Annotated in this window: 49 protein-coding genes (1 of these 49 only partly in view); 18 read left to right on the top strand and 31 right to left on the bottom strand. The window is 72.3% G+C overall.

What is annotated here, in order from left to right:
* Positions 1-923, bottom strand: partial view of a hypothetical protein gene (locus tag ACZ7P3_RS01165; protein WP_472078261.1) — the 5' portion only. The gene continues 646 nt to the left of window position 1, outside the view; only the first 923 of its 1,569 coding nucleotides appear in the window; it begins with the start codon at positions 921-923; its stop codon lies off the left edge, out of view.
* A 448-nt stretch (positions 924-1,371) separates the two neighbouring features.
* On the opposite strand from ACZ7P3_RS01165, the gene kdpB reads away from it, so the two are divergent.
* The 3 genes from kdpB to ACZ7P3_RS01180 all read left to right on the top strand — a co-directional run bounded on the left by kdpB (position 1,372) and on the right by ACZ7P3_RS01180 (position 4,840).
* Positions 1,372-3,525 carry a potassium-transporting ATPase subunit KdpB gene (gene kdpB, locus ACZ7P3_RS01170; protein WP_472078262.1) on the top strand — a complete coding sequence of 718 codons (2,154 nt, stop codon included), beginning with the start codon at positions 1,372-1,374 and terminating at the stop codon, positions 3,523-3,525.
* A gap of 351 nt (positions 3,526-3,876) precedes the next feature.
* Positions 3,877-4,731, top strand: a complete 855-nt coding sequence (locus ACZ7P3_RS01175; RefSeq protein WP_472078263.1) for an SDR family NAD(P)-dependent oxidoreductase — start codon at positions 3,877-3,879, stop codon at positions 4,729-4,731.
* Between the two features lie 31 nt (positions 4,732-4,762).
* Positions 4,763-4,840, top strand: coding sequence for a 50S ribosomal protein bL37 (locus tag ACZ7P3_RS01180; RefSeq protein ID WP_472078797.1), 78 nt, complete (start codon positions 4,763-4,765; stop codon positions 4,838-4,840).
* A gap of 59 nt (positions 4,841-4,899) precedes the next feature.
* Here the strand turns inward: ACZ7P3_RS01180 and ACZ7P3_RS01185 are convergent, their stop codons facing one another.
* Complete coding sequence (locus ACZ7P3_RS01185) at positions 4,900-6,717, bottom strand: APC family permease (protein ID WP_472078264.1); 1,818 nt, start codon at positions 6,715-6,717, stop codon at positions 4,900-4,902.
* Between the two features lie 372 nt (positions 6,718-7,089).
* On the opposite strand from ACZ7P3_RS01185, the gene ACZ7P3_RS01190 reads away from it, so the two are divergent.
* Both ACZ7P3_RS01190 and ACZ7P3_RS01195 read left to right on the top strand, forming a co-directional pair.
* Positions 7,090-7,962, top strand: coding sequence for an SCO2400 family protein (locus ACZ7P3_RS01190; protein WP_472078265.1), 873 nt, complete (start codon positions 7,090-7,092; stop codon positions 7,960-7,962).
* Positions 7,963-8,172: 210 nt separating this feature from the next.
* The gene (locus ACZ7P3_RS01195) at positions 8,173-8,691 is read left to right on the top strand and encodes a hypothetical protein (protein ID WP_472078266.1); all 519 of its coding nucleotides are present in this window, start codon (positions 8,173-8,175) and stop codon (positions 8,689-8,691) included.
* A gap of 126 nt (positions 8,692-8,817) precedes the next feature.
* On the opposite strand, the gene ACZ7P3_RS01200 is transcribed toward ACZ7P3_RS01195, so the two are convergent.
* Both ACZ7P3_RS01200 and ACZ7P3_RS01205 read right to left on the bottom strand, forming a co-directional pair.
* Positions 8,818-9,540, bottom strand: a complete 723-nt coding sequence (locus ACZ7P3_RS01200; RefSeq protein WP_472078268.1) for a TIGR03943 family putative permease subunit — start codon at positions 9,538-9,540, stop codon at positions 8,818-8,820.
* Positions 9,537-10,541: a permease gene (locus tag ACZ7P3_RS01205; protein ID WP_472078798.1), complete on the bottom strand. Its 1,005-nt coding sequence runs from the start codon at positions 10,539-10,541 to the stop codon at positions 9,537-9,539. The genes ACZ7P3_RS01200 and ACZ7P3_RS01205 overlap by 4 nt, the downstream gene beginning before the upstream one ends.
* Positions 10,542-10,847: 306 nt before the next feature.
* On the opposite strand from ACZ7P3_RS01205, the gene ACZ7P3_RS01210 reads away from it, so the two are divergent.
* A complete protein-coding gene (locus ACZ7P3_RS01210; RefSeq protein WP_472078269.1) occupies positions 10,848-12,710 on the top strand; it encodes an NAD-binding protein in 1,863 nt (620 codons plus the stop codon).
* A 446-nt stretch (positions 12,711-13,156) separates the two neighbouring features.
* Here ACZ7P3_RS01210 and ACZ7P3_RS01215 read toward each other — a convergent pair whose 3' ends face one another.
* Complete coding sequence (locus ACZ7P3_RS01215; protein ID WP_472078270.1) at positions 13,157-14,977, bottom strand: S9 family peptidase; 1,821 nt, start codon at positions 14,975-14,977, stop codon at positions 13,157-13,159.
* A 395-nt stretch (positions 14,978-15,372) separates the two neighbouring features.
* Here ACZ7P3_RS01215 and ACZ7P3_RS01220 point away from each other — a divergent pair, with 395 nt between their 5' ends.
* Positions 15,373-16,164 (top strand): SURF1 family protein, encoded by a 792-nt coding sequence (locus tag ACZ7P3_RS01220; RefSeq protein WP_472078271.1) that lies wholly within the window; start codon positions 15,373-15,375, stop codon positions 16,162-16,164.
* Between the two features lie 290 nt (positions 16,165-16,454).
* Here ACZ7P3_RS01220 and ACZ7P3_RS01225 read toward each other — a convergent pair whose 3' ends face one another.
* The 7 genes from ACZ7P3_RS01225 to ACZ7P3_RS01255 form a co-directional block, all read right to left on the bottom strand.
* Entirely contained in the window at positions 16,455-17,714 is a 1,260-nt protein-coding gene (locus ACZ7P3_RS01225) for a hypothetical protein (protein WP_472078272.1), read from the bottom strand.
* Entirely contained in the window at positions 17,711-18,403 is a 693-nt protein-coding gene (locus ACZ7P3_RS01230; protein ID WP_472078273.1) for a SigE family RNA polymerase sigma factor, read from the bottom strand. The genes ACZ7P3_RS01225 and ACZ7P3_RS01230 overlap by 4 nt, the downstream gene beginning before the upstream one ends.
* Before the next feature lie 322 nt (positions 18,404-18,725).
* Positions 18,726-19,805, bottom strand: coding sequence for an aspartate-semialdehyde dehydrogenase (locus ACZ7P3_RS01235; protein ID WP_472078274.1), 1,080 nt, complete (start codon positions 19,803-19,805; stop codon positions 18,726-18,728).
* Positions 19,805-21,076, bottom strand: coding sequence for an aspartate kinase (locus ACZ7P3_RS01240; protein ID WP_472078275.1), 1,272 nt, complete (start codon positions 21,074-21,076; stop codon positions 19,805-19,807). Before ACZ7P3_RS01240 ends, ACZ7P3_RS01235 begins: the two co-directional genes overlap by 1 nt.
* Positions 21,077-21,324: 248 nt before the next feature.
* Complete coding sequence (locus ACZ7P3_RS01245) at positions 21,325-21,984, bottom strand: DUF5063 domain-containing protein (protein WP_472078276.1); 660 nt, start codon at positions 21,982-21,984, stop codon at positions 21,325-21,327.
* Complete coding sequence (recR, locus tag ACZ7P3_RS01250; RefSeq protein WP_472078277.1) at positions 21,977-22,576, bottom strand: recombination mediator RecR; 600 nt, start codon at positions 22,574-22,576, stop codon at positions 21,977-21,979. The genes ACZ7P3_RS01245 and recR overlap by 8 nt, the downstream gene beginning before the upstream one ends.
* A 56-nt stretch (positions 22,577-22,632) precedes the next feature.
* Positions 22,633-22,977, bottom strand: coding sequence for a YbaB/EbfC family nucleoid-associated protein (locus tag ACZ7P3_RS01255; RefSeq protein ID WP_472078278.1), 345 nt, complete (start codon positions 22,975-22,977; stop codon positions 22,633-22,635).
* A gap of 289 nt (positions 22,978-23,266) precedes the next feature.
* On the opposite strand from ACZ7P3_RS01255, the gene ACZ7P3_RS01260 reads away from it, so the two are divergent.
* Entirely contained in the window at positions 23,267-24,016 is a 750-nt protein-coding gene (locus ACZ7P3_RS01260; RefSeq protein ID WP_472078279.1) for an SLATT domain-containing protein, read from the top strand.
* A gap of 72 nt (positions 24,017-24,088) precedes the next feature.
* Here the strand turns inward: ACZ7P3_RS01260 and ACZ7P3_RS01265 are convergent, their stop codons facing one another.
* Positions 24,089-25,618: a substrate-binding domain-containing protein gene (locus tag ACZ7P3_RS01265; protein WP_472078280.1), complete on the bottom strand. Its 1,530-nt coding sequence runs from the start codon at positions 25,616-25,618 to the stop codon at positions 24,089-24,091.
* Positions 25,619-25,751: 133 nt separating this feature from the next.
* Positions 25,752-28,157 (bottom strand): protein kinase domain-containing protein, encoded by a 2,406-nt coding sequence (locus ACZ7P3_RS01270; RefSeq protein ID WP_472078799.1) that lies wholly within the window; start codon positions 28,155-28,157, stop codon positions 25,752-25,754.
* A gap of 275 nt (positions 28,158-28,432) precedes the next feature.
* Between ACZ7P3_RS01270 and ACZ7P3_RS01275 the strand changes: the two genes are divergently transcribed.
* From ACZ7P3_RS01275 to ACZ7P3_RS01285, 3 genes are all read left to right on the top strand, one after another.
* A complete protein-coding gene (locus tag ACZ7P3_RS01275; RefSeq protein ID WP_472078281.1) occupies positions 28,433-29,788 on the top strand; it encodes an aminotransferase class III-fold pyridoxal phosphate-dependent enzyme in 1,356 nt (451 codons plus the stop codon).
* A 111-nt stretch (positions 29,789-29,899) separates the two neighbouring features.
* Positions 29,900-30,592, top strand: coding sequence for a GntR family transcriptional regulator (locus ACZ7P3_RS01280; protein ID WP_472078282.1), 693 nt, complete (start codon positions 29,900-29,902; stop codon positions 30,590-30,592).
* A gap of 158 nt (positions 30,593-30,750) precedes the next feature.
* Entirely contained in the window at positions 30,751-31,401 is a 651-nt protein-coding gene (locus tag ACZ7P3_RS01285; protein ID WP_472078283.1) for a hypothetical protein, read from the top strand.
* On the opposite strand, the gene ACZ7P3_RS01290 is transcribed toward ACZ7P3_RS01285, so the two are convergent.
* Positions 31,394-31,786 carry a hypothetical protein gene (locus ACZ7P3_RS01290; protein ID WP_472078284.1) on the bottom strand — a complete coding sequence of 131 codons (393 nt, stop codon included), beginning with the start codon at positions 31,784-31,786 and terminating at the stop codon, positions 31,394-31,396. The genes ACZ7P3_RS01285 and ACZ7P3_RS01290 overlap by 8 nt on opposite strands.
* 116 nt (positions 31,787-31,902) lie before the next feature.
* On the opposite strand from ACZ7P3_RS01290, the gene ACZ7P3_RS01295 reads away from it, so the two are divergent.
* Positions 31,903-32,751 (top strand): helix-turn-helix domain-containing protein, encoded by an 849-nt coding sequence (locus ACZ7P3_RS01295; RefSeq protein ID WP_472078285.1) that lies wholly within the window; start codon positions 31,903-31,905, stop codon positions 32,749-32,751.
* On the top strand, positions 32,748-32,987 hold the full coding sequence (locus ACZ7P3_RS01300) for a DUF397 domain-containing protein (protein ID WP_472078286.1): 240 nt from the start codon (positions 32,748-32,750) through the stop codon (positions 32,985-32,987). The genes ACZ7P3_RS01295 and ACZ7P3_RS01300 overlap by 4 nt, the downstream gene beginning before the upstream one ends.
* 183 nt (positions 32,988-33,170) lie before the next feature.
* Here ACZ7P3_RS01300 and ACZ7P3_RS01305 read toward each other — a convergent pair whose 3' ends face one another.
* The 3 genes from ACZ7P3_RS01305 to ACZ7P3_RS01315 all read right to left on the bottom strand — a co-directional run bounded on the left by ACZ7P3_RS01305 (position 33,171) and on the right by ACZ7P3_RS01315 (position 36,826).
* Positions 33,171-34,994: a bifunctional metallophosphatase/5'-nucleotidase gene (locus ACZ7P3_RS01305; RefSeq protein WP_472078287.1), complete on the bottom strand. Its 1,824-nt coding sequence runs from the start codon at positions 34,992-34,994 to the stop codon at positions 33,171-33,173.
* Positions 34,995-35,217: 223 nt separating this feature from the next.
* Positions 35,218-35,445 carry a hypothetical protein gene (locus ACZ7P3_RS01310; protein WP_472078288.1) on the bottom strand — a complete coding sequence of 76 codons (228 nt, stop codon included), beginning with the start codon at positions 35,443-35,445 and terminating at the stop codon, positions 35,218-35,220.
* A gap of 97 nt (positions 35,446-35,542) precedes the next feature.
* A complete protein-coding gene (locus ACZ7P3_RS01315; RefSeq protein ID WP_472078289.1) occupies positions 35,543-36,826 on the bottom strand; it encodes an adenylosuccinate synthase in 1,284 nt (427 codons plus the stop codon).
* A 197-nt stretch (positions 36,827-37,023) separates the two neighbouring features.
* On the opposite strand from ACZ7P3_RS01315, the gene ACZ7P3_RS01320 reads away from it, so the two are divergent.
* Together ACZ7P3_RS01320 and ACZ7P3_RS01325 are read left to right on the top strand one after the other, a co-directional pair.
* The gene (locus ACZ7P3_RS01320) at positions 37,024-37,869 is read left to right on the top strand and encodes a diacylglycerol kinase family protein (protein ID WP_472078290.1); all 846 of its coding nucleotides are present in this window, start codon (positions 37,024-37,026) and stop codon (positions 37,867-37,869) included.
* Between the two features lie 428 nt (positions 37,870-38,297).
* Entirely contained in the window at positions 38,298-39,809 is a 1,512-nt protein-coding gene (locus tag ACZ7P3_RS01325; protein ID WP_472078291.1) for an APC family permease, read from the top strand.
* A gap of 67 nt (positions 39,810-39,876) precedes the next feature.
* Here the strand turns inward: ACZ7P3_RS01325 and ACZ7P3_RS01330 are convergent, their stop codons facing one another.
* Positions 39,877-40,368, bottom strand: coding sequence for a GbsR/MarR family transcriptional regulator (locus ACZ7P3_RS01330; protein ID WP_472078292.1), 492 nt, complete (start codon positions 40,366-40,368; stop codon positions 39,877-39,879).
* 74 nt (positions 40,369-40,442) lie between these two features.
* On the opposite strand from ACZ7P3_RS01330, the gene ACZ7P3_RS01335 reads away from it, so the two are divergent.
* The 3 genes from ACZ7P3_RS01335 (at position 40,443) to ACZ7P3_RS01345 (ending at position 43,691) form a co-directional block, all read left to right on the top strand.
* The gene (locus ACZ7P3_RS01335) at positions 40,443-41,336 is read left to right on the top strand and encodes an ABC transporter ATP-binding protein (RefSeq protein WP_472078293.1); all 894 of its coding nucleotides are present in this window, start codon (positions 40,443-40,445) and stop codon (positions 41,334-41,336) included.
* Positions 41,333-42,964, top strand: coding sequence for an ABC transporter permease (locus ACZ7P3_RS01340; RefSeq protein WP_472078294.1), 1,632 nt, complete (start codon positions 41,333-41,335; stop codon positions 42,962-42,964). The genes ACZ7P3_RS01335 and ACZ7P3_RS01340 overlap by 4 nt, the downstream gene beginning before the upstream one ends.
* A gap of 160 nt (positions 42,965-43,124) precedes the next feature.
* Entirely contained in the window at positions 43,125-43,691 is a 567-nt protein-coding gene (locus ACZ7P3_RS01345; protein ID WP_472078295.1) for an RICIN domain-containing protein, read from the top strand.
* A 33-nt stretch (positions 43,692-43,724) separates the two neighbouring features.
* On the opposite strand, the gene ACZ7P3_RS01350 is transcribed toward ACZ7P3_RS01345, so the two are convergent.
* The 12 genes from ACZ7P3_RS01350 to ACZ7P3_RS01405 form a co-directional block, all read right to left on the bottom strand.
* Complete coding sequence (locus ACZ7P3_RS01350) at positions 43,725-44,945, bottom strand: cytochrome P450 (RefSeq protein ID WP_472078296.1); 1,221 nt, start codon at positions 44,943-44,945, stop codon at positions 43,725-43,727.
* 65 nt (positions 44,946-45,010) lie between these two features.
* Positions 45,011-45,472 carry a hypothetical protein gene (locus ACZ7P3_RS01355; protein WP_472078297.1) on the bottom strand — a complete coding sequence of 154 codons (462 nt, stop codon included), beginning with the start codon at positions 45,470-45,472 and terminating at the stop codon, positions 45,011-45,013.
* Positions 45,473-45,656: 184 nt separating this feature from the next.
* Positions 45,657-46,322, bottom strand: coding sequence for a response regulator (locus ACZ7P3_RS01360; RefSeq protein WP_472078298.1), 666 nt, complete (start codon positions 46,320-46,322; stop codon positions 45,657-45,659).
* Positions 46,319-47,674 carry a sensor histidine kinase gene (locus tag ACZ7P3_RS01365; protein ID WP_472078299.1) on the bottom strand — a complete coding sequence of 452 codons (1,356 nt, stop codon included), beginning with the start codon at positions 47,672-47,674 and terminating at the stop codon, positions 46,319-46,321. Before ACZ7P3_RS01365 ends, ACZ7P3_RS01360 begins: the two co-directional genes overlap by 4 nt.
* A 157-nt stretch (positions 47,675-47,831) precedes the next feature.
* Positions 47,832-48,512 carry a response regulator gene (locus ACZ7P3_RS01370; protein WP_472078300.1) on the bottom strand — a complete coding sequence of 227 codons (681 nt, stop codon included), beginning with the start codon at positions 48,510-48,512 and terminating at the stop codon, positions 47,832-47,834.
* On the bottom strand, positions 48,509-49,873 hold the full coding sequence (locus ACZ7P3_RS01375; protein WP_472078301.1) for a sensor histidine kinase: 1,365 nt from the start codon (positions 49,871-49,873) through the stop codon (positions 48,509-48,511). The genes ACZ7P3_RS01370 and ACZ7P3_RS01375 overlap by 4 nt, the downstream gene beginning before the upstream one ends.
* A 10-nt stretch (positions 49,874-49,883) precedes the next feature.
* On the bottom strand, positions 49,884-51,134 hold the full coding sequence (locus ACZ7P3_RS01380) for an acyltransferase family protein (RefSeq protein WP_472078302.1): 1,251 nt from the start codon (positions 51,132-51,134) through the stop codon (positions 49,884-49,886).
* Positions 51,127-52,131 carry an alpha/beta hydrolase gene (locus ACZ7P3_RS01385; RefSeq protein ID WP_472078303.1) on the bottom strand — a complete coding sequence of 335 codons (1,005 nt, stop codon included), beginning with the start codon at positions 52,129-52,131 and terminating at the stop codon, positions 51,127-51,129. The genes ACZ7P3_RS01380 and ACZ7P3_RS01385 overlap by 8 nt, the downstream gene beginning before the upstream one ends.
* 161 nt (positions 52,132-52,292) lie before the next feature.
* Positions 52,293-53,222, bottom strand: a complete 930-nt coding sequence (locus tag ACZ7P3_RS01390; protein WP_472078304.1) for an alpha/beta hydrolase — start codon at positions 53,220-53,222, stop codon at positions 52,293-52,295.
* A 333-nt stretch (positions 53,223-53,555) separates the two neighbouring features.
* Positions 53,556-54,767, bottom strand: a complete 1,212-nt coding sequence (kynU, locus tag ACZ7P3_RS01395; RefSeq protein WP_472078305.1) for a kynureninase — start codon at positions 54,765-54,767, stop codon at positions 53,556-53,558.
* Positions 54,760-55,608 (bottom strand): tryptophan 2,3-dioxygenase family protein, encoded by an 849-nt coding sequence (locus tag ACZ7P3_RS01400; RefSeq protein ID WP_472078306.1) that lies wholly within the window; start codon positions 55,606-55,608, stop codon positions 54,760-54,762. The genes kynU and ACZ7P3_RS01400 overlap by 8 nt, the downstream gene beginning before the upstream one ends.
* Positions 55,609-55,805: 197 nt before the next feature.
* Positions 55,806-56,219 carry a DUF3151 domain-containing protein gene (locus tag ACZ7P3_RS01405; RefSeq protein WP_472078307.1) on the bottom strand — a complete coding sequence of 138 codons (414 nt, stop codon included), beginning with the start codon at positions 56,217-56,219 and terminating at the stop codon, positions 55,806-55,808.
* Between the last annotated feature and the right edge of the window lie 434 nt (positions 56,220-56,653).

Raw genomic sequence — 56,653 nt, forward strand, 5'->3', positions numbered from 1 at the left:
AGCATCTGCGCTCCGAGGATCACCGCGAGCAGGGTGCAGACGGTGGCCGCCAGGACACCGGGGTTGAGGATCCGCCGGAAGGTGCGGGCCAGGTACCACTGCAGGACACCGAGCGCGGCCAGCAGCAGCACACCGAGGGCGAGGACGGCGCGGAGCCGGGCGTCCAGGGCGGAGCGGGCGGAGGCGTACTCGGCGTCGAAGGCCGCGTCGTTCGAGGAGACCAAGGTGCCGGCCGCGGGCAGGAGCCGGGCGCGCAGCAGGTCGGTGGCGCGGCGGTGGTCGGCGAGGGCGGCGGGTCTGCCGCCCCGGTGCCCGTCGTTCTCCAGGGCGCGGCCGATCAGCTCCTGGTACTCGGCGAAGTCGTCGGTCAGCTGCTCCACGGTCCTCTCGTCGGACCGGTCGCCCTGGGCCGCGACGGCGAGGGTGCGCAGGTCGTGGCCGATATCGCGGCGGGCGTCGCCGTAGAGGCCGACCGCTTTCGCGTACGGGGTCCGCAGGCGCCCCTGGCCCGCATCGCCGTTGGCCAGCAGGAGGTTGGCGGCCTGGGCGTCCATGTCGTTCAGGGCGAGGTCGAGGTCGGCGGCGCTGGTGGTGCGCGGCGCGTCCTGTCCGGCCACGCTGTCCCAGGTGCCGTCGGCGGCCAGGCCGGCGACGGTGAGCAGGACCGCCACGGTGGTGGCGAGCAGGACCGTGGCCGCGCGCAGAAGGCGCAGCCGCGCGGGCACGGTGGCCCAGAAGCGGCGGCGCAGAGCGGCCCGCGCGGCCCCGGCCTGCCGGCGCAGGCGCAGCCCCGGACCCCCCGCACGCGACCCCCCGCGTGCCCGTGGTCCGGGGCTGCCGCCGGCCGGTGCGGCCGTCGCTCTCTGTGGCGGTGTCTCCCCCTCGGTCCTGGGACCCTGCGCTGTCTCGGCCGTGAGAGCCACGGTCCCTCCAACGTCACGCCACGGACGGTCGCCCGTCCCCCGTTGCCGATCAGTCTGCGACCGGATCCGGCCACCTCCGGTGCGTCTTGACGTCTTCCTGATGACACATCAGCTCTGTTTGACGGGCCTTTGACGGGTGCCTCGCAACGGCCGTATGGGGGGCGCCAATTCCTGCCCCGACGGGGCGTTCCGCGCGGCGGCGGGGGCTAGATTCGCTCTCGGCCGCCGCCGGGGCCGCGGACGTCCGCGGCCCCGCAACGGGCGGAGTCCCCACTCCGCAGTGACGCGAAGGCGGTCCGGTGCCCGTCCGAGGGGCGGGCACCGCGCACGACGCCTCGCCCCATCGCCGGCGTCCGTGCGCCGCCGTGCGGTGCCGGGGCCCCGGCACCGCACGGACCGCGTCCCAGTCCGATTCCCCCGATTCCCCCGACACGACACGAAGGTGTCCATGCTTCCCGCTGCCCCCGAGCAGGCTTTACCGTCACGTCCCGAGCGCGCGGCCCGGCCAGGACCGGAGGGAAGGGGGAGACGCCGCGCACCGAGCGGCCTGTTCGAACCCGTCCAGCTCGTCCGCTCGTTCCCCGAGGCGCTGCGCAAACTGCACCCGCGTGCCCTGGTCCGCAACCCGGTGCTGTTCGTGGTGTCCGTCGGGGCGGTGCTGACCACCCTCTCCGCGCTGCTCCACCCCGCCGTCTTCACCTGGGTCATCAGCCTGTGGCTGTGGCTGACCGTGGTCTTCGCCAACCTCGCCGAGGCGGTCGCCGAGGGCCGCGGCAGGGCGCAGGCGGAGTCGCTGCGCCGGGCCCGCACGGACACGGTGGCGCTGCGCCTGCTCGACTGGCGCTACGGCACCGATCCGCGCACCGCCCGCAGCGAGACCGTCGCCGCCACCGCCCTGGAGCCGCTGGACGTGGTGGTGGTCGAGGCAGGCGGCACGATCCCGGCGGACGGGGACGTGGTCGACGGGGCCGCCGCGGTCGACGAGTCCGCCGTCACCGGTGAATCGGCCCCGGTCATCAGGGAGTCGGGCGGGGACCGCAGCGGGGTCACGGGCGGTACGACGGTGCTGTCCGACCGGATCGTCGTCCGGGTCGGCGCGCGCCCGGGGCACAGCTTCCTGGACCGGATGATCGCGCTGGTGGAGGGTGCGAACCGGCAGAAGACCCCGAACGAGATCGCGCTGAACATCCTGCTGGCCTCCCTGACGGTCGTCTTCGTCCTGGTCGTGGTCGCCCTGCAGCCGATGGGCGGATACGCCGGCGCCGCCCAGTCGACGACGGTGCTGGTCGCCCTCCTCGTCACGCTCATCCCGACCACGATCGGCGCCCTGCTCTCGGCGATCGGCATCGCCGGCATGGACCGGCTGGTGCAGCGCAACGTCGTCGCCCTGTCCGGCCGCGCGGTCGAGGCGGCGGGCGACGTGAACACCCTGCTGCTCGACAAGACCGGCACCATCACCCTCGGCAACCGCGAGGCCGCCGCCTTCGTCCCGCTGCCGGGCATCGACGAACGGCAGCTCGCCGACGCCGCCCAGCTCTCCTCGCTGGCCGACGAGACCCCGGAGGGCCGCTCCGTCGTCGTCTTCGCCAAGGACCGGTACGGGCTGCGGGCGCCCGCCGAGGGCGAACTCGCAAACGCCCGCTGGGTGGCCTTCAGCGCACATACCCGGATGAGCGGTGTCGACCTGCGGTGGGACAACGGCGCCGTCTGCGCCGTCCGCAAGGGCGCCGCGCAGCAGGTGATGGACTGGGTGCGGATGTACGGCGGCCGGGTGCCGCCCGAGGCACGGCTGTACGCCGACGCCGTGGCCGCCTCCGGCGGAACTCCGCTGCTGGTCGCCGTGCACGACTGGGACGGACCGCGCGTCCTCGGTCTGATCCACCTCAAGGACGTCGTCAAGGACGGCATCGGCGAACGCTTCGCCGAACTGCGCCGCATGGGCATCCGCACCGTCATGGTCACCGGCGACAACCCGCTCACGGCCCGCGCCATCGCCGAAGAGGCCGGGGTGGACGACTACTTGGCCGAGGCGACCCCCGAGGACAAGCTCGCCCTGATCCGACGGGAGCAGGCGGGCGGCAAGCTGGTCGCGATGACCGGTGACGGCACCAACGACGCCCCGGCGCTCGCGCAGGCCGACGTCGGCGTGGCGATGAACACCGGTACGTCGGCCGCCAAGGAGGCCGGCAACATGGTCGACCTCGACTCCAACCCGACCAAGCTCATCGAGATCGTCGAGATCGGCAAGCAACTGCTGATCACCCGGGGCGCGTTGACGACGTTCTCCATCACCAACGACGTCGCCAAGTACTTCGCGATCATCCCCGCGATGTTCGCGGGCTCGTACCCGGGACTGGAGTCGCTGAACATCATGGGCCTGTACAGCCCTACCTCCGCCATCACCTCCGCGATCATCTTCAACGCGCTGATCATCGTCGCGCTCATCCCGCTCGCCCTGCGCGGTGTGCGCTACACCCCCTCCTCGGCCCACGACCTGCTCCGCCGCAACCTGCTCGTCTACGGCCTCGGCGGCCTGGTGCTGCCCTTCGTGGGCATCAAGCTGATCGACCTGCTGATCGCGCAGGTGCCCGGCCTCGGCTGAGCCCCGCCCCTTCGAGCGGTCCCCGTCAAGGTCCCGTATGTGCACGTCAGAAGCCCGTCAGAGACCGGGGTTCCGTCTTGCCCGGCGGTGGCGGGACGGCTTCGATGGAGCCTGTGAACAGCGCCTGGCTTCTCTTCGACCGGCCGCCGAGTCCCGCTCGGCCGTCGCGTCGTGCGCCGCGCTGACCGGAAGCGTCCGGGCGTCCCGCCGACGCCCGCGTCCCGCCGACGCCGCTTTCCGTGACCCGAGGGGCGCCGTGATCGGCTCCGGCGCCCCTCGCTCCACCCTCCTCACCGCACGCCCACCGCCCTGACCGGGCCGTGACCGCATGCCCTCACCCCGGATGGAACCATGTCCGATTCGACGCTCTCCCCGCTTCCCCCGCTCTCCCCGCTGTCCCCGCCTCCCCCTCTCCCCGGCCGCACCGTCCTGGTCACCGGCGCCACCTCCGGCATCGGCTACGAGACCGCCCGGCAGCTCGCCGAGCGCGGTGCCACGGTGCTGCTGCACGGCCGTACCGCGGAGGAGACCCGTACCGCCGCCGCCCGCCTGATCGCCACGACCGGCACCGACGCCGGCCGACTGGCCACGTACGCGGCCGACTTCAGCCATCTGGAGGAGGTGGAGGCGCTCGCCCGCACGGTCGTCGCCGCACACCCCCGGCTGGACGTCCTGGTCAACAACGCGGGCATGGCCGCCCCCGAGCGGCACACCGTCACCGCCAACGGCAACGAGGTCGCCTTCCAGGTCAACTTCCTCGCCCACTACCTGCTCACCTGTCTCCTGGAACCGGCCCTGACCAGCGCCCCGGGCGGCCGCGTCGTCAACGTCTCCTCCTCCCTGCACCGCACCGCGTCCATCCAGTGGTCCGACCCCAACCGGGCCCGCCGCTACTCCCGCCTCGCCGCCTACGCCCAGTCCCAGCTGGCGCTCACGGTGTTCGCGGCCGACCCGCGCGTCACCGCCGTCTCCGTGCACCCGGGCGTCTGCGACACGGCCCTGCTCCCCCTCTACTCCCACGAGGGCGCCTCCCCCGCCGAGGGCGCCGCGCACGTGGTCCGGCTGTGCGACCCGGCGGTCGAGATCGTCAACGGCGCCTACTACGACCGTGCCGAGCGCGTCGACCCGGCTCCGGCCGCCACCGAGGACCGCACGGTCAGGCGCCTGAACAGGCTGGCGGACCTGCTGGTCGGCCACACCGCTTGAAGAACCCTTCCAGGAAACGGAGTTGACGCACGTGTCCAAGCGCGCCCGCAAGAAGAAGGCCCGTCGCAAGAAGAAGGCCAACCACGGCTCCAAGGCCTGCCAGGGCTGACCGGCCCACCACCGGGGGCGGACGGAACACCACCGTCCGCCCCTTTCCGCTGCTTCCTGTCACACCCGGAGCCGGTAGGGCAGCATGCAGACCACGACGTCGGTGCGGGCCCGCAGCACGGTGGCCAGCAGCAGGCCCCGCTGGTTCTGCAGGATCTCGTAGCGGCGGTGCCGGGGTTCGACCTCGGGGATCAGCACCGCGACCTGCCGTCCGTCCCTGGCCGCCTGCTGCACGTACTCGACCATCGGCTGGACGAGCGAGCGGTGCGGGCTGTCGATGACGTCCAGACGCACCCCCGGGTCCCACCGCGCCCACGCCTCCCGCAGGGCACGGGTCTTGTCCGGGTCGTTGTGGACGGCGACGGCGACCACCTCGTCGCCCAGCGCGAGAGCGGCGCCGACGGCGTGCCGGGCGAGTTTGCTGACGTCGCCGAGCGGGACGATCACCAGGCTGCCGGGACGCGGGTCCGGCGGCCCCGGGATGCGGCCGAGGCCCAGCTCCTCGCCGACGGCCGTGTAGTAGCGCTGGATGCGGGAGAACAGCAGCATCAGCAGGGGTACGGCGATCACGACCACCCAGGCGCCCTCCAGGAACTTGGTGAACAGGAGGATCAGCCCGGCCAGGGTGGTCAGCGCCGCCCCGGTGCCGTTGATGAGCGCACGGCGCTTCCAGCCCGGGGGCCGCTGGGTGGCCCAGTGCCGTACGAGACCGAGCTGGCTGAGCGTGAACCCGATGAACACGCCGATCGCGAAGAGCGGGATCAGCCGGTGGGTGTCCGCGCCGGACGCGATCAGCAGCGCCGCGGCCAGCAGGGCCAGCGCCACCACGCCGTAACGGTAGACGGGCCGCTCGGCGCGCAGCCCGAACAGATGCGGCAGCCGGTGGTCGCGGGCCAGCAGGCTCATCAGCACCGGCAGCCCGCCGAAGCTGGTGTTCGCCGCGAGCAGCAGGACCAGGGTGACGATCAGGTTGGTCGCGTAGTACGCCCAGCCGTCGCCGTACGCGCCCGCGGTGAGCTGGGCCAGGACGGTGACGCCGCCGCGCGGGGCGACGTGGTCGCGGCGGATCAGCACGGCCAGTCCGATGAGCATCAGGCCCAGCAGCGCGCCCAGCATGAACTCGGTGCGCTGGGCGCGGGTGACCCTCGGGATGCGGAAGGTCGGCACGGCGTTGGCGATGGCCTCCACACCCGTCAGTGCCGAACAGCCGGACGAGAACGCCTTGAGGACGAGCAGCACGCCCAGCGCCTCGTGCGCCCGGAAGGTCTGTGCGGTGCCCACCACGGCCGCCGGATGGGAGCGCAGGAGACGGACGACGACGACACCGAGAACGGCCACGACGAACAGCACGGTGGGAAGCATCAGCACCCGGGCGCTCTCGGTGACCCCGCGCAGGTTGACGACCGTCAGCAGCGCGAGCCCCACCAGACACACGACCAGCTTGTCGTGGGCCAGGGAGGGGAAGGCGGAGGCCAGCGCGTCGGCGCCGGCGGTGAGACTGACGCAGACCGTGAGGACGTAGTCGACGACCAGACTGGCCGCGGCGAGCAGACTGGCGGTCGCGCCCAGGTCCTTCCTGGCCACGGCGTAGGCGCCTCCGCCGTCCGGGTGTACGGCGATGACCTGGGCGTAGGACACGACGAGCGCCGCGAGCAGGAACGTGATCGCCAGGGTGACCGGCAGGGTGGCACTCAGCGCGCCGGTCCCGGCGGCCACCAGGACCAGCACGATGGCCTCGGGGCCGTACGCCACCGAGCTGAGCGCGTCCAGCGACAGCGCGGCCAGCCCCTCCAGGCTGGTGAGGTGGTGCTTCTCCCCCTCCCCGGGGCGCAGCGGGACGCGCGGTTCCACCTCACGGCGTGCCAGGCCATACGCCATCGGGACCTCACCACGGACGGCAGGACGGTCGGGACCAGTGTCTCCGCGGGGCGCCCGTACGGCTTCCCGGGCTCCGCCGGCCGCGTGCCCTCCGGGGACCGCGGGCTCTGCGGGGCTGCGGAGGAGGGATGCGCCTGCGGGGCCGCGGAGGAGCGGATGCGTCTGCGGGGCCGCGGAGGAGCGGATGCAGGGGAGGGACGCGGGCGACACGAGTCACCCCAGGAATCCGCAGAGAATGTGTGCAGGAGTGCCACATGGGCCGCACACAGTCTTCCGAAAGCCTCGTTAGCGTGACTGGCCGCTCGATCCCCGTGCGAACGCGGCCAGGCTCCCGCCGAGGCCGCAGGCGCCGTCGACTCAGGAAGACCGCAAATGGACTACTGCTCCTCGTGCCGTCGGCATCTGAACGGCGCCCTGGTGTGTCCCGGGTGCGGCGCCTACGCCCCGGACATCGCTCCCCCCGCCTCCGTCAGCATGCCCCGCACGCCGGCGACGGTGACCGGGATTCCGGCGCGGCAGGCGCACCCGGCCGGCGCCTGGCACGACGGCGCTCTCCGCGACGAGCCGGCTGCCGCTCCCCGCGGCGGGGCTCCGTCCGCCGGCCCGCAGGACGCTCCGCGTCCGTCGCAGGGCCGGGCGGCCCGGCGCCGCCAGCTGGTCCGCTGGAAGAAGAACAAGCGCCGGGCGGCGGTCGCGACCGCCGTGGCGCTCGTGGGCGGCGGGCTCACCCTGGCCGCGCTGGACCGGCAGTCCCCCGACCGGGCCCAGGCGGCCGCGGCACCGGACAACCGCCCCATGGGCGCCACCGACGGACAGACCACCGCCGAGGCCCGGCCGGAGTCGACGCCGCCCGGCACCCACCGGACCCCGCGCACCACGGCCCCGCGCACCACGGCTCCGGCCCACGCCCGGCGGTCGGGGGCCGACGCGCCCCGCGGGCAGACCTACGCCGCCGCGCCCCGGGCCTCCTCGCCGGACACCCGCCCGGACGCCGCGGCCACTCCCGTCCCCGCCCGGACGCAGGCCGTGCAGCACACCGTCGCGCCCGCATCCGGCAGCGGCACCGGCGGCGGCACCGGCACCAGCACGACGGCACAGCAGCCGTCCGCGCTCCCGTCCACGCCCGCGCCCGCACCCACCTCCTCGACCGGCGGCGGAACGGACTCGGGAACGTCTCCGGCGAGCCCGTCCCCGGCGGCGACCTCACCGTCGCAGCTGTGTCTGCTCGTGGTGTGCATCGGCTGACCGCCGTCGGGCGGCCCGGGCGGGCTCGGTCCGCCCGGGCCGCCGGGGCATCTCAGCCCGCCGGGGCATCTCAGCCCGCCGGGGCATCTCGGGCCGCCGAGGCATCTCGGGCCGCCGGGGCATAAGGATCGCGTCAGGATCCGCCACCCGGGTGTCAGAACCGCGTCAGCAGCGGTCGCGGGCGGTCGTCAGGCGCCTAGCGTCGTTCTCATGCGACGGAGCAGACCGGAGAGCCCGGCCGGTGACCGCCACTGGCGTGGCAGTGCCCGGTTCGCCGTGGGCTGCGCTCTGACGTTCTGTGCCATGACCCTCCTCGTCGACTGGAACGCGGGAAGCCTGACACCGCTGCGCACGCTGCTCTGGGTCCTTCTGTCGGCCGTCGTGTGCGCGGTGCTGCTGCCGCAGCGGGTGAGCGCGGGGCCCGGCTGGCTCGCCGTCCGCACCCCCTGGCGCCGGCTCGTGGTCCACACGGACACGTTGGCGGCCGTACGGCAGTACGGCGGCGTCTCCTCCCACCTGATCCTGCGGGACAGCCACGGCCACCGCCTCGAACTCGATCCCCGGATCCTCTGCGCCAACCCGCTGCTCTGGCACGAACTCGACACGGGCGTGCGCCGCTCCCTGGAGCGCGGCACCCTGCGCCAGGGCTCGGACGTCCTGGCCCGGCTCGGCCACCGCATCGACGACGAGACGGCCCGGGCGGTCCTGCGGGAATCCGGACTCCTCTGACGCCCCGCGGACCCCGGGGCCCCGGCCCTCGGGCTTCAGGCTTCAGGCGTCAGGCCTCAGGCCTCAGGCCTCAGCCGGGCCGGAGCCGCACCACGCCGGAGCCGCAGCCACAGCCACAGCAGAGCCTCAGTTGTTCCAGGTCTCGTCGTAGGGGTCGTGCGGGGTCGGTACCGGTCTGGCCGAGGTGACCTTCAGATAGGGGATCGGGCCGTTGTTGACCGGGTCGTGCGCGGACTCGGGGCTGTAGGTGCCGGTGACCTCCAGCCACGCGTCCGGCTGCAGGACCGGGGGCAGCTTGCCGGTCAGGGCGATCTTCACCGGCTGGGCGTCCGCCGCACAGCAGTTGAGGGCCATGCGGACCAGGTACGCGGTGCCGGTGCGGTCCAGGGCGAGGAAGCCGGTGACCCGGACGGAGCGGCCGTGCAGGGAGCGGCCGTGGCCGTAGGCCGCGCGGGAGGCGTAGTCGACCACGCTGAGCGGGACCGGGTCACCGGTGGGCAGCCTGCCGTAGCCGTAGGGCTTCTGCAGGGCCGTACCGGCGCGCAGGGCGCTGTAGGAGCCCAGGGCCGGCGGGGCGATGAGGATCAGGGCGAGCAGGGGCAGGAGCAGCAGCCAGGAGGTGCGGGGCTCGGGGTGGACGTGACCGGCGCCGGAGGCCTTCGCGGCCCTGATGCGCTTGCGCTCGTACCACGCCGTCGCCAGCGCGGCCACGATCAGCACCGCGCCCGACGCCAGCAGCAGCGGCTGCAGGCCCGCCTTGACATAGCGCAGGTACAGGTCGGTGGTGCCCGCGTGCAACAGGGCGGCGCCCAGCAGGAACATGACCGCCGCCTGGGCCTGCCGGTTCACAGCAGCACCGCCGCGGTCAGCACGCCGCCCATGACGGCCAGGACGAACGTGGCCGGGGCGAAGCGCAGCGCGAACCCGCGGCCGAACGTCCCCGCCTGCATCGCGAAGAGCTTGAGGTCGATCATCGGTCCCACCACCAGGAACACCAGCTTGGCCGTCAGGGAGAACTGGGTGAGGGACGCCGCGACGAACGCGTCCGCCTCCGAGCAGATGGACAGGAGTACGGCGAGGACGGCGAGCGCGAGGACCGAGAACAGGGGGTTGTCGGCCGCCGTGCGCAGCCATGCCGCCGGGGTCGCCGCCTTCAGCGTGGCCGCTGCCATCGCGCCCAGCACCAGAAAGCCGCCCGCGTGCATGGTGTCGTGCCGGACCGAGTTCCAGAACGCCTCCCCCCTGGTCTCACCCTCGTGCGCGCCGTGGGCCGGGGGGCGCAGCCAGTCCGTGCGGCCCAGGCGCTGCCACAGCCAGCCCATGGCGCAGGCCACGAGAAGGCTGGCCAGGAAACGGGCCAGGACCATCTCCGGCCTGCCGGGGAAGGCGACCGCCGTGGCGGTCAGGACGATCGGGTTGATCGCCGGAGCGGACAGCAGGAAGGCCAGGGCCGCCGCGGGGGTCACACCCCTGCGGACCAGTGCCCCCGCCACCGGGACCGATGCGCACTCACAGCCCGGCAGCACCGCACCCGCCAGCCCGGCCACCGGTACGGCCAGGGCGGGATGGCGTGGAAGGGCGCGCGCGAAGAAGGACGCGGGCACGAAGACCGCGATCGCCGCCGAGAGCAGGACCCCCAGCACCAGGAAGGGCAGGGCCTGGACCGTCACGGCCACGAACACCGTCATCCAGCTCTGCATCAGCGGGGTGCCGAGGGCCCCGCGGATCGGGGACTGGGCGAGCACCGCCAGCACCAGGATCAGCGTCAGGACGAGAGGGGAACTGAGGCGCCGGCCGTCGCGGCCGGGCTGCCCACCCTCGTGCCCGTCCGGCTGCCCGCCCCTATGCAGGTCCGGCTGCCTGCCCTCGTGCCGGTCCGGCTGCCCGCCCCGATGCCGGTCCGGCTGCTCGTCGGGCCGTTCGCCGCCCGCCCGTTGACCCGACGGGCGCGCCGGGGTCCGCTCGGTGGCGCCGGGCGGGGCGTCTTCGGTGATGGCCACGGGTGCGTACCTCCGGCTGTGTCTCCCTCCCCATCAGTACGCGGTTCCCGCCACGGGTGTTCACCCGCTGCTGGAACCACCCCTGCCCTTGGGGCAGTCTTTTCCCTCGTGGCGAGTGTTCCGTATCAGGGTGGGCCCGGTACCCGGCCGACACACATGGTGGTGTGCGGCGACGACGGTCTCGCGTACCGGCTGGCGGCCGAGTTGCGCGGAGTCCATGGCGAGCAGGTCACCCTGGTGGTGCCGCCGAACGAGCGCACGGCACGGCCCCCCGTGGTCGGGCGGGCCCGGGCCGCCTCGGCCGCGCTGCTCGACCGGGTGGTCAACGCCACCGTCGGCCGGACCGGCGGCAACGGTGCCAACACCACGGCCGCCACCGGCGCCAACACCGGCAACACCGGTGCCGGCGGCCACCGGACCGACGGCGAACGGGTGTTGGAGGCCGCCGACCTCACCGAGGCGGTGCTCATCGAGGCCGGACTGGAACGGGCCGCCGCGCTGGCGCTCGTGCACGACGACGACGAGACCAACATCCGGGCCGCGCTGACCGCCCGCCGGATCAACCCGCGTCTACGGCTCGTTCTACGGCTGTACAACCGGCGGCTGGGCCAGCACATCGAGGAACTCCTGGACCAGGCCGCGGCGTTGGCCTCCGGCGAGGGAGCCGTGGGCGGGCCGGAGGCCTCCACGACCGTGCTGTCCGACGCCCACACCGCAGCGCCCGCCCTGGTCGCCACCGCCGTCGCCGGCACCAGCAAGGTCGTGCAGACCGACAGTCTGCTGCTGCGGGCCGTGGAACGGCCGCCGTCCCGGGACGGGCAGATCGCCGACCACGGGCTGTGCACCCTGGCCCTGCTCTCGGCGACCAGCACGGATCCCGCCGGGGCGGACGGCTCCGAGGGCAGCGGGGAGCACGGGCCCCGGCTGCTGCCGGACGACGAGGAGATACGGCGGGCCACCGGGCGGGCCGCCGTGGTGCTGGAGCAGGTGTCCTCGTTCGGCGGGCCGGAGTCGGCCGCGGCCGGGCGCGGGGTGGGAGGCGGCGTACCGCCGTTGGCCTCCCTGTTCTCTCGGCGGCTGCGGTGGTCGCTGGCCGGGATCGTGGGGTGTGTGGTCGCGCTCGCCGTCGCGCTGTGGGTGGTCACCGGTATCCATCCCCTCGGGGCGTTCTATCTGACGCTGCTGGACCTGTTCGCGATCGACGACCCCGCCATCGGGGCGCCCCTGGGGCGGCAGATCCTCCAACTCCTCTCCGGACTGGTCGGGTTGCTGCTGCTGCCGGTGCTGCTGGCGGCCGTGCTCGAAGCCCTCGGCACCTTCCGGACCGCCTCCGGGCTGCGCAAGCCGCCCCGCGGACTGGGCGGGCACGTGGTGCTGCTCGGGCTCGGGAAGATCGGCACCCGGGTGCTGACCCGGCTGCGGGAGCTGCACATCCCCGTGGTGTGCGTGGAGTCCGACCCGGAGGCGCGGGGCCTTGCGGTCGCGCGGCGGCTGCGCGTGCCGGTGGTGCTCGGGGACGTCACGCAGGAGGGGGTGCTGGAGGCCGCGAAGATCCATCGGGCGCATGCGCTGCTCGCGGTGACCAGCGCGGACACGACGAATCTGGAGGCCGTGCTGTACGCACGGTCCGTGCGGCCCGATCTTCGGGTGGTACTGCGGCTGTACGACGACGACTTCGCCACCGCGGTCTACCGGACGCTGCGGGCCGCCCATCCGCATGCCTCGACAAGGACCCGGAGCGTGTCGCATCTGGCCGCACCGGCGTTTGCGGGGGCGATGCTGGGGCGGCAGGTGCTCGGGGCGATACCTGTGGAGCGGCGGGTGCTGCTGTTCGCCGCGGTGGAGGTGGACGGGCATCCGGAGCTGGAGGGGCGGACCGTGTCGGAGGCGTTCCGGGCGGGGGCGTGGCGGGTGCTGGCGTTGGAAGGGCGTGCGGATGTGCGGGGCGACCATGTGCTCGGCAAGGGGGACCGGGTGGTGGTCGCCGCCACTCGCCGAGGCCTGGCCGAACTGGGCTGACCCGCCCAGGGGGCTCCGCCCCCTGGCCCCCGTTCGCCCACCCACCCACCCGACTCGCCCCGTTACAAGGCACACCGGCCAAGACCCGGGGGGGTGGGTGGGCGGATAGGCAGGAGGGACCGTCCGACTCGCCCAATTCCCAAGACAACCGGCCCAGCCCGGGGGTGGGTGGGCGGATGGGCAGGAGGGTGGGACCGTCCGGCTCGCCCGATTACAAGGCACACCAGCCCAGCCCGGGGGGCGGGCGGATGGGCAGGGGGCAGGGCCGTCCGACTCACCCAGTCACAAGGCGCACCGGCCCAGCCCGGGGGTGGGGCAGCTCGCTCGGGTGGGTGGGCCGTCCGACTCAGCCGGTTGAAAGGCGCGCCGGTGCAGCCCGGGTGGGTGGGACAGCTCGACAGGGTGGATGGGCGGGTGTGGGTGGGCCGGGGGGCCGGGGGTGTGACTCAGGGGGTGGGGAGGTGTCGGGTGGTGAAGTCCAGTTCCAGTCTCAGCTGCTTGATCCGCTCGTCCACGACCAGTGACCCGTGGCCCGCGTCGTACCGGTACACCTCGTGCACCGCGCCCCGGGCCTCCAGCCGCTTGACGTAGTTGTCGATCTGGCGGATCGGGCAGCGCGGGTCGTTGACGCCCGCGGAGATGTAGACGGGGGCCTTGACCTGGTCGACATAGGTCAGCGGGGACGACGCCTGGAAGCGCTCGGGGACCTCCTCCGGCGTACCGCCCAGCAGCGTGCGGTCCATGGCCTTCAGCGACTCCATCTCGTCGTGGTACGCGGTGACGTAGTCCGCGACCGGCACGACCGCGACGCCCACCGTCCACGCCTCGGGCTGGGTGCCGATGCCCAGGAGGGTGAGGTAGCCGCCCCAGGAGCCGCCGGTGAGGACCAGCCGGGCGGGATCGGCGAGGCCCGAGGAGACCGCCCAGTCACGGACCGCGGCGACGTCCTCCAGCTCGATGAGGCCGACCCGGTGCTTCAGGGCGTCCGTCCAGGCACGGCCGTACCCCGTGGAGCCGCGGTAGTTGATGCGGATCACCGCGTACCCGTGGTCCACCCAGGCGGCCGGGCCCGCGGCGAAGGAATCGCTGTCGTGCCAGGTCGGGCCGCCGTGCAGGTCGAAGACCGTGGGGAGCGGGCCGAACGCACCGGCGGGCTTCTGGATCAGGGCGTGGATACGGCCGCCGGGGCCGTCCACCCATGCGTCCTCCACCGGCACCGACGGCGGGCACTTCAGACCCGGCGGGTCCAGGACCACGCCCCCGGACGTCGAGCGGACCGCCGGCGGCTCGGCGGCCGACGACCACAGGTACTCCACACTGCCGTCGGGGCGGGCCGTCGCCCCGGAGACCGTGCCGGGCGGGGTGGGGATACGGGCCAGCTCGCCGGCCCCCAGGTCGTAGCGGAACAGCTCGCTGCGGCCCTCGAAGCCGTGGACGACCAGCAGGGCACTGCCGTCCGGATACCACTCGGCGCTGACGTCGCCGGGCAGGTCGAGGCGCAGGTCCGTCTCCTCGCCCGTCGCCACGTCCCACACCAGGGGCTCCCAGCGGCCACGGCGCTGGTGGCCGATGAGCAGCCGGGTGTCGCCGTCCACGGGCGCGAAGCCGAGGACCTCCAGGCCGAGTTCCTCGGTGCCGCCCTTGGTGTCGTCCAGGTCCGCGACCGTCGTACCGTCCGGGCGCAGTACGCGCAGGGCCCCGTGCATGGCGTCGCCGTGCTCGGTGTGCTCGATCGCGATCAGCGAGCCGTCGCGCGAGAGGTCACCGACGCCCGCCGACTCGCGGTGCCGGTAGATCACGACCGGGTCCTCGTCCCCGCGGGCGAGATGGATCGTGGTGCCCTCCTCGTCCGTCGAGCGGCCGACCACCGCCGTACGGCCGTCGCGGGCCAGGCTCAGACCGGCCGGGTAGGAGGGCTCCAGGCCCGGGACGGCCGTCTCGTCGGGGCCGCCCGCGAAGGGCTGGCGGCGCCAGACGCCGAACTCGTCGCCGTCCTTGTCGTCGAACCACCAGATCCACGCGCCGTCCGGGGAGAGTATGCCGTCCGTCGTGCCGTTCGGCCGGTCGGTCGCCTGCCGCTGCCGGCCCGTCGCCCGGTCCCAGGCGTACAGCTCGTACGTCCCCGTCGCGTTCGACACGAACAGGGAACGGTCCGGTGCGTCCTCCGCCCAGTCGGGCAGCGAGACCCGCGGCGCCCTGAAGCGCTTCTCCCAGTCCGGCATCTCCGGCATCCGTGACGCCCTGCTCTCATTCTCGGCCCCAGTCATGCGCCCATACTGCCTGGCCCCACGGACAATGCACCGGTGGGTCCCCCCAGCCTGTGGACAACTTTCGGATCACGCCCACCAAGCCCGCACACATGTCCGCACCGTGCACCCCGGGCACCCCCGTGCACCCCGAGCCCGCCGAGCACCCCGAGCCTGCCGAGCACCCCGTGCACCCGCTTCACGCACTGGCCGCCATGCGCTCGCTTCACGCACTCGCCGCCATGCACTGGCCGTCATGCACTCGCCGCCATGCACTGGCCGTCATGCACTCGCCTCATGCACTCGCTTCATCCAGCCGCCTCCCGTACTCGCTCAAGGCCGTGCGGCGCGACTCGCGGACCCGGGAACCGGACCCCGCAAAAGGTCCGGTTCCGGGCCGCCGTACCGTTGAGGGCGTGTACCGGTTTCTGCTGACACCCCGCTGGTGGGGCATCAACGTCTTCGTGCTGCTCGCCATCCCGTTCTGCATCTTCATGGGGTCGTGGCAGCTGAGCCGGTTCGAGGGGCGGGTGCAGGACCACCGTGCCGCGACCGAGCAGGCCGCCTCCGACAAGCACGAGGCGGCCCGGCCCCTCGCCGGGATGCTGCCCGTCGACCAGAGCACCTCGGGACGACGGGTCACCGCGAGCGGCCGGTACGGCAAGCAGCTCCTGGTGCCCGGCCGGGAGCTGGACGGCAAGCACGGCTTCTACGTACTGACGCTGCTGCGCACCGACTCCGGCAAGGCCCTGCCCGTGGTGCGGGGCTGGCTGCCGGGCACGGCGGACGCGGCGAAGGCGCCCGCACCGCCGGCCGGCGAGGTCACCGTCACCGGTGCGCTGCAGGCCTCCGAGACCCCGGGGGACGACGGGGTCAGCGCCCAGGGCGGGCTGCCCGCCGGGCAGACGGGGGCGATCAGCTCCGCCTCACTGGTGAACCTGGTGCCGTATCAGCTGTACGACGCCTGGGTCACCCTCGACAAGGCGGACGCGGGGATGAAGGCCGTGCCCGCGACCGCGCCGAACGGCACCGGTCTCGACCTGAAGGCGTTCCAGAACCTCGGCTACACCGGGGAGTGGTTCGTCTTCGCGGGCTTCGTGGTCTTCATGTGGTTCCGGCTGCTGCGCCGTGAGGTGGAGTTCCAGCGGGACGCGGCGCTCGGGCTGATGCCGGAGCAGGAGAACACCTCCACTCCGACCGCCGTCTGACACCGCCCGAGATCCGGCACCACCCGCGAGATCCGACACCGCCCGAGATCCGGCACCACCCGCGAGATCCGGCACCGTCCGAGGTCCAACGCCGCCCGCGAGGTCCGGCACCGCCCCATCTCCACGCCCCGGCCGCGCGGTCCGACACCGCCCGGAATCCAGCGCTGCCAAATGTCCGCGCCCCGGCCGAATTCCGGCACCGCCGAGGTTCACGCCCCGGCCGCCGGCCGCGCCGCAAGGCCGGTTGTCCCAGGGGCCACGCCCCCGCCGCAATGCCGGTTGGCCCAGGGCTACGCCCCCGCCAGCACCCCGGTGTAGTAGACCGTCCCCGCGCACGCGTTCGACACCGTGGCCGACACCGTGGGCGAGTCCGTCTGGGCGGTGTGGGTGACCAGGACGCTGCCGTCGGCCGTCCCGCCGTCCTCGGGGAGGAGCTGGGTCGTGGTGCCCGACGTCGTGGTGTTGGTGTCCGTGCTCCCGGTGGCGCCGGCGTCCTGGGTGGGCGTCGGGTCCGGGGAGGGGTCGCCGCCGCCGTCCGAGCCGCCGGTGGTGCTGGTGCCGCCGCCGGTGGCGGGGCAGGTCTCGGAGGGGACGAAGGCGAACTTCTCCTCGTAGGCCGCACCGGGCGGCAGGAGCAGCGCCGAGACCTCCAGGGAGGGGTCCGGCAGACCGGCCGCCGCGTCCCCGGCCACATGCCGGGTCACGAGGACCTTGGCGGGATCCGCGGCGCCCTGGGCCGAGACACCGACCGTGCCCGCGCCGCCGACGGTACAGCCGGCGGAGGACGTGTTGGTGACGCGGAAGGTCCCGTAGACGACACCGGCGGAGTCGGGGGCGTCGACGCTCTGGGTGGCGGAGCCCAGCTGGGCCGCCGTGCACACCGGGGCGCCGGTGGCCAGGGTGGCGGAGGGGTTGGCACCGCCGGACGTGCTGCTTCCGGTGCCGCTGCCCTTGTCCGGCGAACCGCCCTTGCTGCTGTTCCTGCCGTGCCCCGGGGCCTTGCCGTGGGAGCCGCCGACGCTGCTGGAGCCGCCGTCCGGGCCCTTGCCCTGGCTGGTCCCGCCCTGTGCCTGGGTCGACTGCCCGGCCATGGCGGTGTTGGGGTCGGAGCCCCCGGAGGTGGAGACGTGGATCAGGGCGGGGATCGCGGTGCCGATGAAGAGGGCGGCGGCCGCCATGCCGACGACGGCCTGGCGCTTGCGGGCCCGCCGTGCGGGCACGGCCCGGCGCAGATGGTCCAGGGTGCCGGTGCGCGGTTCGATGTCGTCGACCGCGGAGTGCAGCATCCGGCGCAGGGCCGACTGGTCCGCGTCGAGCCCGTCCGGACCGTCCAGACCGTCTCGGCCGTCCAGACCGTCTGGGCCGTCGAGGCCCGGGCCGAGCCCCTCGGGGCCCTTGTCGTCGGGGCCGTGGTTCACAGTTCCGTTCCCAGCGTGCGATTGCGTGTGCTCTTGCTCGTGCTGCTTCGTCGGCTCGTGCCAGAGGTCGGGCTCATGGCGCTCGTGGGAGTGGCGTTCACGGGGATCGCCTCCTTCGGCGTGCTCGCTCATGACGGTGCCTCCATGGCCACCCGCAGCGCGGCGATGCCCCTGGAGCCGTAGGCCTTCACCGAACCCAGCGAGATCCCGAGCGTCTCGGCGACCTGCGCCTCGGTCATGTCCGCGAAGTAGCGCAGCACCAGGACCTCGCGCTGGCGGCGCTGCAGCCCCTTCATCGCCTTGATGAGGTCGCGCCGCTCCAGCTGGTCGTAGGCGCCCTCCTCCGCGCTCGCCATGTCGGGCATCGGCTTGGAGAGCAGCTTCAGGCCGAGGATGCGCCGGCGCAGGGCGGAACGGGAGAGGTTGACGACCGTCTGCCGCAGGTAGGCCAGGGTCTTCTCGGGGTCGCGGACGCGCTTGCGGGCCGAGTGGACGCGGATGAAGGCTTCCTGGACGACGTCCTCGCAGGAGGCGGTGTCGTCGAGGAGGAGCGCGGCGAGCCCGAGCAGCGAGCGGTAGTGCGCCCGGTAGGTCTCGGTGAGATGGTCGACGGTGGTGCCGACGACCTCGGTCTCCGCACCGTCCGCGGTGACCGCGGTGCCGTCGGAGCCGTCGCGCTGGCTGGGTATGCGGGCGGGCCGCGCTGCGGGCATGGGCGCGATCACCGGCATGCCGCCGGGAATGCGCGGCCGACGTGCCGCGCTGGGCGGTCGGAGCGCCGCGGTGCCGCGGACCGCACTGAGTTCGAGTACCTCTGCCACGCCAGTTGGACACGTCTCCCCCCACCAGGGTTGTACGTGCCGGGCGTCACATGTGCGACAACCGACGGTGAAGCAAGTGCCGTCATGCGCCCCGCTCTTCCCTTGTATCCCATTTGAACGGGCGTCCCCACGCCCCGATCACGGCGTCCCCACGCCAGGATCCTCACGTCTCACGCCCCGCAAGGGTGACCGCAAAGACGCTCCCCGCCCTCCGCACGGTTGCGGAGGGCGGGGAGGAAAATCCTCTGTCGCCGAGGAGCCCCGTTCAAGTGGTTTGGACCATGCTCCCCGCCACATTTCTTACATGGATCCTACAAACGTCTTACACACGGGCGTCGGCCTCCCCCACGAGGTCCGCTGCCACCAGCTCGGCAATCTGCGCGGTGTTGAGTGCGGCGCCCTTGCGCAGGTTGTCGCCGCACACGAAGAGTTCGAGCGCGGTCGGGTCGTCCAGCGCCCGCCGCAGCCGGCCGACCCAGGTCGGGTCGGTGCCCACCACGTCGGCGGGCGTCGGGAACTCACCGGCGGCGGGGTCGTCGCAGAGCACCACCCCGGGCGCGGTGGCGAGGATCTCGCGGGCGCCGTCGACGCTCACCTCGCCCTGGAAGCGGGCGTGGACGGTCAGCGAGTGGGTGGTGATCACCGGCACCCGTACACAGGTCACGGCGACCGGCAGGGCCGGCAGTCCGAGGATCTTGCGGGACTCGTCCCGCACCTTCATCTCCTCCGACGACCAGCCGTCCTCCCGGAGCGACCCGGCCCAGGGGACGACGTTCAGCGCGACCGGCTCCGGGAAGGGCCCGGTGTCGTCCCCGACGGCCCGCCTGACGTCGCCGGGCTTGGTGCCCAGCTCGGTCCCGGCGACCAGGGACAGCTGGGCCCTGAGCGTCTCCACGCCCGCGCGGCCCGCCCCGCTCACCGCCTGGTACGAGGAGACCACCAGCTCGCGCAGCCCGAACTCGGCGTGCAGCGCGCCCAGGGCGACGATCATCGACAGGGTGGTGCAGTTGGGGTTGGCGACGATCCCGCGCGGCCGCAGGCGCGCCGCGTGCGGATTGACCTCGGGCACCACGAGCGGCACGTCCGGGTCCATCCGGAAGGCGCCGGAGTTGTCGACGACGACCGCACCGCGCGCGGCGGCGATCGGCGCCCACTGGGCGGACACCTCGTCGGGCACGTCGAACATGGCGATGTCGACCCCGTCGAAGGCGTCCTCGGCCAGGGCCACGACCTCGACCTCCTCACCGCGCACGGCCAGCTTGCGGCCGGCCGAGCGCGGCGAGGCGATCAGACGGATCTCGCCCCAGATGTCCGCACGCTGGGACAGGATCTGGAGCATGACCGCGCCGACGGCTCCGGTCGCCCCCACGACCGCGAGCGTCGGCTTTCCGGTCGGCGCCATCAGCGGCCCGTGCCTCCGTAGACGACGGCCTCGTCGGTGTCGGAGTCCAGCCCGAAGGCGGTGTGCACGGCGCGCACGGCCTCCGTCACGTCGTCGGCACGGGTGACGACCGAGATACGGATCTCGGAGGTCGAGATCAGCTCGATGTTCACGCCCGCGTCGCTCAGCGCCTCGAAGAAGGAGGCGGTGACGCCCGGGTTGGTCTTCATGCCGGCGCCGACGAGGGAGATCTTGCCGATCTGGTCGTCGTAGCGCAGCGAGTCGAAGCCGATGCCGGGGCGGTTCTTCTCCAGCGCGTCGATGGCCTTGCGGCCCTCGGTCTTCGGCAGCGTGAAGGAGATGTCCGTCAGGCCCGTGGAGGCCGCGGACACGTTCTGCACGACCATGTCGATGTTGATCTCGGCGTCGGCGATGGTCCGGAAGATCGCGGCGGCCTCACCCGGCTTGTCCGGCACACCGACGACCGTGATCTTGGCCTCGGAGGTGTCGTGCGCGACACCGGAGATGATGGCCTGCTCCACCTGCTTGTCCCCAATCGGCTCACTGCTGACCCACGTGCCCTGCAGTCCGCTGAAGCTGGACCGGACGTGGATCGGGATGTTGTAGCGGCGGGCGTACTCCACACAGCGGTGGAGCAGGACCTTGGATCCGGAGGCCGCGAGCTCCAGCATGTCCTCGAAGGAGATCCAGTCGATCTTCTGCGCCTTCTTCACCACGCGCGGGTCGGCGGTGAACACGCCGTCGACGTCGGTGTAGATCTCGCAGACCTCGGCGTCGAGCGCGGCGGCCAGCGCCACGGCCGTGGTGTCGGACCCGCCGCGCCCCAGCGTGGTGATGTCCTTCTTGTCCTGGCTGACGCCCTGGAAGCCGGCGACGATCGCGATGTTGCCCCGGTCCAGCGACTCGCGGATCCGGCCCGGCGTGACGTCGATGATCCGGGCTTTGTTGTGGACCGAGTCGGTGATGACGCCTGCCTGGCTGCCGGTGAACGACTGGGCCTCGTGGCCCAGGTTTTTGATCGCCATGGCCAGCAGGGCCATGGAGATACGCTCTCCGGCGGTCAGCAGCATGTCGAACTCCCGGCCGGCAGGCATCGGTGAAACCTGCCCGGCGAGATCGATCAGCTCGTCCGTCGTGTCGCCCATCGCGGAAACGACGACAACCACCTGGTTGCCGTTCTTCTTCGCTTCCACGATCCGCTTGGCGACGCGCTTGATGCCTTCGGCATCGGCTACGGAGGAGCCTCCGTACTTCTGCACGACAAGGCCCACGTGCGCTCCTCGCTCGGTTCGTTTGTGTCGGCTCAGTCTAACGAGCGTCCGAAATCCACCACCCTGCTCCCGCATGGTGAGACATCGTCCGCTGTCATCCCGTACCTGCCCAGCACTCGGCCCGCCACGCGGAACGTGCCCCGGCTCACAGCGGCGCGGGGCGGCGGCCCGGGGAGCGCGACGGCCCGGGGCCGCTGTCGCGGCGCTTCGTCCACAGGCTGTGGACGGTCCGGGGCCGGTGCGCGGCCCTACTGCGCCGGGTGCATCCCCAGCGGCTCGCCGATCTCCTCCGCCATCACCTGACCCGCCTCGAACTCCAGGGTCTCGTCACCCATGCCCTGGTCGGTGTCGAGACCGTCCAGCTCCTCCAGGGGCTGGTTGAGGCGGACGTGGGCCACCACCGACTGGAGGGCGCGCAGGGCGGCGGAGGCGGTGCCGCCCCAGTTGGAGAAGTAGGAGAACTGCCACCACCACAGGGCCTCCGTGGTGCGGCCCGCGCGGTAGTGGGCCATGCCGTGGCGCAGGTCGGTGATGACGTCGGTGAGGTCGTCGGAGATACGGGCCGGCACGGGGGCCTTGCGGGGCTCGTAGGGGTCGAAGACCTCGGAGTACACGTCGATGGGCTCCAGGAGGCGGGCCAGGTTCTCGCGGAGTGCGTCCACGTCCGCCTCGGGGCCCAGGTCGGGCTCGTAGCGCTCGTCGGGAACGATGTCCTCGTGGGCGCCCAGGCGGCCGCCGGCCAGCAGCAGCTGGGAGACCTCCAGGAGGAGGAAGGGTACGGCCGAGTCGGGCTCGTCGCCCTTCGCCACCTCCGTGACGGCCACCAGGAAGCTCTCGACCTGGTCCGCGATCTGGACCGCGAAGTCGTCCGGGTTCTGCGTCGTGGCGTGCAGCGTGGCGTCAGACATCTAGGAGTCGTCTCCCCTCGAAGGCGCGGCCGAGCGTGACCTCGTCCGCGTATTCCAGGTCGCCACCCACCGGGAGGCCGCTGGCCAGGCGGGTGACCTTCAGGCCCATGGGTTTGATCATGCGGGCGAGGTACGTGGCTGTCGCCTCGCCCTCCAGATTCGGGTCCGTGGCCAGGATCAACTCCGTGACCGTCCCGTCGGCCAACCGCGCAAGAAGTTCTCGTATACGCAGATCGTCGGGGCCGACGCCCTCGATCGGGCTGATCGCGCCGCCGAGCACGTGGTAACGGCCGCGGAACTCGCGGGTACGCTCGACGGCGACGACGTCCTTGGGCTCCTCCACGACGCAGATCACCGACGGATCGCGGCGCGGGTCGCGGCAGATGCCGCACAGCTCCTCCTGCGCGACATTGCCGCAGGTGGCGCAGAAGCGGACCTTCGCCTTGACCTCGAGGAGCGCCTGGGCGAGCCGCTTCACGTCCGTCGGCTCCGCCTGCAGGATGTGGAAGGCGATCCGCTGCGCGCTCTTGGGACCGACGCCGGGAAGCCGCCCCAGCTCGTCGATGAGGTCCTGGACCACGCCTTCGTACAACGGACTGCCCTTTCCTGGAGTCTTTCAGTACGTACGGTAGTTGGCCACGGCCCGTCTTAGAAGGGCAGGCCGGGGATGCCGCTGCCGCCGCCCAGGCCCTGCGCCAACGGGCCCAGCTTCTGCTGCTGGAGGGACTGCGCGTTCTCGTTGGCCGCCTGGACGGCCGCCACGATCAGGTCGGCGAGGGTCTCGGTGTCCTCCGGGTCCACCGCCTTCGGGTCGATCTTCAGGGCGCGCAGCTCGCCCGAGCCGGTGACGGTGGCCCGCACCAGGCCGCCGCCCGCCTGGCCCTCGACCTCGGTGTTCGCCAGTTCCTCCTGCGCCCGCTGCAGGTCCTGCTGCATCTTCTGGGCCTGCTGGAGCAACTGCTGCATGTTGGGCTGGCCACCACCGGGGATCACGATCAGCTCCTGGTTCTTCGTCCGCTCCGCTGCTACTGCCGTTGTGCACGAGCCTACGTGGTCTACGCGGCCATCGCCCCGCCACTCTTTCGAGTGAGAACAGTGGCAGCCCTATACCTGATCAAAGCCCTCTTCCGAGCGGAAAAGCCGGGAAAGCTACGTGCGAGCCACCCATTGGGCGGTAGGAAGGGTGCCGCGCGTCGACATGCAATGTCACGCAATGTGATCGGCCGTGACCAGTGCCGTGTTCAGTGCCGTGTTCGGTGTCGTGTTCAGTAGGGAGTGCCGGGTGGGTCAGCCGGAAATGCAGCCCGAGGGGCCGCCTCAGGACGGGCGGGGCGAGGGCGCGGCCGGGCTGCGGCCGGGCGATCTGGCAGGGCGGACGTTTCCGCTCGGGGACTGGGCGGAGCCGGCCGAGCGGCTCGACGAGCTGTACCGCTGGGTGGAGGAGGGGGCACTGCAGACGGCGGCCTGGTATCTCGCGGACCGGGTGTGGAAGCGGCGGGCGGCGCGGACGCTGCGGGCCGGGGCGGCGGCCGGCGCGGTCTGCGGGTCCACGCTGCCGTTGCTGGATCTGACCGGGGTGGTCGGCGGGGGCGCGCCCTGGGGATACCTGGCGCTGATGCTCGCGTTGGCGTGCGTGGGCGTCGACCGGTTCTTCGGCGTAACCTCCGGATGGATAAGGGACGTCGCCACCGCACAGGCCGTGCAGCGTCGGCTGCAGGCGCTGCAGTTCGACTGGGCCTCGGAGAGTGTGCGCGAGGTGCTGGGACCGGCGGAGGGGACGGCGAGCGAGGCCGCCGAGCGGTGCCTGGGGGTGCTGCGGCGCTTCTCGGAGGACGTACTGGAGCTGGTGCGCACGGAAACGGCCGACTGGATGGTGGAGTTCCGGACGGGTCCGGCGCCGCTCGGCATTCAGGCGGCGGTGGCTTCGGGGGTACGGACGGAGACCGCCGGGCCCGTAGGAAGGTTTCCGCTCCCCCCGGCGAACGGCACCCGCCCGAACATGCCCCGGCAGCGCCCGCCCGAGCCCCGCTAGGCGCCCGCCCGAGCCCCGCCAGGCGTTCAAAGGACCCGCAGCCCGGCGGCGTCCGCCCGGACCGCCGGGCGGCTACGCGCACAACTTCATGCCCTGCGGGGTCCAGCACGGGACGTGGCCGTGGCTGCGGACGATGTCCTGGCCGTTCCCCCGGGACAGGAAGGTCAGGAAGCTGGAGGCCAGGGAGTCCGAGGAAGGCCGGCCGTAGGTGTAGGCGTACTCGATCTCGCGGTACGGGTAGGTGGTGTGCCCCTGTTCGATGGCGTCCACCGAGGGGGCGTCACCGTCGAGCGCCAGAATGCGCAGCCCCCTGGCCCGCTCGGCCAGGTTGAGTTCGCTGTAGCCGATGGCGCCGGGCAGCTCGGCCACCTCGGTCAGCACCTGGTCGGTGGAGTCGAGTTCGCAGCGGGCCAGCCGGGCCGTCGGGTCGTCCTTGTGGACGCAGTCGACGGAGGAGTTCGCCATCTCGCCCCGGCCCAGGACGCGCCGCTGGAAGACCTGCCGGGTACCGGAGTTGGCGTCCCGGCTGACCAGGCGCACGGGCAGCGGACGGCCGCCCAGCTGACGCCAGTCGGTGATCTCTCCCCGGTACAGGCGCCGCACGTCCGCCGCCGAGAGGTTCTTCACGCCGACGTCGTCGTTCACGACCAGCGCGAAGACCGACAACGCGACACGGTTCTCGCGGAGTTCGGGCATGTCGGCCGGCTTGGGTCCGTCGGAGAGGGCCACCAGCGGTGGTGAGTCCGTCCCCTTCGCCCGGGCGCCCGCGGCGGCCAGCTCCCGTATGCCCGCGGTCGATCCGTGCGCGTCCACCGTGATCGACGAGCCCGCGCAGTCCTCCTCGTACTTCTTGGCCACGTCCCGCATCACCGGCTCGAACGCGGTCGATCCCGTGACGGTCAGCGTGCCCTTCGCGCAGCCGATCGGGGGCGGTGTGCCGTCGCGGGCCACGACGATCGCCGCGAGGGTCACGACGGACAGCGTCAGCATGACGGTGATGAGCCGGGACGCGCGGCTGAACAGCGGCGGCTTGTCGTCGGGCGTGGCGCTGCGGTTGGGATGGACCTCGCCCTCCCTGATCCCGCCGACGATCCGGATGTCCCGGCCGACGTCCCCGCCGGACAGCAGCACCAGCAGCTTGAAATGGTCCCCCCTGTTCAGCGGGACACGCGGGATGCGCAGGGTGTTGGCCTCGTAGCCGAAGCCGCGCTCGGCGGTGAAGTGGTCCATCAGATGGTCGGTGTCGGTCGGCTGGGTGACCGAGACACCGCGGACGGTACGGTCCGTGAACACCGCGGTCAGGCCGTGGCGTTCGGGGCTGGTGTAGTCGTCGCGGTCGATGCCCAGCGAGCCGTCGTTCTCGATGCGCAGCAGGACGAGGGTCGCGTCGCTCATGTCCGGCGCCTCGTCGAAGAGGCCGAGCCGGCGGTTGGCCCGGCCCGAACGCACGTCGTCGCCGACGGGGTTGTCCATCTGCACGCGGTAGCCGACGCGCTTGCGGCGCGGCACCCGGCGCTCGTACCAGACCATGCCCGCGGACGCGGCGATGCCCAGCACCGCCGTGCCGACGGCGACGATGTTCTCCGTGCTCAGCCACTCCATGTGGTGCCCCCGCCACTCCCGGAGCCGATGCCGGATGGTGGGGTCACGGTACGCGCGAAGAAAGGGACGAACCGGACACGTGAGCCGAAGTTCGCCGTACGTTCAACTACCCCAGCAGGAACGGGGGTTCATGTCATCGCTTGGTGTACGTCAGGCTCTCCCCGCCGCTCTTCTTCACCCGCTTCAGCCTGCCGTCCGACTCCAGCGTGATCTCGGTGGCCTCACCGGGAGAACAGGACGAGAGCGGTTCACCGGAGGACACCGTGGACGGCCCGATCTCCAACGGACCGCCGCCGCCGGGCTGTTCGGCCAGCTTTGCCTCGAACACGCAGTGGTACGTGCCGCCGCCGTCGGTGGGTCCGTCCGCGACGAGCGTGAGGACGGTGTCGCCGACCCGGCCCTGCTCGATGGTCAGCTCACGGGTGTTGGACCCGTTGGCGTTGTCGATCGTGGTCTCCCAGGTGCCGAGGTAGCCGGCCGGTATCACGCCGTCCGCGGGCGCGGAGGAGGTCCCCGCCGAGGCCGTGGGAGAGGGCGCCCTGGAGGTGTCGTCCGGTGCGGTCGAACTGCTGGTCGGCGCGGGGCTGACCGTCCCGCCGGCCGTGTCCTGACCGCCGTGGTTCATCAGCGCGTACACCGACCCGCCCGCGCCCAGCGCCACGACCAGCGCGATCACGACGAGCAGCGCGGTCGACCGCCCGTTCCTGCGCTCCGGCTGCGGAGCACCGATCGCCGGCGGCCCGTAGGGCGGCGTGGAGCCGAGCCCGCCGCCGTAGGGGTTGTACGGCTGCTGCGGATATCCGTAGGCGGCGGAAGAAGTCTGTGCCTGCTGCGGGTACCCGTAGGCGGCGGAAGGGGCCTGCGCCTGCTGCGCGTGTGGTGGATACTGCCCCTGCTGCGGAGGCTGCCCCTGCTGGGGGTGTTGCTGAGGATGCTGCTGGGGTTGCTGCGGATATCCGTACGGACCCGCCGCCCCGTACGCGCCGGGCGCCCCATGACCGGAGGCGGGAGCCGGACCGGGCGCAGGGGTGGCGGGAGGTGTCGCGGTCGGCGTGACGGGCGGCGGAGCGTGCCCGGACGCCATGGTCGGAAGATGCTCGACGGCAGGCGCGGCCGGCGCAGCGGAACCCTCATCGGCAACGGACCCGTGCTCCGGCGAACCACCCCCACCTCCCTGCTGATGAACCCAGGCAGGCGTAGGCACACCACCCCGATCACCACCGGCACCCGCCCCCACCCCCGCAGGGGACGCACCCGCAGGGGACGCACCCGCAGGGGACGCACCCGCAGGAAACCCACCCGGAGCCGAACCTGCTGACGACGCTGCACCCCCCGACGCCCCACCCCCGCCCGCACCCGCACCCGCACCCGCACCCGCCGACGGCGCGTCCGCCCCACCGGGGCCACCCGCACCCGACGACGAAAGCTGCACGGGTGGTGCGGGTGGGAGCTCAGACCCGGCCGAAGGCCGGGTGGCCGCCCCCGAAGCCGCACCCGCCCCAGAACCGGCACCCACACCAGGCACCGCACCCGCCCCAGAACCGGCACCCCCACCAGGCACCGCACCCACACCCGGCGCCGCCCCAGCCCCCGGCGCCGCCCCGGACTCCGCGCCCCCTTCCGGATCCTCGGCCTCCAGCAACCGCACCGCATGCCGTCCCAGCTGCGCCACCAGCGCCCCGGGCAGCCACGGATCCCGGGACCGCCCCCCGGCCACCGTGTCCTCCGCCCCCGTCCGCTCCAGAATCCGGTCCAGCGAAGGCCGTGCGGCGGGGTCCTTCTTCAGGCACTCCCGCACCAGATCGGCGATCCCCTCCGGCACCCCTTCCAGATCCGGCTCCTCCTGAGCGATGCGGAACATCAGGGCGTGCACCCCGCTGCTCGCGCCCCCGAAGGGCAGCACACCGGTCGAGGCGTAGGCGAGCACCGACCCGAGGCAGAACACATCGCACGCGGGCGTGATCCGGTCCCCCCGCACCTGCTCCGGCGCCATGAACCCGGGCGACCCCACCAGCGACCCGGTGCGGGTCAGTCCCTCCCCGGCCAGCGTCTCCATCGCCCGCGCGATCCCGAAGTCGATCACCCGCGGCCCGTCGATGGTCACCAGCACGTTCGACGGCTTCAGATCCCGGTGCACGATCCCCGCCGCGTGGATGTCCTTCAGCGCGTGCGCGAGCCCCGCCGCGAGGATCCGTACCGACCGCTCGGGCAGCGCCCCGTGATCATGTCCGACGACCTGCTGCAGGGTCGGCCCGGCAACGTACCCGGTGGCCACCCAGGGCACCGCGGCCTCGGTGTCCGCGTCCAGCACGGGCGCCGTCCAGTACCCGCCGACCCGCTGCGCGGCCTGCACCTCCTGCCGGAACCGCGCCCGGAACTCCTCCTGCTCGGCCAGCTCCTCGCGGACCAGCTTCACGGCGACGGTACGGCCGCGGTCCGACCGGGCCAGGTACACATGCCCCATACCGCCCGCACCCAGCCGCGCCAGCAGCCGGTACGCCCCGATCCGGGGCGGATCCCCCGGTCCCAGCTTCTCCATCCCCGCGCCGCCTTCCCCCCCATAGGTCTGCAACGGACCGAGAATAGTGCGGTCGTACGGGGAGTCGCGCGGAGCTGCGTCTACGGTTCCGTAACAGCCCGCGCCGGCCGGCCCCGGCCGGTCCGGGAGCGCCGAGGGCCGCTCCGGGAGCCCACGGCCGCGCCGATCACCGGCGCCGTTCGGCCCCCGCGTCGACAACCTGTCGCGGAATCCCCCCGTCCAAGGAACAAGACGCCGATGTCGCGTCCGCATCCCGGACATTTACGCTCGCCCGCATGACCCCTCAGCCCAACCCCGGAGCCGGCGCCGCAGTGAAGGCCGCGGACCGTGCGCACGTCTTCCACTCCTGGTCAGCCCAGGACCTCATCGACCCGCTCGCCGTCGCCGGCGCCGAGGGGTCGTACTTCTGGGACTACGACGGCAAGCGGTACCTGGACTTCACCAGCGGGCTCGTCTTCACCAACATCGGCTACCAGCACCCCAAGGTCGTCGCCGCGATCCAGGAGCAGGCCGCGACGATGACGACGTTCGCGCCCGCGTTCGCCGTCGAGGCGCGTTCGGAGGCGGCCCGGCTGATCGCCGAGCGGACCCCCGGCGACCTGGACAAGATCTTCTTCACCAACGGCGGCGCGGACGCCGTCGAGCACGCGGTGCGCATGGCCCGTCTGCACACGGGCCGCCCGAAGGTGCTCTCCGCCTACCGCTCGTACCACGGCGGCACCCAGCAGGCGATCAACATCACCGGCGACCCGCGCCGCTGGGCCTCCGACGGCGCCGCCGCCGGAGTCGTGCACTTCTGGGCGCCGTTCCTGTACCGCTCCCGCTTCTACGCCGAGACCGAGGAGCAGGAGACGGCGCGGGCCCTGGAGCACCTGGAGACGACCATCGCCTTCGAGGGCCCGGGCACGGTCGCGGCGATCATCCTGGAGACCGTCCCCGGTACCGCCGGGATCATGCTCCCGCCGCCCGGCTACCTGGCCGGGGTCCGGGAGATCTGCGACAAGTACGGCATCGTCTTCATCCTGGACGAGGTCATGGCCGGGTTCGGACGGACCGGTGAGTGGTTCGCGGCCGGCCTGTTCGACGTCGTCCCGGACCTGCTGACCTTCGCCAAGGGCGTGAACTCGGGTTACGTGCCGCTCGGCGGCGTCGCGATCTCCCAGAAGATCGCCGAGACCTTCGGCAAGCGCCCCTACCCCGGCGGTCTCACCTACTCCGGGCACCCGCTGGCCTGTGCCGCGGCCGTCGCCACGATCAACGTGATGGAGGAGGAGGGCGTCGTCGAGAACGCCAGGCGGCTGGGCGAGAGCGTCGTCGGCCCCGCCCTGGCCGAGCTGGCCGAGCGGCACCCGAGCGTCGGCGAGGTCCGCGGTGTCGGCATGTTCTGGGCGCTGGACCTGGTGAAGAACCGGGAGACCCGGGAGCCGCTGGTGCCCTACAACGCGGCCGGCGAGGCGAACGCCCCCATGGCCGCGTTCACGGCCACCGCCAAGCAGCACGGCCTGTGGCCGTTCGTGAACATGAACCGGACCCACGTGGTGCCGCCGTGCAACGTGACGGAGGCCGAGCTGAAGGAGGGCTTCGCGGCACTGGACGCGGCGCTGAGCGCCGCCGACGCGCACACCGCGTAGCGGAACCGCAGCTGCCGCTCCGGCAGGCCGAACGCGTAAGGTGACGTGCTCGTAAGAGATGGCGAGTATGTGCGAGTACGTCACCCCTACGTGTGAGGAGAGGCCCGGACGATGCCCGGCAACGGCGCCGTGACGCGCAGCACCCTGCGCCAGCAGATCGCGGACGCCCTGCGCGACGAGGTGCTGGCGGGGCGCCTCATGCCGGGCCGGGCGTTCACGGTCAAGGAGATCGCCGACCAGTACGGGGTCTCGGCGACCCCGGTCCGCGAGGCACTGGTCGACCTGTCCGCGCAGGGCATCCTGGAGGCCGACCAGCACCGCGGCTTCCGCGTCCCCGAGTACTCCCTCGCCGACTACCGGGACATGATCGAGGCCCGCAGCCTGGTCACGGACGGCATGTTCCAGGCCCTCGCCGCCGGTCACAAGGCATTCGCCGACACCGAGGACCCGCGCACGGCAGCGGCCCTGGCGGCCGTGCGCAGGCGCGGCGAGGAGGCCCAGCGGGCCTCGGCGGCCGGTGACCTGACCGTGCTCATCGGTTACGACCTGCGCTTCTGGCGCGAACTGAGCGGGCTGTTCGGCAACCCCTATCTCGCCGACTTCCTGCACCGGCTGCGCGTGCAGTCCTGGGTGTGCGCGGTCCAGCACCTGCGCCGCCTGCCCGATGTGCGCGGCCGTCTGTGGTCCGGCCACACCGAACTGGTCGACGCCCTGGCCCACCGCGAGACGGAGCGGGCCCGCGCGATCGTGGCCACCGCCAACGCCCACTCCCTCGCCCTGGTCGAACAGCTTGCGGCGGAATGACCGCCCACCTGGTCAACTCCTCGGCGTCTGGGTATGGGACCTGAACAAGGAAAACCGAGCCTGTGCACAGGGGCAGCTGAGCCCGCACCCCACCGACTACCCTTCCCTGACCACCTGCTGCTGTGCGTGAATCGCGCGCCGATGCGAGGAGCTCTCTTTTGGCCTGTGACCTGTGGCTGGTACCGCTCGTGGACGTGTTGTGCCACACCCCGGACAACCCGTTCGCCGATGAACTCGCGCACTACAACAACGCGCTGGCCACGGCCGGCCTCCCGCCGGTGCCGGTGTACCAGTACATGCCGGGCCTGTCCGGCGAAGTCGCCCCGGTGGCCGGCTTCGACTACGACGCGCTGCACTTCCTGCGCCGCGTCTACCTCCTCCAGGTGTGCGGACTGCCGGTGACCCCGGTGGACGAGCTCGGGGGCGACTACGAGCAGCTGCTGGAGATGTTCGAGTCGACGGCCCAGCAGTCCCACCTGGTCTGGCACTACGACCACGCGGGCGCCTACGTCCCCGTCGACTTCCCGCACCCGCTGTCGAACGACGACCTCCTCGCGGGCGGCGGCCCCCTCGGCTCCTCGCAGACCCTCCTGAGGGAACTGGAGTACGTGGCCCCGTCGATCGGCATCGATCCGGCCAACCCCCCGTCCGCCCCCGAGCCCCCCTCCTCCCCCACGGAGTTGGAGGAGCCGGCCGTCGCGGCGCCCTACGACCCCAGCCCCTTCGCCCGCGAGCGCCACGTGTGGCTCGGCCTGCACGCGGCGGCGACGCGGTCCCTGGCACAGGGGTCGATGATCGTCTTCAGTTGAGGGCGCCGCGCAACAGCAGCGTGTGCACCAGACGGCCGGGGGCGGTGGGCGGACAGCGCCAGGCGAGCGGCCAGGTGAGACCGTCGAGCGCGGGGATCGGGATGAAGCAGACACGGTACGGGCCGCTGGTCAGCCGGGTGACGTCCGCCGGCCAGGAGTGGTGGGCGGTACTCCCGGGCGCCACGAGGAAGTAGACGCAGCGCCGCCCGCTGCCGGACTCCACGACGGGCCCGGGATCGCCGCCGGTCATCTGCGCGAGCCGGTCGGCGACTTCACGCCCGTGGTCCCCGTCCAGCCGCACCGCGTCGAATTGGACCCCTGCCTTGCGGAGCTGGATGCCAGTGGCGGGAATCCATTCCAGGGTGAGGTGACTTTGCGTATTCATGGGACCAGTGTCAGTAGCGGCCGCTACCTTCTTCCATAACTCTCCGTCGACCCTTCGAGACGGTCGGGAGTCGATGTGGAGTGCCGATGACCGTTTGAGTTCGGTTGAGTCCGGGGGTGACCGCAATGGCGCGGGCGGAGAACAAGGTGGAGGCGGGCGGCACGGCACATCTCGTCGCCGCCCTGGCAAAGGCATTGCGTGAGCAACAGAAGCTGACACAGGACGAGTTGGGCAAGCGGATCGGCTACACCGGCTCCGCGGTCAGCGCGATGGAGACTTGTGCGCAGCCGGCCAGCGACAAGATGCTGGTGTCGCTGGAGGAGCACATCGGAGGTGGGCTGGGGATCTTCGAGAAGGCCCGGAAGTTCATCCTGCTCGACAAGTACCCGCCGCAGTTCAAGAACTTCGCGTTGATGGAGGCGGAGGCGGTGACGCTGTCGTCGTATCAGACGTTCGTGGTTGACGGTCTGTTCCAGACACCGGACTACGCCCGCGCACTGATCGGTGGCGGCTTTCCCAAGCTTCCCGAGGCGAAGGTGGAAGAACTGGTCGAAGCCCGCATTGCTCGGAGGACGCTGCTCGACAGGGACCCCTCTGCCATGGTCGAGCTAATCCTCGACGAGTCGGCGCTACGGCGGCCGTTCGGTAGCTGGGAGGTCCTGCGCGAGCAATTGCGCTCGCTTGCGGTGGATGCCGAGAGGGACAATGTCAGCATCCAAGTTATGCCCGTGGAACGGGGCTTGAGGGGCGGCCATGCAGGAGCCCACGGAAGCATGGTGGTGGTCGTGACGAAAGAACATCACCACGTGGTCTACCTGGAGGTCGAGGACCAAAGTCTCCTGCTCAGCGATCCGTCGAAGGTAGCCCAACTCACCCATCGTTATGCAAAGATCCGCACACAGGCTCTGAGCCCGGACGACTCCCTGAGCCTCATCCGAAAGCTGGCGGGAGAAAAGCAAACATGACCACCACCCTGCGATGGTTCAAGTCGAGCTACAGCGACGCCGGGGGCGGGCAGTGCCTGGAAACCGCCTACACCTGGCGCAAGTCCTCGTACAGCAATGACAGCGGCGGGCAGTGCGTCGAAATAGCCCCCTGCCCCCACACCATCCACATCAGAGACTCCAAGAACCCCACCGGCGGCCATCTGTCGGTCTCCCCCGGGGTCTGGGCCGACTTCCTCACCCACGCCGCGAAGTAACCGCGTTCCGCTTCACGTACGACCAGGTGAGCGCCGTGCGCCCAGGCGGGGGCCGGAAGCGGGGCGGCAGTCACTGTGGGCATGCCGTACGGACCGGTCCGGGGCCCGGTGGCCGCGCGTCGTCCCCGCGGCCGGGCACCCTCCGCCGGTCGGCGGAAGGTGCCCCTGCTGCGGAAGAGCGTCCTAGAACACCGGTGTTCCGGCCTGCGTCAGCTTCCAGTTGGTGACCGCGAAGTCGGCCGGGTCGAGGCTCTTCTTCGCGGTGACGTAGTCGATCATCAGCTGGCGGATCTCGTTGGTCGAGCTGTAGGCGATCGGCGCCGCGGCGATGTGCGGGTACCCCGAACCGCCGTTCGCGCGGTAGTTGTTGACCGCCACGACGAAGACCTGGTCGTCGGCGACCGGGGCGCCGTTGTAGGTGAGGTTCTTGATCCGGGAGCCCTCGGCCTGGGCGATGTCGATCTCGTAGGAGACGCCCGCCGCCGTGTCGTACATGTAGTCCCAGAAGCTGTTGGCGTTGGTGAGGGTCGCGGTGTCGACCTTCGTGCCGGCCGGGACCTGGTGGTAGTACTTCGCCCCGTACTCCAGGTAGTCCTTGAGCTGCGCGCCCGTCAGCTTCTTGCCGTACAGGGTGTTGTCGTAGATGTAGAGCCCGGCGATGTCCTTGATGGTGACGTTGCCCTTGGGGATGTCGGCCGTGCGGCTGAAGGGGGCCGCGACCGAGATCAGCGGGAGGGCGGCGTCCGCCGTCGACAGACCCGTCTTCACGGTGTCCATCTGCACCTTGTGGATGAAGTCCATGATCGGCACGTCCTTCCAGCAGGAGTCGGCCGCCGAGAGGTCCTCGGTGCAGGTGCCGACCGCCGTGTTGACGTACTTCACGACCAGCTGGTGGTCGGCCTCCAGGAGCTTCTTGATCTCCGGGTCCTCGTCCACCGTGTTGGGGTTGAGGGTCTGGGCCTTCTTGCTGGTCACCTTCCACTGGCCGTGGTGCAGTTCGAGCTCGAAGTCGAAGACGCTCAGGCGGTAGCCCCAGCAGTACGGCTCGGAGAGCAGGACCTCCTCGCCGGTCTGCTCGTTCTTCACCGTGTACGACGGGACTTCCACGTGGGTGTGGCCGACGAGGATCGCGTCGATGCCGGGCACCTGCTCGGCGACGAGGTTCGAGGCGTTCTCGACGTAGGGGAGTTCGTCGCCGTAGGAGGAGGAGCCGTCCAGGCCCGAGTGGTCGGTGAGGAAGACGACGTCACAGCCGAGGGCGCGCAGCCGGGGGACGTACTTCTTCGCCTGCTCGACCAGTCCCGGGAAGACCATCTTCCCGCTGACGTTGTCCTTGTCCCACAGGGCGATGCCGGGGTTGGTGAGGCCGAGGATGCCGACCTTGATGTCCGGGGCGCCCGGCACGCGGATCCGCTTCACGGCGTACGGCTGGAAGGCGGGGCGCAGGGTCTTCGCGTCGAGGGCGTTCGCGCCGAGGAGGGGGAAGTGGCACTGGCTCTCGAACTTCCGGAGCACCTCGATGCCGTAGTTGAACTCGTGGTTGCCGAGGGCGGCGGCGTCGTAGCGCATGTGGTTCATGGCGACGGCCATCGGGTGCTTGGGGCCGTGCTTGCCGCCGCTGCCGGTGATCGGGTCGATGCGGGCGAAGTAGTAGGCCAGGGAGGTGCCCTGGATGATGTCGCCGGCGTCGACCAGGAGGGTGCGGTGCTCGCCCTTCGCCTCACGCTGCTGCTTGATGAGGGTGGCGACCCGGGCCACGCCCACGGAGTTGCCCGCCTTGTCGGTGTAGGGGGCGTCCAGGTAGTAGTCCCAGTCGAAGACGTGACTGTGCAGGTCGGTGGTGCCCAGGATGGAGAACGACCAGGTGCGCGGTGCCTTTGGGGGCCGGTGACCGGCGTCCGCGGCCTCGGCCGTGCCGGTGCCGGCCGCTCCGGCGGCGGCGACGGCGGCGCCGGTGACGGCCGACTTCTTCACGAACTCCCGGCGGTTCATGGGACTGACGGGCATACGGATCTCCTGGGACACGGGCGAAGGGTTTGATGGACGAGCCGTGCGGGACTACACGCGTAGAGCGTGGCGCCCCCTCACCCCAACCCGGAACCAGAAACAAGCCATGTCCCGGTCAAGGATGAGCCATGTAAAGGGCATGCGAACGGCCGTGCCGTCAGGAGGAATTGTCTCTGGGGGGGGATCCGGCGTCGCGGGGTCGCGGGCCTTGTGCGCTCCGGGGCTACGGCCGCAGGTCGGGTACGCGGCCGATGAGGTGGATCACCGGCGGCCACAGCACCCCGCTCGCCATCAGCAGCGCGGGGCCGAGGTGCACCGGGCACACCCGCAGCGGAGGCCTGCCGTACCGGGCGATCTCGAACACGGCGGGGTCGGAGCAGTCCGTGCCGTCGGCCGGGGCGTCTTCGCCGCCGTAGGGTCCCCGGCACAGCGCGGTCCGGTGGACGCTCATATTCCGATTGTGCACCTCGCACACAACGGAACCGCCCGCCGATCACGCCCGAAGGCGGACCGGCGGGCGGCGGAGCGGACCGTAGACGTCCCGCGGCCTACAGGAACGAGTTGATCTCGATCGTCTCGTCCCGGCCCGGGCCCACGCCGATCGCGGAGATCGGGGCGCCGGACATCTCCTCCAGCGCCTTGACGTAGTTCTGGGCGTTCTTGGGGAGGTCCGAGAAGGACTTGGCCTTCGTGATGTCCTCGGACCAGCCCGGCAGGGTCTCGTAGACCGGCTTCGCGTGGTGGAAGTCGGTCTGGGAGTACGGGAGCTCCTCGACGCGCTTGCCGTCGATCTCGTACGCCACGCAGACCGGGATCTCCTCCCAGCCGGTGAGCACGTCCAGCTTGGTGAGGAAGAAGTCGGTCAGACCGTTCACACGGGTCGCGTAGCGGGCGATGACCGCGTCGAACCAGCCGCAGCGGCGGTCACGGCCGGTGGTGACGCCCCGCTCGCCGCCGATGCGGCGCAGCGCCTCGCCGTCCTCGTCGAACAGCTCGGTCGGGAACGGGCCGGCGCCGACGCGGGTCGTGTACGCCTTGAGGATGCCGATGACCCGGCTGATCTTCGTCGGGCCCACCCCGGCGCCGGTGCAGGCGCCGCCCGCGGTCGGGTTCGAGGAGGTGACGAAGGGGTACGTGCCGTGGTCGATGTCCAGCAGGGTGCCCTGGCCGCCCTCGAACAGGACGACCTTGTTCTCCTCCAGGGCCTGGTTGAGGAGCAGCACCGTGTCGGCGACGTACGGCTTGATCTGCTCGGCGTAGCCCAGCAGCTCCTCGACCACCTGGTCGGCGGCGATGGCGCGCCGGTTGTAGAGCTTGGTGAGGACCTGGTTCTTGACGTCGAGGGCCGCTTCGACCTTCTGCATCAGGATCGACTCGTCGTACAGGTCCTGGACCCGGATGCCGACGCGGTTGATCTTGTCCGCGTAGGTCGGGCCGATGCCGCGGCCGGTGGTACCGATCTTGCGCTTGCCGAGGAAGCGTTCCGTCACCTTGTCGACGGTCACGTTGTACGGCGTGATGATGTGCGCGTTACCACTGATCACGAGCTTGGACGTGTCGACGCCACGCTCGTTCAGACCGCTCAGCTCGGAGAGCAGGACCGACGGGTCGACGACGACACCGTTTCCGATGACCGGCGTACAACCGGGCGAGAGGATTCCGGAAGGGAGGAGGTGGAGTGCATACTTCTGGTCGCCGACGACCACCGTGTGGCCGGCGTTGTTGCCACCCTGGTAACGCACTACATAGTCCACCGAGCCACCGAGCAGGTCGGTCGCCTTCCCCTTGCCTTCGTCACCCCACTGAGCACCGAGCAGCACAAGTGCGGGCACGCGCGTACACCCCTTCCGGGCGGGGCATGTCCAAGGTCAGGGGCGTGGGCGTAACGTTCACCGCCGCATGCCACCGCGACCGTCGTTGGCCGCACAACCGTCGGACCGGATGCCCCGGAATAGACGAAGCCCCTGGCGCAATAGCGCAAGGGGCTCTTGCACAAAGATGCTACCCGAGGAAGCGAGGCAGGACCGAGGTGGCAACCTTCGCGACGTCCGATCAGCTGCTGGTGATCATCGATCCGGCGGCACGGCAGACCGACGGGGAGTCCGTACGGATCGCGAAAGACGTGCTCAGCGCGGGTGCGACCACCAAGGTCTGTCTGCCGGAGGGGCCCGAGGAATTCGCCCGGGCGCTCGGCCGGCGAGGGTCCCGGCGCCCGGTCGTGGTCGGCGACGACCGGGCGCTGGTCCGCGCGGTGGCCCTGCTGCACCGGCAGCGGGAGCTGGCCGGATGTGCGCTGTCGGTGGTGCCGGTGGGTTCGACGGCCCTCGCGGAGTCCCTGGGTGTGCCGGGCGGGGCGGTGGCGGCGGCACGGGCCGTGCTGGAGGGGGCCGAGCGCCGCCTGGACCTGCTGGTCGACGACAGCGACGGCGTGGTGCTGGGTGCGCTGGGCATTCCGCCGGCGCGGGCGGCTGCCGCCGAGCAGGTGAGCGCCGCCACGGGCGGGGACTGGCTGCGCACCACGTACCGCTCCCTGGTCCGCACCCTGGCCCCCCGCCCGGCCCGCCTGGCCACCGTGCCCGCCCCGGGCCCCACCCGGCTCCGGGTGGAGGTGGACGGCGAGACGGTCGTGGACCTGGACCAGCCGGTCGAGGCGGTCACCGTGGCCCCGGGTACGGCCGGTGCGGCCTCGGTGGAGGTCCGGCCCCTGTCGGTGGGCGCCGAGGCGACGCCGCTGCGGGCGTCGGGGCGGATGGTGACAGTCACCGGGGCGGACTTCCGCTACCGGGCGGACTCGGCCGTGTCAGGGCCCGTGCGGCGGCGGACCTGGCGGGTGGTGGAGGGGGCCTGGGGGCTCACGCTGCCGCCGTCGTCCTAGCCGGTCCTCGACCGCCCTGGGTCGCCGGTCGTCGGCTGTTTTCGGCCGACCGGTCCTGGATCACCCTGGGCCGTCGGTCGTCGGCTGTTTCGGCCGGCCGGTCCTGGATCACCCTGGGCCGTCGGTCGTCGACTGTTTCGGCCGGCCGGTCCTGGATCGCCCTGGACCGTCGGTCGTCGGCTGTTTTCATCCGGCCGGTCCTGGATCGCCCCGGTCGGTCCTCGATGGTCCTGGCCGGCCGACCCTCGATCAGCCCTCGGCACACAGGGTACCCAAAGGGACACGCACAGTGGCGGAGATGGCGAAAATCGGCACCCTAATGGTCTGGTGACAAATATTTAACCGCCCTGACCCCTTCCCGACCCCCTGCTCGATCCACCATCCTGCTCCATCAGGATCTTCTGACGGAACAGGGAAGGGGCCACCCGATGGCAGTGGACGAGGGCGTCGCCCCGGCGGCAGAGACGGATGGCGACGGCACGGTCCATCGACTGAAACCCAATGCCATCGGGCTGCTCGGCGTGGTGTTCATGGCCGTCGCCACGGCCGCGCCGATCACCGCGATGACCGGCAACGTGCCCTTCATGGTGTCCTCCGGCAATGGCATCGGGGCACCCGCGAGCTATCTCGTCGCAATGGTCGTCCTGGCAATCTTTTCCGTGGGCTTCACATCGATGGCAAAGCACATCACCTCCACGGGCGCCTTCTACGGCTTCATCTCCTACGGCCTGGGCCGCACCGCAGGACTGGCCTCCGGGCTGCTGGCGACCTTCGCGTACGTCGTCTTCGAACCGGCGCTGATCGGGATCTTCTCCACCTTCGCCACGAACACCCTCAAGGACCAGACGGGCATCCACGTGCCGTGGTGGGCGTTCGCGATCCTGATGCTGGCGATCAACGCGACCGGCACCTGGTTCGGGGTGAGCGTCGCCGAGAAACTGCTGGTGGCGCTGCTGGCCACGGAGGTGACGGTGCTGGCCGCGATGGCCGTCTCGGTCGCCCTGCACGGCGGCGGGCCGCACGGGTTCACCTTCGCGCCGGTCAACCCCGTCAACGCCTTCAAGGGGACGTCCGCCGGGCTCGGGCTCTTCTTCGCCTTCTGGTCGTGGGTCGGCTTCGAGTCGACGGCGATGTACGGCGAGGAGTCGCGCGACCCGAAGAAGATCATTCCCAAGGCGACGATGATCAGCGTGCTGGGCGTCGGCGTCTTCTACGTCTTCGTCTCCTGGATGGCCATCACCGGCAACGGCGAGGCGGAGGCCGTGAAGGCCGCCTCCTCCGCGAACCCGCTCGCGATGTTCTTCGACCCCACCGAGCGCTACGTCGGCCACTGGGCGGTCGACGTCATGCAGTGGCTGATGATCACCGGCTCGCTGGCCTGCGGCATGGCGTTCCACAACTGCGCCGCCCGCTATCTGTACGCCCTCGGCCGGGAAGGCGTCCTGCCCTCGCTGAAGAGGACCGTCGGCCGCACCCACGCCCGGCACGGCTCCCCGCACATCGCGGGGCTGGTGCAGACGATCGTCAGCGCGGTGCTGATCGGCGCCTTCTGGGCGGCCGGCAAGGACCCGTACACCGGGACGTACGTGCTGCTGGCCATCCTCGGCACCATGGCGATCCTGGTCGTCCAGGCCGTGTGCTCGTTCGCGGTGCTGGTGTACTTCCGCACCCACCAGCCCGCGAGCCGCCACTGGTTCCGCACCTTCACCGCGCCGCTGGTCGGGGGCATCGCGATGCTCGCCGTCGTCGTGCTGCTGGTGTCCAACATGGGCGCGGCGGCCGGGCCCGAGTCCGGCTCGCTGGTGCTGAAGGCGACGCCGTGGCTGGTGGCGCTGGTCGCGGGGACCGGCATCGGCTACGCGCAGTACCTCAAGCGACGCTCGCCCGAGCGGTACGCGCTGCTGGGCCGGACGGTCCTGGAGGAGACGAAGGAGCGCTGACCGCGGTCAGCGTCCGAACCTCACCTCCCGGACGGTCCCGGAGGAGACGAAGGAGCGCTGACCGCGGTCAGCGTCCGAACCTCTCCTCCCGGTACGTCTGCCAGCGTGCCATCATCTCGGCCACGTCCTGCTCGATGAACTCGAAGAAGGCCAGGGTCTCGGTCAGCCTGCGCCCGGCCGGTGTGTCGGCGCCCAGGCCGGCCACCCCCTCCCTGAGGGCGTCCTCCCAGCGCTTGATGATCGCCTCGCGGCTGGTGAGCGCCTCGTACCACTGGTCGCTGTGCACCCGGTACCGCTCCCGGCGGGAGCCGGGCTCGCGCTCCCTCGACACCATGTGGACCTGCGCGAGGTAGCGCACGGCACCGGAGACGGCCGCAGGGCTGATCTGCAGCTGTCCGCCCAGCTCGGCCGAGGTCAGGGCGCCGGTGTCGGAGGCGAGCAGGGCGGCGAAGACGCGGGACGGCATGCGCGGCATCCCCGCCTCGACGAGCTGGGCCGCGAAGTGCTCCACGAACCGCGAGACCGACTCCGGATCCCGCTCGGTACTCGACTCCGTCATACCCCTCACCCTATCCGGTGTTCATTCGCTTCCTTAACTTCACAAATTTCTGAATGCAGCGTACGTTCGGAGCCATGACCAAGGCCATCACGGTCTGCGGACTCCACAAGTCCTTCGGCCGTACGCGTGCGCTGGACGGCCTCGACCTGGACGTCGAGGCCGGTGAGGTGCACGGCTTCCTCGGACCCAACGGCGCCGGCAAGTCGACCGCCCTGCGCGTCCTGCTCGGCCTGCTGCGCGCCGACGCCGGCGCCGCGCAGGTGCTGGGCCGCGACCCGTGGACGGACGCCGTGGAGGTGCACCGCAGGATCGCCTACGTCCCCGGCGACGTGACCCTGTGGCGCAACCTCTCCGGCGGCGAGGTCATCGACCTCTACGGCCGGCTGCGCGGAGGCCTCGACACCCGTCGCCGGGCGGAGCTGACCGAACGCTTCGAGCTCGACCCCACCAAGAAGGGCCGCACCTACTCCAAGGGCAACCGGCAGAAGGTCGCCCTGGTCGCCGCCTTCGCCTCGGACGTGGACCTGCTGATCCTGGACGAGCCGACCTCGGGCCTGGATCCGCTGATGGAGGAGGTCTTCCGGCGCTGCGTCGAGGAGGAGCGCGACCGCGGCCGCGCGGTCCTGCTCTCCTCGCACCTCCTGAGCGAGGTCGAGGAACTCTGCGACCGGGTGAGCATCATCCGCGCCGGCCGCACGGTCGAGAGCGGCTCGCCGGCCGACCTGCGCCACCTCACCCGCACCAGCGTCACCGCCGAACTCGCGGGACCGCCCGACGGGCTGGCCCGGCTCCCCGGCGTCCACGACCTCGACGTACAGGGCCGCCGCGTCCGCCTCCAGGTCGACACCGACCGGCTCGACGGCGTGCTGCGGCAGCTGGGCGAGGCGGGCGTGCGCTCGCTGACGTCGAGACCGCCGACCCTGGAAGAGCTGTTCCTGCGCCACTACCGGGACGAGGTGTCACGATGACGGCTCTCGCGGTACCGGCGTCCCGCGGCGGCTCCCGGCAACTGGCCGGCACCACCACCCTGTTGCGCTTCGCGCTGCGCCGCGACCGGGTGCTGATCCCGGTCTTCGTCGCGGTGAACGCGCTCATGGTCCTCTCCATGCCGGACACCCTGAAGCACCTGTACGGCACGTCGGCCGAACGCGCCGACCTGTCCCGCCAGTTGACGGCCAACGCCTCGCTCCGGGCGCTGATCGGGCCGGTCTTCGACACCTCGGTCGGCGCGCTGACCGCCTGGCGCGCAGGGGTCTACGCAGGCGCGCTCGCCGCCGCGATGAGCCTGCTGATCGTCGTACGGCACACCCGGGACGAGGAGGAGAGCGGCCGGCAGGAGCTGGTGGTGTCGGGGACGGTGGGCCGCCGGGCCCCCCTCGCGGCGGCGCTGCTGGCGGCGGCCGTCGCCGACGCCGCACTGGCGCTCCTGGTCGCCGCCGGTCTGGCCGGACAGGGAGCGTCGGGCGCCCTGGCCTTCGGACTCGGCCTCGCGGGCGTCGGCATGGTCTTCGCCACGACGGCGGCCGTCGCCGCCCAGCTGACGGAGAGCGCACGCCTCGCCCGGGGCCTGACGGCGGCCGTGCTCGGCGCGGCCTTCGTCCTGCGCGCCGCGGGCGATGCGGCGACGGACGCGGGCACTTCCCCGGCCCTCGGCGGCGCAGGCTCCTCGGTCCTGACCTGGCTGTCCCCGCTGGGCTGGCTGGAGTACCTGCGGTCCTTCGCCGACGAGCGGTGGTGGGTGCTGCTGCTCCCGGCGGCGGCGGTGGTCGCGCAGGGCGCGCTGGCCCACCGGCTCGCCGGACGCCGGGACATCGGCATGAGCTTCCTACCCACCCGGCCCGGACCGGCCACCGGCCGCCTCGGCACGGCGGCCGCGCTGGCCTGGCGCCTGCAACGCGGCAGCGTCCTCGGCTGGTCCCTGGGCTTCCTCCTCGCCGGGGCCGTCTACGGCGGGCTCACGGACGGCGCGGCCGGCCTGGTCCGCGGCAACGACAACGCGCGGCGGATCGTCGAGCGGATGGGCGGCCGCAGTGGTCTCACGGACGCGTTCCTCGCCTCGGCGGTCGGCATGCTCGGCCTGGTCGCGTCCCTGTACATCGTGGCCTCGGTGCTGCGTCTGCACAGTGAGGAGACATCGGGCCGGGCCGAACCGGTGCTGGCCTGCGCGGTGGGGCGACCGCGCTGGGCCGCGGGCCATCTGGCGATCGCCTTCGGCGGCTCGGTGCTGATCATGCTCCTGGCGGGCCTGGGCTTCGCCGTCGGCCACGGCAAGGAGGTGGCCCCGGTCCTGGGCGCCTGCCTGGTGCAGCTCCCGGCGGTGTGGGTGGTCGGCGGAGTCGCCGTCCTGCTGTTCGGGGTGGCCCCCCGGCCGGCACCGGCCGCCTGGGGCGTCGCCGTGGCGGTGCTGCTCATCGGCTGGGTGGGCCCGGCCCTGGACGCCCCTCGGTTCGTGCTGGACCTGTCCCCGTTCGGACATCTGCCGAAGCTGCCGGGCGGGGGCATGGAGTGGGCACCGGTGCTGGTCCTCACCGGGCTGGCGGTGGTGCTGGTGGCCGTGGGGCTGGCGGGGCTGCACAGACGGGACGTCAGGTCGTGAGGCTGCGGTTGCGGGTGGGGTCACGGGCGCCGATAGTGGGAGAGCAGCCGCGTCCCGATCAGTGATCCCCCGGCGGAGTGTCCGTACGGCGCCGGAGAGCGGACCTGACGACCAGTCGGCGAGGCTGTCACCTCCCTCGCTTTCGGAGAGGAGTCTCCTCATGCGCAAAAACGCCCGCGCACGCCGTCTCCTGACGGCGCCGACGGTCTTCGTGGCCGGGGGCCTGATGCTGCTGCCGACGCAGGCACGTGCCGAATTCGCCGCCACCGCCGCCGACGCTCCGCGCATCTCCGGAGCCGCCTTCCAGATCCGCAACGTGCAGACCAGCAAGTGCGCCACGATCGCCGGGGGAACCCTGACCGACAACAACATCGAAATGGTCCAGTTCACCTGCGACACCGACGGCTCGCGCCGCTGGAAACTGGTCAACTTCAACGGCGACTCCTACCAGATCCGCAACGCGAGGACCGGCAAGTGCATGACCATCGCGGGCGGCACCCTGCCCGACAACAACCTCAAGATGGTCCAGTTCACCTGCGACAGCGACACCTCGCGGCGCTGGCGGGTGGCCAACTGGAACGGCTCCTCCTACCAGCTCGTCAACGCGAAGACCGGCAAGTGCGCGACGATCGCCGGCGGGACCCTGCCCGACAACAACCTCCAGATGGTCCAGTTCACCTGCGACACCGACCCGTCGCGGCGCTGGGTCCTGCGACTGGCCGGATGACGCCGACGCACCCTCCAGGGGTCGCGGCGCGGCTCAGCGCATCGCCACCCGCAGCCCTTCCAGCCCCCGGATCACGAAGTTCGGCTTCCTGCTGGGCTCCGCCGCCAGGGTCAGGGTGGGGGCCTGCTCCAGCAGGGCCGTCATGGATGCCGCCAGTTCGATGCGGGCCAGCGGTGCGCCGATGCAGTAGTGGATGCCCGCGCTGAAGGAGATGTGCGGGTTGTCCTTGCGGGTGAGGTCGAGCTTCCCGGGGTCCTGGAAGACCTCCGGGTCGTGGTTGGCGGAGCCGAAGAGCAGGGCGATCTCCGCGCCCCTGGGAATCACCGTGCCGTCGATCTCGATGTCGTCCAGCACCCAGCGCTCGAAGAGCTGGAGCGGGGTGTCGTAGCGCATCAGCTCCTCGATCGCCGAGGGGACCAGCGAGTGGTCCGCGCGGAGGGCGGCGAGCTGGTCCGGGTTGCGGAACAGGGCGTACCAGCCGTTGACCGTGGCGTTGACGGTCGCCTCGTGCCCGGCGTTCAGCAGCAGGACGGCCGTGGAGATCATCTCCTGCTCGGTCAGCCGGTCCCCCTCGTCGTGGGCCGCGATCAGGCCGGAGACCAGGTCGTCCCCGGGCTCCTTGCGGCGCGCCGCGATCAGCTCCCTGAGGTAGTCCGAGAACTCCACCGACGCCCGCACCGCCCGCGCCGCGGTCTCCCCGGACGGATTCAGCTCGTACATCCCGCAGATGTCCGCCGACCAGGGGCGCAGCCGGGCGCGGTCCGGCTCGGGGATGCCGAGCATCTCGGCGATCACCGCCACCGGCAGCGGTTCCGCCACGTCCGCGAGCAGGTCGCCACCGCCCGCCCCGACGAGCTTGTCCACCAGCTCGGCGGCCAGGCCCTGCACATACGGCTTCAGCCGCTCCACCGTGCGCGGGGTGAACGCCTTCGACACCAGACGCCGGATCCGCGTGTGGTCCGGCGGCTCCAGGTCGAGCATGCCGTGGTCGTTGAGGGTGTGGAACGGCTCGTGCTCCGGCGGGGGCGCGCTCCGGCCGAAGTCCTCGTGCGTGAACCGGTGCTGGTAGGTGCGGCCCAGGCGGCGGTCGCGCAGCAGCGCCGAGACGTCCGCGTGGTGCGGGAGGAGCCACTGGTCGGTCGGCTCGTACCGGATCACCCGGCCGCGGCCGCGCAGCCCGGCGTAGGCCGGGTAGGGGTCGGCGAGGAACGCGGGGTCCCAGGGGTCGAACGCGAGGTCGGTCTGGCCTGCCATGCGGGGACGCTAGCGCGCCGGCCCGGCGTCTGGCCAGGGGTGTCCGCCCCCGGCGTCCTCCCCGCTCAGATGCGGTCCGCGAGCAGGACGTAGTCGTAGTAGAGGGGGTCGCCCTCTTCGTCCACCGGGTATGCGTAGCTGCTCTGGTTCGACAGGATCACCTTGAGCTCCGGCAGGGCGTCGAAGCCCAGGTCGTTCTCCTCGACGGCGTGGCCTCGTTCCGCGAACCGTTCGACGAGGTCCTCGCCCGGCGTGCGGAAGACGTCGAGCCCGTCGAGCAGCACCCGCACGTCGGCGCCCTCGTTCCGGAACCGGTACAACTCCACGCCGCTCAGCGCGCCCTTGGTGAACCCGAGCACGACGTCCATCTCGAAGTCGTCCTGCCTGAGCACGATCTGCCCCGGCTCCTCGTCGGCCGAGACGGTCCGGAAAAGACCCCACTCCGCCACCGCGCCGCGCGCCTCCTCGACCGACATGCCGAGCCGGAGGCGCGCCACGCCGACATGCGGCAGGAGTTCCAGTTCCATGTTCACTTCCTTGATCGCGCGCCCCTGGCCCTCACGCCGGGGGAGCGCTTGTGCCAGGCGATGCCGCCCTGTTCGCCGGCCGGCTCGGCCGGGGTACCGATGACGTCGGTGACGATGGCGAAGAACCGGCTGCCCACGTAGGCCTGGCCGGCACGGGGATGTCCGCGCAGGACGGGACACGCCGTCAGCCCGGTGTCACCAGTCGTGCCTCGTAGGCGAAGACCGCCGCCTGGGTGCGGTCGCGCAGGCCCAGTTTCACCAGGATGCGGCTGACATGGGTCTTGATCGTGGACTCGGCGACCACCAGCCGCCCGGCGATCTCCGCGTTGGACAGGCCCTGGGCGATCAGGATCAGTACCTCCGTCTCGCGTTCGGTCAGCTCCCCGTACGCCGCCTGGGCCGCCGGCATCATGCGCGGGGACTCCGAGAGCCGGGAGAACTCCGTGATCAGCCGCTTGGTCACGGAGGGGGCCAGCAGCGCCTCGCCGGAGGCCACCACCCGCACCCCGTCGGCCAGTTGGCGCGCGGAGGCGTCCTTGAGGAGGAAGCCGGAGGCTCCCGCGCGCAGTGCCTGGTAGACGTACTCGTCCAGGTCGAACGTGGTCAGCACCAGCACCTTCGCCGCCCCGTCCGCCGCGACGATCTCCCGGGTCGCCTCGATGCCGTTCAGCTCCGGCATGCGGATGTCCATCAGCACCACGTCCGGCGCCAGTTCCCGCACCCGCTCGACCGCCTGGCGGCCGTTGACGGCCTCGCCGACGACCTCGATGTCCGGCATCGCGTTGAGCAGGACCGAGAAGCCCTCGCGCACCATCATCTGGTCGTCCGCGATCAGTACGCGGATCGTCATGCCTCATCCTCGATCGCGGTGTCGGCCGCCGGCACCGGCAGGAACACCGTCACCTCGTACCCTCCGTCGGCGGCCGGGCCCGCCGTCATCTCCCCGTTCAGCATCGAGACGCGCTCGCGCATCCCGGTGATGCCGTGCCCCGCGCCCGGCGAGGGCTTGATCAGCGCCGGGGCGGGCGCCGGACCGTTGACGATGCGCAGGCCCAGGCCGCCGAGCACGTACCCGATCTCGACCCGCGCACCCGCCCCCGGGGCGTGCCGCAGTGTGTTGCTCAGCGCCTCCTGCACGATCCGGTACGCCGACAGCTCGACGCCCTGCGGCAGTTCGCGCACCGCTCCGGTCACCGCCTTGTCCACCTCCAGGCCGGTCCCGCGCACATTGGCGAGCAGCCCGTCCAGGTCGGCGAGGGTGGGCTGCGGGGCGTCCGGCACCTCGTAGTCCTCCGCGCGGACCACTCCCAGGACCCGGCGCAGCTCGGTCAGGGCCGCCACCGCGTTCTCCCGGATGGTGACGAACGCCCTCTCCAGCTCCGGCGGCGGGTTCTCCACCCGGTAGGGCGCGGCCTCCGCCTGGATGGCGACCACCGACATGTGGTGGGCGACCACGTCGTGCAGCTCGCGGGCGATGGTCGTGCGCTCCTCCAGCAGCGTGCGCCGCGAACGCTCCACGGCGGTCACCGTCTGCTGGGCGGTCACCTCCCGCTGGGCCTGCCTGCGGATGTGCCGGACGGTGACGGCGAGCAGCAGCAGCGCCGAGACGGTCAGCATCTGGCTCACGTCCGAGCCGCCGTACCCCCAGCCGGAGAACGTCTCCAGGACGAAGCCGTAGACCCCGGTGAGCACCCACATCCAGGCCGCCGTCCGCGGGCGGGTGCGTATCGCGACGACCGTGAGCACCGTCAGGTGGGAGACGAAGCTGCCGGGCCCCCACGGCCAGTCGAAGCCGGTCGCCCCGCCGACGACGGAGGTGACCGTCGTAGCGGCGAGCGAGAACCAGAACGCCCCCACCGGACGCGCCAGGAGCAGCAGCACCGGCCCCAGTGCCAGCGCCCCGCACAACAGGGACGGCAGCCCGGCGCCGCTCGTGCTCGTCATCGCGATCAGCATCGCCAGCAGACCGAGGCCGGTGACCACCGCGTGCGGTGTCCAGGCCAGGTATTCCCGCATGCGGGGGGAGCGTCGGGCGAGCCGGCCGTCCGGCTCCCTCCGGGGCAGCGGGCGATAGGCGAACGCGTCGTGGAACAGGTCCTGCCGCAGCCCGTGCAGGGCGTCCGCGGCGAGCCGGTACTCGGGGCTGCGCTGCCGCCCGGTCCCGCCCGCCGGTGTCGTCTGCGTGTACGTCGTCTGGGTCACGTGGGAAACGGTAGGCCGACCGCGGGCCGAGGTCGTCACCTTGCAGAACGGTCCTGGGACATCCCCCTCAGGTACTACGGGCGGCCGACGGTCAGTCTCCGACAGGTACTACGGGCAGCCGCGGTCAGCGTCCGACAGGCACCACGGGCGGCCGCGGTCAGCGTCCGGACGGCCTCACCAGGCCCGACTCGTAGGCGAAGACCGCCGCCTGGGTGCGGTCCCTGAGGCCCAGCTTCACCAGGATGCGGCCCACGTGCGTCTTCACCGTCTGCTCGGCCACGACCAGCCGCCCGGCGATCTCCGCGTTCGACAGGCCCTGCGCGATCAGCGCCAGCACCTGTGTCTCCCGCTCCGTGAGATCGCCCACCCGCTGCTTGAGCGGGGCCCGGGGCGTGCCGTCCAGACGGGAGAACTCGGCGATCAGCCGGCGGGTGATGCCCGGGGCGAGCAGCGCGTCGCCGGCGGCCACGATCCGGACCGCCTCGGCGAGCTGGTCCGCGGAGGCGTCCTTGAGGAGAAACCCGGAGGCACCCGCCCGCAGCGCCTCGTACACGTACTCGTCCAGGTCGAAGGTGGTCAGGACGAGGACCCTGATGTCCGGGTGGCCGAGGGTGATGCGGCCGGTCGCCTCGATGCCGCCGACATCCGGCATCCGGATGTCCATCAGCACCACGTCGGGGTTCAGTTCGGCGGTCCTGGCGATGGCGTCCCGGCCGTCCACCGCCTGCCCGACCACCTCGATGTCGGGCTGGGTGTTGAGCAGCACGGTGAAGCCCTGCCGGACCATCTGCTGGTCGTCGGCGATGAGTACCCGGATGGTTCCGGCGCCGCTCGTCATGGGGTCTGTTCTCCTGTCGGGGGCGGGCCGGACGCGGTGGCGGGCGGGCCGCCGTCCCGCGGGAGGAAGGCGGAGACCGTGAACCCGCCGTGCCGGGTCGGGTGCGCGGTGACACGGCCGCCGAGCATCGCCGCGCGCTCCCGCATGCCGAGCAGCCCGTGTCCGGCGCCCTGCGGGGGCGGGACGGGCTGCCGCGGACGGGAGTTGGTCACCGTCAGGTTCAGCCCGGCCCGGGAGTGCGTGACCTCGACGCGCACCCGGGACCCGGGCGCGTGCCGCAGGGCGTTGCTGAGCGCCTCCTGCACGATCCGGTACGCCGACAGCTCGACGCCCGGAGCACAGGGCCGCACCCCTCCCGTGACCTCGGCGGTGACGTCCAGCCCCGCCGCACGGGTGTTCTCGATCAGCGCGTCGAGCCGGTCGAGGGTGGGCTGGGGGGCGTCCGGGGCCGGTCCCGTGGCGGGATCTCCCAGGCCGTAGGGGTCCTCGGGGTTCTCCGAGCGCAGCACGCCGAGCACCCGGCGCAGCTCGTTGAGCGCCTCCAGGGCGTTCTGCCGGATGCCCGCGAGGTTCTCGGTCAGCTCCGGCGGCGGGTGCTCGACGAGGTGCGGGGCCACCTGGGCCTGGATGGAGATGACCGACATGTGGTGCGCCACCACGTCGTGCAGCTCGCGCGCGATACGGCTGCGCTCCTCCAGCAGGGTGCGCCGGGCCCGCTCCTCGGCGGTGAGGGTGGTCTGCTCGACGAGTTGGGCGCGCGCCACCCGGCGGCCGCGCAGGGCGATGCCGAGCACCACGACGACCGTGGAGAGCACCACCGCGACGACCCCGGTGGGCTGGTAGTGCGCCCCGCCCCACACGCCCTCCAGGACGTAGGTGGCCAGCACGGTCAGGGCCAGCGCCTCGACCGACACCCGGGTGCGCACCCGCAGCGCGAGCAGCAGCAGGACGAGCAGGTGCGCGATGATGCCGGCCGCGGTCCAGGGCCAGGTGAACTCCTGCCCGGCGCCCGTGCCCTGCGTTGCGTGGACCGCGACGGCTCCCAGCACGGTCGCCGTCATGGACAGCCACCAGGCCGCGACGGGCCGCCACATCGCGAGGACGATCGCGCCGCCCGACGCGAGACCGAGCGCGTAGGCCGGTCCCGGGCCGAGTCGTCCGCCGTCGCCGAGCTGTGCCACGGCGCCGAGCGCGACCACGGACGCGGCCAGGCACAGCACCCCGTGCGGCAGCCAGCGCAGCCACACCGAGGGGGGCAGCGGATCCGGCCGAACGGTCCACAGGTCGTCGCGCAGCACCCGCAGCCGGCCCCTGGCCCGGCCCCCGAGCGCCCCGAACGCCCGCTCCCCCGTGTCCGTCACACGGCCCACCTTAGCCACGACGGATCACCCGTACGGCCTGCGCGTCCGTGGCCCGGTGCACCCGGACCACCCGTGAACGCCCCGGTGCGCGGGGCCCGTCGGCGTCCGGGGAACGGTGGTGGGGGCGCTGTTCGCAGGAGCGGAACGCGGTCCAGCACACGGCCAGGACCAGCCCGAACACCGGGAGCCAGCCGAGCCGGGCCGCCACCCAGGCCAGGGAGTCGGGCGGGGTGTGCAGGCCGGGCAGCCGGCCGGCCGGGAGGGCGGTGGCCGTCGTGGCCATCAGGGCCGTCTGGTGCCACAGGAAGATCGTCATCGCGGAGAGGTTGACCAGGGCCACGGCCGCCCAGGCGAGCGGGCGGCGCATCGCCCGCCGCAGCCGCTCGCGCAGCAGGAGGGCCAGCCCGCACTGGGCCATGCCGAAGGTCACGGCGGCCAGGGTCGGCGGGTTGAGGTTGGAGACCGCGCTGCCCGGGACACCGACCATCGACGCCGGGTAGCCCGCCCACAGCACGAGGGCGGCCGTGGCCGTCGTACCGCCCAGGAGCAGTACCCGGGCCGCGCGGCGGGTCTGCAGCTCGCCGCGGGTCCAGGCGGCGCCCAGGGTGTACGGGACCAGCCAGCCCGCCGCCAGGTTCACCCAGCCCAGCCAGGAGGGTCCGGTGTGCAGGCCGAAGCGGAGCACGTCCACGTGCAGGACGACGGCCAGCGGCCAGAGCGGGTTGAGACGGGCGACCAGGGGGGTGGCCGCCGTCAGCGCGGCCAGGACCAGCAGGAACCACAGCGGGGACAGGGCCAGTTCGACGAGCGTGTACAGCGTCTCGAAGGGGGTGCCGCTCAGCAGCAGGGCCGTCGCCGTCACCGTCCACAGGGTGAGGAGGGCGAGGACCGGCCGCAGCAGGCGGGCCATGCGGGCGCGCAGCCACGCGCCGTACGGCACGCCCCGGGCCCGGGCCGCGGCCAGGCTGCGGGTCGCCACATGCCCGCCGACCAGGAAGAACACGGCCAGGGTCTGGAAGGCCCAGGAGACCGGGGCCAGCCACGGCAGGTGCTGCAACGGGCTGGCCGTGTGCAGCGCGCCGTCGTCCGCGACCAGCGCCGTCACCAGCCAGTGGCCGAGGACGACACCGAGGATCGCGAAGGCGCGCAGGGCGTCGACCGCGCGGTCGCGGGATCCGGGTGTGGCGGTGTCCACGCGGTGGGCACCCTGACGGATCGTGCGCAGCGCGCGGCGTGGGGCGCTCAGGACCGGCTCAGCCACGGGTCACCTCCGAGGTCTCGCCGAGGGTGATCCGGGCCAGGTTGGCGAGGGAGGCCGAGCCCGGGGTGAAGTAGCCGCTGTGGCCGGCGCCGGCGGCGTCGAAGACCCGGGCGCCGAAGGCGCGGGAGACCGGATCGGTGCCGAATCCGACGGTGGCGAGGAGGAGGTCGGCGCGGACGTGCGGTACGTGGGCCACCCAGTCGTCGCTGCCGCGGGCCGCCCAGACCCGGGCGGGTGTGTGCAGGCCGGCGACGCTGTCGGCGCCCGTGCCGGGGCTGCCGACCAGGGCGATGTCGTCGACGGGCAGGCCGGGGGCGGTCCGGCCGCAGACGACCGAGCCGTAGGAGTGGCAGAGCAGGGAGATGCGGGCCCGGGCGGGGGCGAGGGTGTGCAGCTCCCGTACGAAGGCACGCAGGCGGGGGGCGGCCCGGTCGGCCCGGGTCGTGGTGGTCACGGTGGTGCTGACCGTGCCCGGGGTCCGGTAGCCGAGCCAGGCGGCCACGGCGACCCGGGTGCCGGCGGGGGCGCGGTGCGTGAGGTCGGCGTACAGGGCTGCCGCCGCCCGGTGGAAGCGTTCGTAGGTGTCCACGGAGGTGTCGGATCCGGGGACGAGGACCGCCACGCGGTCGGCGCGGGTGAGATCGCCGAGGATCTCGGTGGCCAGCCCGGTGCCCCGGCCGTCGAAGGAGAGGAGCCGGCGGGAGCGGGCGGCCAGGGCGCGGTCGGCGGCGGCGCGGTGTCCGTCGCCGTGGGCGGCGGCCATCCGGGCCGCCTCGGCGGCGTCGGCCCGGTTCGCCTCGTACGCGGCGTCCAGGGTGGACGGCGTGAGGGGGCCGAGGACGGCGGGGGGCGGGGCGGGGATCCCGGGGCGGGTCGCGCCGGAGAGCGGCACGGCTATGGCGGCGGTCAGAAGAGCGGAGAGGAACGCCCGGCGCCAAGCGGGGTCCCGGCGTGCCGTGCGGTGCGGGTCCGGGGTGTCCGGCCGTGCTCGCCCCATGGTCGGCTTCCTTTCGGATCGCCCGGCCATCGGGCTTGTCCGTCAAGGAAGTTAGAAACCGGGGGGCGTCGTCGGCGTCCCGCCAGGGAGCTGTCCTGCGGAGTAGCTCTCAGGTACTACGGGTATGACCGGGGCCGGCCCCTACGGGGGAACCGGGTGCCTCACCAGGCGAGCTGGGCGATCTCCTCCGCCACCACGGCGCACGCGTCCGCCGCCGGGTCGATCAGCGGGAAGTGGCCCACGTCCTCCAGCAGCGTCAGGCCCGCCACCTCGCCCGCCTTCGCCGCCGCGTCCGCGTACGACTCGGCCACCGGATACGGCACTTCCAGGTCCGCACGGCCCTGGACCAGGGTGGTCGCGATGCCCGTCGGGAGGAGCAGCACGGGATCGGCGTACGGCCGGCGCTCGGCGAACCGGTCGTGGCCCCCGAGGAGTTGCAGCGCGGCGTTGCCGCAGACGTCCAGTTTCTCCGCCACCGCGAAGTCCGCGATCGGGGCGAGGGCGACGACACCGCGCAGCAGGGCCGGGCCGTCGGTGCGCCAGGGGGCGTCGGCGGGCAGGACATGGCGGGCCGCGGCCCACAGGGCCAGGTGGCCGCCCGCCGAGTGACCGGTGAGCACCGTGCGACGCGGGTCGGCCTGCGGGAGCGCCTTGCGGACGAGGGCGGGCAGGTCGTCGAGGGCGGCGGCCACGTCGTCGAAGGTGTCGGGCCAGCGGCCGGCCGGGGGGACCGGGGGCTCGGCACCGGTGTCCGCCGACGCGCCGGCTGCCGACGCGGGTGCCGTGGGCTGGGCGGGGATCAGGGGGGCGCCGCCCCTGCGGTACTCCACGTTGGCCACGGCGAAGCCCCTGCGGGCCAGGTAGTCCGCGAAGGGGGTGACATGGAGACGGTCGTAGCGGGCGCGCCAGGCTCCGCCGTGCAGGACGACCACCAGGGGGGCGGAGGCGGTGTCGGTACGGGGAGCGTAGAAGTCGATCACCTGGTCGGGGTGGTCACCGTATGCGGCGGTGGCGTCGGGGGCGACCGGAGGGTGCGAGAAGGCCGACTCCTCTTCGGCGGCGGCGCGGGCTGCTGCGGCGTCGTCCGGCATGCTCCAACCTCTCAGCGACAGAACGGTTTTGGCGGACCAGGCGGAAAACCACGTCGGCCGTTGGCGGGGACGGTATCAGGCTGGTGACGTGCGAGGACATGGGGTTGTCACGGAGGGTGAGGGTAAACGGTTCTGCGGCGCGTGTGCACGGGGCGGCGGGGGCAGGGCACCATCGCGCCCCGCCCCACGGCCCCCGTTCCGTGCCCGTCGGGTACCCGCCGGGACCCGGCTGCGTATCCGCCCGGCCCTGGCTACGTATCCACTGGGCCCCGGCTGCGCACCCGCCGGAACCCGGCTGCGTATCCGCCGGGCCCCGGCCGGGTACCCGTTCCGCTACCCGAGCACCTCCCCGAGCACCCGGGCCGCTCGTTCCACGTCGCCGAAGCCGACGTACAGCGGGGTGAAGCCGAAGCGGAGGACGTCGGGGTGGCGGAAGTCGCCCACGACACCCCGGGCGATCAGGCGCTTCATCACCTCGCCCGCGTCGGGGCAGCGCAGGGCGATCTGGCTGCCGCGCTCGCCGTGCGCCCGCGGAGTCACGCAGACGACCCGGTCCGGCTCGGTGTACGCCGTGACGCACTCCAGGAAGAAGTCCGTCAGGGCCAGGGACTTGGCGCGGACCGCGGGGACCGAGACGTCGTCCCAGACGTCCAGGGCCGCCTCCAGGGCCAGCATGGAGAGGATGTCGGGCGTGCCGACGCGACCGCGCACGGCGCCCGGTGCCGGGGCGTACGACGGGCTCATGCCGAAGGGCTCGGCGTGGGAGTTCCAGCCGGGGAGCGGGGAGTCGAAGCGGTCCTGCAGTTCGCGGCGGACGTAGAGGTACGCGGGCGAACCGGGCCCGCCGTTCAGGTACTTGTAGGTGCAGCCGACCGCCAGGTCGACCCCGTGCTCGTCCAGGCCGACCGGCAGCGCGCCCGCGCTGTGGCACAGGTCCCAGACGGCGAGCGCACCGGACGCGTGGATCGCGGCGGTGAGGGCGGGCAGGTCGTGCAGCCGTCCGCTGCGGTAGTCGACGTGGTTCAGCAGGACCGCCGCCGTACGGTCGCTCAGCGCCGCGGGCACCTGCGACGGGGTGAGCGCCCGCAGCCTGCGGCCGGTCATACGGGCCGCCGACTCGGCGATGTAGCCGTCCGTGGGGAACGTCGTCGCGTCGACCAGGATCTCGTCGCGGCTCTCGCCCGCCATCCGGACCGCCGCCACAAGTGCCTTGAATACATTGACACTTGTGGAGTCGCCCACGACGACCTGGCCCGGCGCGGCACCCACCAGCGGGGCGATCCGGTCGCCGATCCGCTCGGGCGCCGTCCACCAGCCGCTCTCGTCCCAGGAGCGGATGCGCAGCTCGCCCCACTGCCGGCGGACGACGTCCTCGATGCGGCCCGGCACGTTCGCCGGCAGGGCGCCGAGCGAGTTGCCGTCCAGATAGACGCCCGCGGGCCCGGCCGTCTCGTCCGACCCGGTGTCGAGGACGAAGCGCGAGCGCAGCGGGGCCAGTTCGTCCGCCGCGTCCAGCTTCCGCGCGCGCAGCACCGGCTCAGACATGGGACCTCGCCGTCCACAGCTCGGGGAAAACGTTCTTGCGGGCGCGCTTCTCCAGCCAGGCCACGCCGGCCGAGCCGCCCGTGCCGGGCTTGGCGCCCATCGCACGGCGGGTGGCGACCAGGTGGTCGTTGCGCCATCGCCACACCAGTTCGGCGACGTCGGTGAGCGCCTCGCCGAGGCGGGCGGCCTCGGCGTCCTGGTCGCCGGAGTAGACCGCCGACCAGACCGATTCCACGGCGTCGGAGGGCTCGTAGCGCTGCGCCACGTCCCGCTGCAGGACGGAGGCCGGGACCGGGTGGCCGTGGCGCGCGAGCAGCCGCAGGACCTCGTCGTACAGGCTCGGCTCGTGCAGGGCCTTCTCCAGCTCCGCGTGGACGCGCGGGGCGCCGCGGTGCGGGACCAGCATGGACGCGGACTTCTCGCCGAGCAGGAACTCCATGCGGCGGTACATCGCCGACTGGAAGCCGGAGCCTTCGCCGAGGGCCGAGCGGTAGGAGTTGAACTGCGCCGGGGTGAGCTGGCCGAGCGGCCTCCAGGAGGCGTTCAGGGCCTCCAGCTCCCGTACGGAGCGCTTGAGCGCGGCCACGGCGGTGGGCACGTCGTCCGAGCGGAGCGCCTTCGCGGCGGTCTCCCACTCGTGCACGATCACCGTGAACCACAACTCCATGACCTGGGTCGTCACCAGGAAGACCATCTCGCCGGGGTCCTCGGAGAGGGTCTGCTGGAGGTGCGTGAGCACGTCCGCCTTGACGTAGTCCTCGTACGGCGTCGTGCCCGCGAAGTCGAGATGCGGGGTCTCGGGCTCAGTGGCCTCGGAAAGGGGGTGAGCCTGTTGGGACATCGCTGTCTCCTGTGTTACTCCGGGTAGCGGTCCGCCCCTGCCGATGCCGACACGGGGGCCCCGGTCCCCAAGCGGAATCCTCCGTAATCCCATCGGATACGGCAAGGCCCGTCTGCAGCCAGACGGGCCACACTGGCATCTCCCGTACGGGCCGGCCCGGTATCTCCCCTGCGGGCCGGCCCGGGGTCGGTCCGGGGTCAGCCCAGGGTCTGGGCCGCCGTCGGGGAGGAGTCCTTCAGGAACTGCGAGCAGCGCTCGTACTCCTCCTGCTCGCCGATCGCCTGGGCGGCGCGGGCCAGCCCGTGCAGGGCGCGCAGGAAGCCGCGGTTGGGCTCGTGCTCCCATGGGACCGGGCCGTGGCCCTTCCAGCCGTTGCGGCGCAGGGAGTCCAGGCCGCGGTGGTAGCCCGTACGGGCGTAGGCGTACGACTCCACGACCGATCCCCGCTCGAACGCCTCGTCGGCCAGCTGGGCCCAGGCGAGCGAGGAGGTGGGGTACTTGGCGGCGACGTCCGCGGGGGCGGTGCCCTGAGCAAGCAGCTCACGGGGCTCCGGGTCATCGGGAAGGTGGGTCGGAGGCGGACCGCCGAGGAGGTTCTCGTGAATCGACATACCCCCAGTTTCCCGCACCCGACCCCCCAGAGCCCCCACACCAAGGCCACGGCAGCCCCGAGGGGCGCACGAAACAGCCAAGCTCACGCCCCCCAGGAGCGCGAAACAACCAAGGTCACGACAACCCCCAGGGGCGCGCGAAACAGCCAAGGTCACAGCAACCCCCCAGGGGCGCGGGGAACTGCGCGACCAGCCCCCACGAACCCGCAGCCGAACACGACGATCCGAAGCCGCCCACAAACCCACAGCACCAACACAGCCAAGGTCACAGCAACCCCTTAGGGGCGCGGGGAACTGCGCAAACCGGCCCCCACGAAGCCGCAGCCGGACACGGCGAGCACCCCCGCACAGGCACCCACATCAGCCGTACGACCAACACCACGGCAGCCCCCAGGGCCGCGGGGAACCGCGCAAACCGGCCCCCACAGCCCCGC

Source organism: Streptomyces sp. NPDC107581, from assembly GCF_055657175.1.

Bases quoted from the DNA above. Each gene is read 5' to 3' on its own strand.
- kdpB (WP_472078262.1), top strand. From the start codon at position 1,372: ATGCTTCCCGCTGCCCCCGAGCAGGCTTTACCGTCACGTCCCGAGCGC.
- ACZ7P3_RS01175 (WP_472078263.1), top strand. From the start codon at position 3,877: ATGTCCGATTCGACGCTCTCCCCGCTTCCCCCGCTCTCCCCGCTGTCC.
- ACZ7P3_RS01185 (WP_472078264.1), bottom strand. From the start codon at position 6,717: ATGGCGTATGGCCTGGCACGCCGTGAGGTGGAACCGCGCGTCCCGCTG.
- ACZ7P3_RS01190 (WP_472078265.1), top strand. From the start codon at position 7,090: ATGGACTACTGCTCCTCGTGCCGTCGGCATCTGAACGGCGCCCTGGTG.
- ACZ7P3_RS01195 (WP_472078266.1), top strand. From the start codon at position 8,173: ATGCGACGGAGCAGACCGGAGAGCCCGGCCGGTGACCGCCACTGGCGT.
- ACZ7P3_RS01210 (WP_472078269.1), top strand. From the start codon at position 10,848: ATGGTGGTGTGCGGCGACGACGGTCTCGCGTACCGGCTGGCGGCCGAG.
- ACZ7P3_RS01215 (WP_472078270.1), bottom strand. From the start codon at position 14,977: ATGACTGGGGCCGAGAATGAGAGCAGGGCGTCACGGATGCCGGAGATG.
- ACZ7P3_RS01225 (WP_472078272.1), bottom strand. From the start codon at position 17,714: ATGAGCGAGCACGCCGAAGGAGGCGATCCCCGTGAACGCCACTCCCAC.
- ACZ7P3_RS01235 (WP_472078274.1), bottom strand. From the start codon at position 19,805: ATGGCGCCGACCGGAAAGCCGACGCTCGCGGTCGTGGGGGCGACCGGA.
- ACZ7P3_RS01245 (WP_472078276.1), bottom strand. From the start codon at position 21,984: ATGTCTGACGCCACGCTGCACGCCACGACGCAGAACCCGGACGACTTC.
- ACZ7P3_RS01265 (WP_472078280.1), bottom strand. From the start codon at position 25,618: ATGGAGTGGCTGAGCACGGAGAACATCGTCGCCGTCGGCACGGCGGTG.
- ACZ7P3_RS01270 (WP_472078799.1), bottom strand. From the start codon at position 28,157: ATGGAGAAGCTGGGACCGGGGGATCCGCCCCGGATCGGGGCGTACCGG.
- ACZ7P3_RS01275 (WP_472078281.1), top strand. From the start codon at position 28,433: ATGACCCCTCAGCCCAACCCCGGAGCCGGCGCCGCAGTGAAGGCCGCG.
- ACZ7P3_RS01280 (WP_472078282.1), top strand. From the start codon at position 29,900: ATGCCCGGCAACGGCGCCGTGACGCGCAGCACCCTGCGCCAGCAGATC.
- ACZ7P3_RS01290 (WP_472078284.1), bottom strand. From the start codon at position 31,786: ATGAATACGCAAAGTCACCTCACCCTGGAATGGATTCCCGCCACTGGC.
- ACZ7P3_RS01300 (WP_472078286.1), top strand. From the start codon at position 32,748: ATGACCACCACCCTGCGATGGTTCAAGTCGAGCTACAGCGACGCCGGG.
- ACZ7P3_RS01305 (WP_472078287.1), bottom strand. From the start codon at position 34,994: ATGCCCGTCAGTCCCATGAACCGCCGGGAGTTCGTGAAGAAGTCGGCC.
- ACZ7P3_RS01310 (WP_472078288.1), bottom strand. From the start codon at position 35,445: ATGAGCGTCCACCGGACCGCGCTGTGCCGGGGACCCTACGGCGGCGAA.
- ACZ7P3_RS01325 (WP_472078291.1), top strand. From the start codon at position 38,298: ATGGCAGTGGACGAGGGCGTCGCCCCGGCGGCAGAGACGGATGGCGAC.
- ACZ7P3_RS01330 (WP_472078292.1), bottom strand. From the start codon at position 40,368: ATGACGGAGTCGAGTACCGAGCGGGATCCGGAGTCGGTCTCGCGGTTC.
- ACZ7P3_RS01335 (WP_472078293.1), top strand. From the start codon at position 40,443: ATGACCAAGGCCATCACGGTCTGCGGACTCCACAAGTCCTTCGGCCGT.
- ACZ7P3_RS01340 (WP_472078294.1), top strand. From the start codon at position 41,333: ATGACGGCTCTCGCGGTACCGGCGTCCCGCGGCGGCTCCCGGCAACTG.
- ACZ7P3_RS01345 (WP_472078295.1), top strand. From the start codon at position 43,125: ATGCGCAAAAACGCCCGCGCACGCCGTCTCCTGACGGCGCCGACGGTC.
- ACZ7P3_RS01350 (WP_472078296.1), bottom strand. From the start codon at position 44,945: ATGGCAGGCCAGACCGACCTCGCGTTCGACCCCTGGGACCCCGCGTTC.
- ACZ7P3_RS01355 (WP_472078297.1), bottom strand. From the start codon at position 45,472: ATGGAACTGGAACTCCTGCCGCATGTCGGCGTGGCGCGCCTCCGGCTC.
- ACZ7P3_RS01360 (WP_472078298.1), bottom strand. From the start codon at position 46,322: ATGACGATCCGCGTACTGATCGCGGACGACCAGATGATGGTGCGCGAG.
- ACZ7P3_RS01370 (WP_472078300.1), bottom strand. From the start codon at position 48,512: ATGACGAGCGGCGCCGGAACCATCCGGGTACTCATCGCCGACGACCAG.
- ACZ7P3_RS01385 (WP_472078303.1), bottom strand. From the start codon at position 52,131: ATGGGGCGAGCACGGCCGGACACCCCGGACCCGCACCGCACGGCACGC.
- ACZ7P3_RS01390 (WP_472078304.1), bottom strand. From the start codon at position 53,222: ATGCCGGACGACGCCGCAGCAGCCCGCGCCGCCGCCGAAGAGGAGTCG.
- kynU (WP_472078305.1), bottom strand. From the start codon at position 54,767: ATGTCTGAGCCGGTGCTGCGCGCGCGGAAGCTGGACGCGGCGGACGAA.
- ACZ7P3_RS01400 (WP_472078306.1), bottom strand. From the start codon at position 55,608: ATGTCCCAACAGGCTCACCCCCTTTCCGAGGCCACTGAGCCCGAGACC.
- ACZ7P3_RS01405 (WP_472078307.1), bottom strand. From the start codon at position 56,219: ATGTCGATTCACGAGAACCTCCTCGGCGGTCCGCCTCCGACCCACCTT.